At 41.6% G+C, this 57,671-nt stretch carries 58 protein-coding genes and 1 tRNA gene (2 of these 59 only partly in view); 31 read left to right on the top strand and 28 right to left on the bottom strand.

Annotated elements, in window-relative coordinates; all coding sequences use genetic code 11:
• Both C5745_RS05650 and C5745_RS05645 read right to left on the bottom strand, forming a co-directional pair.
• A protein-coding gene (locus C5745_RS05650) for a DoxX family protein (RefSeq protein WP_105715996.1) crosses the window boundary here: on the bottom strand, positions 1-156 show its 5' end (the start). It extends 264 nt beyond the left edge of the window; the window shows 156 of its 420 coding nt (coding positions 1-156); the start codon lies at positions 154-156; the stop codon falls past the left edge of the window.
• Positions 157-256: 100 nt separating this feature from the next.
• Complete coding sequence (locus C5745_RS05645; protein ID WP_243403258.1) at positions 257-784, bottom strand: Dps family protein; 528 nt, start codon at positions 782-784, stop codon at positions 257-259.
• A 147-nt stretch (positions 785-931) separates the two neighbouring features.
• Between C5745_RS05645 and C5745_RS05640 the strand changes: the two genes are divergently transcribed.
• From C5745_RS05640 to C5745_RS05605, 7 genes are all read left to right on the top strand, one after another.
• Complete coding sequence (locus C5745_RS05640; protein WP_105715995.1) at positions 932-2,617, top strand: RluA family pseudouridine synthase; 1,686 nt, start codon at positions 932-934, stop codon at positions 2,615-2,617.
• Between the two features lie 237 nt (positions 2,618-2,854).
• Positions 2,855-5,389, top strand: coding sequence for a DUF5686 family protein (locus C5745_RS05635; protein WP_243403257.1), 2,535 nt, complete (start codon positions 2,855-2,857; stop codon positions 5,387-5,389).
• Between the two features lie 52 nt (positions 5,390-5,441).
• Positions 5,442-6,020, top strand: a complete 579-nt coding sequence (locus tag C5745_RS05630; protein WP_105715993.1) for a Crp/Fnr family transcriptional regulator — start codon at positions 5,442-5,444, stop codon at positions 6,018-6,020.
• A 90-nt stretch (positions 6,021-6,110) separates the two neighbouring features.
• On the top strand, positions 6,111-6,479 hold the full coding sequence (locus tag C5745_RS05625; protein WP_105715992.1) for a VOC family protein: 369 nt from the start codon (positions 6,111-6,113) through the stop codon (positions 6,477-6,479).
• A 29-nt stretch (positions 6,480-6,508) separates the two neighbouring features.
• On the top strand, positions 6,509-7,435 hold the full coding sequence (locus tag C5745_RS20415) for a DUF1801 domain-containing protein (RefSeq protein ID WP_207795721.1): 927 nt from the start codon (positions 6,509-6,511) through the stop codon (positions 7,433-7,435).
• Positions 7,436-7,678: 243 nt separating this feature from the next.
• Entirely contained in the window at positions 7,679-8,332 is a 654-nt protein-coding gene (locus tag C5745_RS05610; protein ID WP_105715991.1) for an ankyrin repeat domain-containing protein, read from the top strand.
• Positions 8,333-8,457: 125 nt separating this feature from the next.
• Positions 8,458-8,838, top strand: coding sequence for a hypothetical protein (locus tag C5745_RS05605; protein WP_133166296.1), 381 nt, complete (start codon positions 8,458-8,460; stop codon positions 8,836-8,838).
• Here the strand turns inward: C5745_RS05605 and ribD are convergent.
• A complete protein-coding gene (gene ribD, locus C5745_RS05600; protein ID WP_105715989.1) occupies positions 8,835-9,896 on the bottom strand; it encodes a bifunctional diaminohydroxyphosphoribosylaminopyrimidine deaminase/5-amino-6-(5-phosphoribosylamino)uracil reductase RibD in 1,062 nt (353 codons plus the stop codon). The genes C5745_RS05605 and ribD overlap by 4 nt on opposite strands.
• Before the next feature lie 77 nt (positions 9,897-9,973).
• Here ribD and prmC point away from each other — a divergent pair, with 77 nt between their 5' ends.
• Both prmC and C5745_RS05590 read left to right on the top strand, forming a co-directional pair.
• Complete coding sequence (gene prmC / locus C5745_RS05595) at positions 9,974-10,831, top strand: peptide chain release factor N(5)-glutamine methyltransferase (protein WP_105715988.1); 858 nt, start codon at positions 9,974-9,976, stop codon at positions 10,829-10,831.
• 142 nt (positions 10,832-10,973) lie between these two features.
• Positions 10,974-11,046 (top strand) — tRNA-Lys (locus tag C5745_RS05590).
• Positions 11,047-11,242: 196 nt separating this feature from the next.
• Here C5745_RS05590 and C5745_RS05585 read toward each other — a convergent pair.
• Positions 11,243-11,539 (bottom strand): DUF202 domain-containing protein, encoded by a 297-nt coding sequence (locus C5745_RS05585; RefSeq protein WP_105715987.1) that lies wholly within the window; start codon positions 11,537-11,539, stop codon positions 11,243-11,245.
• Between the two features lie 88 nt (positions 11,540-11,627).
• Complete coding sequence (locus C5745_RS05580; protein ID WP_105716041.1) at positions 11,628-12,173, bottom strand: DUF1697 domain-containing protein; 546 nt, start codon at positions 12,171-12,173, stop codon at positions 11,628-11,630.
• Positions 12,174-12,417: 244 nt separating this feature from the next.
• Here C5745_RS05580 and C5745_RS05575 point away from each other — a divergent pair, with 244 nt between their 5' ends.
• Positions 12,418-13,401, top strand: coding sequence for a long-chain-fatty-acid--protein ligase (locus C5745_RS05575; protein WP_207795720.1), 984 nt, complete (start codon positions 12,418-12,420; stop codon positions 13,399-13,401).
• Between the two features lie 38 nt (positions 13,402-13,439).
• Here the strand turns inward: C5745_RS05575 and ypfJ are convergent, their stop codons facing one another.
• On the bottom strand, positions 13,440-14,297 hold the full coding sequence (gene ypfJ / locus C5745_RS05570; protein WP_105715986.1) for a KPN_02809 family neutral zinc metallopeptidase: 858 nt from the start codon (positions 14,295-14,297) through the stop codon (positions 13,440-13,442).
• A gap of 261 nt (positions 14,298-14,558) precedes the next feature.
• Here ypfJ and C5745_RS05565 point away from each other — a divergent pair, with 261 nt between their 5' ends.
• Complete coding sequence (locus C5745_RS05565; RefSeq protein ID WP_243403255.1) at positions 14,559-14,969, top strand: alkylphosphonate utilization protein; 411 nt, start codon at positions 14,559-14,561, stop codon at positions 14,967-14,969.
• A gap of 25 nt (positions 14,970-14,994) precedes the next feature.
• Here C5745_RS05565 and C5745_RS05560 read toward each other — a convergent pair whose 3' ends face one another.
• From C5745_RS05560 to C5745_RS05545, 4 genes are all read right to left on the bottom strand, one after another.
• Positions 14,995-15,252 (bottom strand): hypothetical protein, encoded by a 258-nt coding sequence (locus C5745_RS05560; RefSeq protein ID WP_105715984.1) that lies wholly within the window; start codon positions 15,250-15,252, stop codon positions 14,995-14,997.
• Positions 15,253-15,289: 37 nt separating this feature from the next.
• Positions 15,290-16,180, bottom strand: coding sequence for an SDR family oxidoreductase (locus C5745_RS05555; RefSeq protein WP_105715983.1), 891 nt, complete (start codon positions 16,178-16,180; stop codon positions 15,290-15,292).
• Between the two features lie 53 nt (positions 16,181-16,233).
• Positions 16,234-16,437 (bottom strand): hypothetical protein, encoded by a 204-nt coding sequence (locus C5745_RS05550; RefSeq protein ID WP_105715982.1) that lies wholly within the window; start codon positions 16,435-16,437, stop codon positions 16,234-16,236.
• A 128-nt stretch (positions 16,438-16,565) separates the two neighbouring features.
• Positions 16,566-16,751 carry a hypothetical protein gene (locus C5745_RS05545; protein WP_133166295.1) on the bottom strand — a complete coding sequence of 62 codons (186 nt, stop codon included), beginning with the start codon at positions 16,749-16,751 and terminating at the stop codon, positions 16,566-16,568.
• A 235-nt stretch (positions 16,752-16,986) separates the two neighbouring features.
• Here C5745_RS05545 and C5745_RS05540 point away from each other — a divergent pair, with 235 nt between their 5' ends.
• Both C5745_RS05540 and C5745_RS05535 read left to right on the top strand, forming a co-directional pair.
• Positions 16,987-17,235, top strand: a complete 249-nt coding sequence (locus C5745_RS05540) for a DUF7218 family protein (RefSeq protein WP_105715980.1) — start codon at positions 16,987-16,989, stop codon at positions 17,233-17,235.
• A 9-nt stretch (positions 17,236-17,244) separates the two neighbouring features.
• Positions 17,245-18,288 (top strand): DNA topoisomerase IB, encoded by a 1,044-nt coding sequence (locus C5745_RS05535; protein ID WP_105715979.1) that lies wholly within the window; start codon positions 17,245-17,247, stop codon positions 18,286-18,288.
• 55 nt (positions 18,289-18,343) lie between these two features.
• Here C5745_RS05535 and C5745_RS05530 read toward each other — a convergent pair whose 3' ends face one another.
• The 9 genes from C5745_RS05530 to C5745_RS05490 all read right to left on the bottom strand — a co-directional run bounded on the left by C5745_RS05530 (position 18,344) and on the right by C5745_RS05490 (position 28,138).
• Positions 18,344-18,829, bottom strand: coding sequence for a hypothetical protein (locus tag C5745_RS05530; protein WP_105715978.1), 486 nt, complete (start codon positions 18,827-18,829; stop codon positions 18,344-18,346).
• 12 nt (positions 18,830-18,841) lie between these two features.
• Positions 18,842-19,993, bottom strand: coding sequence for a zinc-dependent alcohol dehydrogenase (locus C5745_RS05525; RefSeq protein WP_105715977.1), 1,152 nt, complete (start codon positions 19,991-19,993; stop codon positions 18,842-18,844).
• A gap of 117 nt (positions 19,994-20,110) precedes the next feature.
• Positions 20,111-20,632: a ferritin-like domain-containing protein gene (locus C5745_RS05520; protein WP_105715976.1), complete on the bottom strand. Its 522-nt coding sequence runs from the start codon at positions 20,630-20,632 to the stop codon at positions 20,111-20,113.
• A 230-nt stretch (positions 20,633-20,862) separates the two neighbouring features.
• Positions 20,863-21,051 (bottom strand): CsbD family protein, encoded by a 189-nt coding sequence (locus tag C5745_RS05515; protein ID WP_105715975.1) that lies wholly within the window; start codon positions 21,049-21,051, stop codon positions 20,863-20,865.
• 85 nt (positions 21,052-21,136) lie between these two features.
• The gene (locus C5745_RS05510; RefSeq protein ID WP_105715974.1) at positions 21,137-21,706 is read right to left on the bottom strand and encodes a CinA family protein; all 570 of its coding nucleotides are present in this window, start codon (positions 21,704-21,706) and stop codon (positions 21,137-21,139) included.
• Between the two features lie 4 nt (positions 21,707-21,710).
• Entirely contained in the window at positions 21,711-22,370 is a 660-nt protein-coding gene (locus C5745_RS05505; protein ID WP_105715973.1) for a response regulator transcription factor, read from the bottom strand.
• Between the two features lie 237 nt (positions 22,371-22,607).
• On the bottom strand, positions 22,608-23,300 hold the full coding sequence (locus C5745_RS05500; protein WP_105715972.1) for a DUF421 domain-containing protein: 693 nt from the start codon (positions 23,298-23,300) through the stop codon (positions 22,608-22,610).
• A 155-nt stretch (positions 23,301-23,455) separates the two neighbouring features.
• Positions 23,456-26,851: a DUF1080 domain-containing protein gene (locus tag C5745_RS05495; protein ID WP_105715971.1), complete on the bottom strand. Its 3,396-nt coding sequence runs from the start codon at positions 26,849-26,851 to the stop codon at positions 23,456-23,458.
• An 18-nt stretch (positions 26,852-26,869) separates the two neighbouring features.
• A complete protein-coding gene (locus C5745_RS05490; RefSeq protein ID WP_105715970.1) occupies positions 26,870-28,138 on the bottom strand; it encodes a Gfo/Idh/MocA family oxidoreductase in 1,269 nt (422 codons plus the stop codon).
• 313 nt (positions 28,139-28,451) lie between these two features.
• On the opposite strand from C5745_RS05490, the gene C5745_RS05485 reads away from it, so the two are divergent.
• Positions 28,452-29,711, top strand: a complete 1,260-nt coding sequence (locus C5745_RS05485) for an ROK family protein (RefSeq protein ID WP_105715969.1) — start codon at positions 28,452-28,454, stop codon at positions 29,709-29,711.
• Between the two features lie 62 nt (positions 29,712-29,773).
• Here C5745_RS05485 and C5745_RS05480 read toward each other — a convergent pair whose 3' ends face one another.
• Complete coding sequence (locus C5745_RS05480) at positions 29,774-30,532, bottom strand: DeoR/GlpR family DNA-binding transcription regulator (RefSeq protein ID WP_105715968.1); 759 nt, start codon at positions 30,530-30,532, stop codon at positions 29,774-29,776.
• A gap of 125 nt (positions 30,533-30,657) precedes the next feature.
• On the opposite strand from C5745_RS05480, the gene C5745_RS05475 reads away from it, so the two are divergent.
• From C5745_RS05475 to C5745_RS05420, 13 genes are all read left to right on the top strand, one after another.
• Positions 30,658-32,265, top strand: coding sequence for a glycerol-3-phosphate dehydrogenase/oxidase (locus C5745_RS05475; protein ID WP_105715967.1), 1,608 nt, complete (start codon positions 30,658-30,660; stop codon positions 32,263-32,265).
• 21 nt (positions 32,266-32,286) lie between these two features.
• On the top strand, positions 32,287-33,783 hold the full coding sequence (gene glpK / locus C5745_RS05470; RefSeq protein ID WP_105715966.1) for a glycerol kinase GlpK: 1,497 nt from the start codon (positions 32,287-32,289) through the stop codon (positions 33,781-33,783).
• Between the two features lie 25 nt (positions 33,784-33,808).
• On the top strand, positions 33,809-34,543 hold the full coding sequence (locus C5745_RS05465) for an MIP/aquaporin family protein (protein WP_105715965.1): 735 nt from the start codon (positions 33,809-33,811) through the stop codon (positions 34,541-34,543).
• Positions 34,544-34,620: 77 nt separating this feature from the next.
• Positions 34,621-35,511: a glycerophosphodiester phosphodiesterase family protein gene (locus C5745_RS05460; RefSeq protein WP_243403254.1), complete on the top strand. Its 891-nt coding sequence runs from the start codon at positions 34,621-34,623 to the stop codon at positions 35,509-35,511.
• A 17-nt stretch (positions 35,512-35,528) separates the two neighbouring features.
• Entirely contained in the window at positions 35,529-36,866 is a 1,338-nt protein-coding gene (gene glpT, locus C5745_RS05455) for a glycerol-3-phosphate transporter (RefSeq protein ID WP_105715964.1), read from the top strand.
• Positions 36,867-36,954: 88 nt separating this feature from the next.
• The gene (locus tag C5745_RS20170; RefSeq protein ID WP_165793022.1) at positions 36,955-37,101 is read left to right on the top strand and encodes a hypothetical protein; all 147 of its coding nucleotides are present in this window, start codon (positions 36,955-36,957) and stop codon (positions 37,099-37,101) included.
• 39 nt (positions 37,102-37,140) lie between these two features.
• Positions 37,141-38,313 (top strand): cysteine desulfurase family protein, encoded by a 1,173-nt coding sequence (locus C5745_RS05450; protein WP_105715963.1) that lies wholly within the window; start codon positions 37,141-37,143, stop codon positions 38,311-38,313.
• Between the two features lie 106 nt (positions 38,314-38,419).
• A complete protein-coding gene (locus C5745_RS05445; RefSeq protein ID WP_165793024.1) occupies positions 38,420-38,746 on the top strand; it encodes a HesB/IscA family protein in 327 nt (108 codons plus the stop codon).
• A gap of 166 nt (positions 38,747-38,912) precedes the next feature.
• Positions 38,913-39,917: an aspartate--ammonia ligase gene (gene asnA, locus C5745_RS05440; RefSeq protein ID WP_105715961.1), complete on the top strand. Its 1,005-nt coding sequence runs from the start codon at positions 38,913-38,915 to the stop codon at positions 39,915-39,917.
• Positions 39,918-40,041: 124 nt separating this feature from the next.
• Complete coding sequence (gene fabV, locus C5745_RS05435) at positions 40,042-41,241, top strand: enoyl-ACP reductase FabV (protein WP_105715960.1); 1,200 nt, start codon at positions 40,042-40,044, stop codon at positions 41,239-41,241.
• A gap of 290 nt (positions 41,242-41,531) precedes the next feature.
• Positions 41,532-42,251 (top strand): TetR/AcrR family transcriptional regulator, encoded by a 720-nt coding sequence (locus C5745_RS05430; RefSeq protein ID WP_105715959.1) that lies wholly within the window; start codon positions 41,532-41,534, stop codon positions 42,249-42,251.
• A gap of 69 nt (positions 42,252-42,320) precedes the next feature.
• Positions 42,321-44,366 (top strand): M3 family metallopeptidase, encoded by a 2,046-nt coding sequence (locus C5745_RS05425; protein ID WP_105715958.1) that lies wholly within the window; start codon positions 42,321-42,323, stop codon positions 44,364-44,366.
• Positions 44,367-44,448: 82 nt separating this feature from the next.
• On the top strand, positions 44,449-44,787 hold the full coding sequence (locus C5745_RS05420) for a DUF2853 family protein (RefSeq protein ID WP_105715957.1): 339 nt from the start codon (positions 44,449-44,451) through the stop codon (positions 44,785-44,787).
• Positions 44,788-44,866: 79 nt separating this feature from the next.
• On the opposite strand, the gene C5745_RS05415 is transcribed toward C5745_RS05420, so the two are convergent.
• The 6 genes from C5745_RS05415 to metA form a co-directional block, all read right to left on the bottom strand.
• Positions 44,867-46,801 carry a solute symporter family protein gene (locus C5745_RS05415; protein ID WP_105715956.1) on the bottom strand — a complete coding sequence of 645 codons (1,935 nt, stop codon included), beginning with the start codon at positions 46,799-46,801 and terminating at the stop codon, positions 44,867-44,869.
• Positions 46,798-47,100 carry a DUF485 domain-containing protein gene (locus C5745_RS05410; protein WP_105716038.1) on the bottom strand — a complete coding sequence of 101 codons (303 nt, stop codon included), beginning with the start codon at positions 47,098-47,100 and terminating at the stop codon, positions 46,798-46,800. The genes C5745_RS05415 and C5745_RS05410 overlap by 4 nt, the downstream gene beginning before the upstream one ends.
• A 141-nt stretch (positions 47,101-47,241) precedes the next feature.
• Entirely contained in the window at positions 47,242-47,979 is a 738-nt protein-coding gene (locus C5745_RS05405) for a LytR/AlgR family response regulator transcription factor (RefSeq protein ID WP_105715955.1), read from the bottom strand.
• Positions 47,966-49,021, bottom strand: a complete 1,056-nt coding sequence (locus C5745_RS05400; protein ID WP_105715954.1) for a histidine kinase — start codon at positions 49,019-49,021, stop codon at positions 47,966-47,968. The genes C5745_RS05405 and C5745_RS05400 overlap by 14 nt, the downstream gene beginning before the upstream one ends.
• 78 nt (positions 49,022-49,099) lie before the next feature.
• Positions 49,100-50,089, bottom strand: a complete 990-nt coding sequence (locus tag C5745_RS05395; RefSeq protein ID WP_207795719.1) for an LpxL/LpxP family acyltransferase — start codon at positions 50,087-50,089, stop codon at positions 49,100-49,102.
• A gap of 830 nt (positions 50,090-50,919) precedes the next feature.
• Positions 50,920-51,864, bottom strand: a complete 945-nt coding sequence (gene metA / locus C5745_RS05385) for a homoserine O-acetyltransferase MetA (protein ID WP_105715951.1) — start codon at positions 51,862-51,864, stop codon at positions 50,920-50,922.
• 419 nt (positions 51,865-52,283) lie between these two features.
• Here metA and C5745_RS05380 point away from each other — a divergent pair, with 419 nt between their 5' ends.
• On the top strand, positions 52,284-52,709 hold the full coding sequence (locus tag C5745_RS05380) for a hypothetical protein (protein ID WP_105715950.1): 426 nt from the start codon (positions 52,284-52,286) through the stop codon (positions 52,707-52,709).
• A 68-nt stretch (positions 52,710-52,777) separates the two neighbouring features.
• Here C5745_RS05380 and dnaB read toward each other — a convergent pair whose 3' ends face one another.
• Positions 52,778-54,358: a replicative DNA helicase gene (dnaB, locus tag C5745_RS05375; RefSeq protein WP_105715949.1), complete on the bottom strand. Its 1,581-nt coding sequence runs from the start codon at positions 54,356-54,358 to the stop codon at positions 52,778-52,780.
• Between the two features lie 600 nt (positions 54,359-54,958).
• Here dnaB and ubiE point away from each other — a divergent pair.
• Genes ubiE through C5745_RS05360 form a run of 3 tightly spaced genes read left to right on the top strand, consistent with a single transcriptional unit; the run spans position 54,959 to position 56,982 of the window.
• Entirely contained in the window at positions 54,959-55,699 is a 741-nt protein-coding gene (gene ubiE / locus C5745_RS05370) for a bifunctional demethylmenaquinone methyltransferase/2-methoxy-6-polyprenyl-1,4-benzoquinol methylase UbiE (RefSeq protein ID WP_105715948.1), read from the top strand.
• A gap of 15 nt (positions 55,700-55,714) precedes the next feature.
• Positions 55,715-56,479, top strand: coding sequence for an SDR family NAD(P)-dependent oxidoreductase (locus C5745_RS05365; protein WP_105715947.1), 765 nt, complete (start codon positions 55,715-55,717; stop codon positions 56,477-56,479).
• Positions 56,480-56,532: 53 nt separating this feature from the next.
• Positions 56,533-56,982 carry a GatB/YqeY domain-containing protein gene (locus tag C5745_RS05360; protein WP_105715946.1) on the top strand — a complete coding sequence of 150 codons (450 nt, stop codon included), beginning with the start codon at positions 56,533-56,535 and terminating at the stop codon, positions 56,980-56,982.
• Positions 56,983-57,012: 30 nt separating this feature from the next.
• On the opposite strand, the gene C5745_RS05355 is transcribed toward C5745_RS05360, so the two are convergent.
• Positions 57,013-57,671, bottom strand: partial view of a GNAT family N-acetyltransferase gene (locus C5745_RS05355; protein ID WP_105715945.1) — the 3' portion only. 304 nt of this gene lie beyond the right edge of the window; the window shows 659 of its 963 coding nt (coding positions 305-963); the start codon falls outside the window, past its right edge; the stop codon is at positions 57,013-57,015.

The raw sequence follows: 57,671 nt of genomic DNA, 5'->3' as shown, positions 1-57,671 counted from the left end.
TATATCAACGAATCCATCCTTACGTTCATTAAACTCAACCAGCTTGGCATAGCCATGGTAGGGAATCATCAAAACACCAAAACCTACCCGCAGGACAAACGCCGCAAAATTGCTAGATGTTGTTCCTTTCTGGACAGTTAGAAAAAATTTCTTCATATAAAAAGGATTATTTCACGGTAAATATAACAAAAATAGAGACGCAGTATCTACCTTTCATAGTAAATCTTTGCGTCTCTATTAACGACCGTAGCGTACACTAACGCAGGTGCGCACGTAGCATCCATGCAGTTTTTTCGTGTGCTTCCATAATGCCAACCAAAAAGTCTTCAGTACCGGCGTCGTTATGCTTTTCACCAACCTTGTCTATCTGCTCACGAATGGATACGATAATGGCTTCATAATCCGATAATAGTTCTTTTATAAGCCCTTGGCTATCGTTTTTCTTATAACGTCTCTCTGTCAATTGGGTCAGTTCCAAAAATTCTTTCATGGTACCCACAGCATAATGCCCAATCGAACGAATACGTTCTGCAATTTCATCAATCGTTTCCGCCAACTCTCCATATAAGCTTTCAAAAAACAGATGCTGGGAATGAAAATCAGGTCCTTCCACATTCCAATGCGCATTCCGGATTTTGACATACAGCACATGTTCGTCGGCCAGTAACTTATTCAAAATGGCCGCAACAGCATGTGAGTCTTTTTCTTTAATACCGATGCTGGACGAGCTCGCTGAAGCTTTTTCAAGCACGATTGCGTCTGTTTCTTCCATATCCGTTTTCATATTTAAAAATTTAAGTAAAAATTATATATTATTGAAATTAACACAATTTACGGCTTTTTGTTGTTACAGAATGAAAATATCCGTCCATAATATTGTCATAAAACTGGATAAACTTTCTATTTTTGCTGCACAAAGTTTTTCATCCGCATGGTTTCCAGCAACCCTACCTTTTTTCATCATTTTCACACGGACATTACAACATTGCCCGAACCCAAAGCCTTTACTTTCCCTTTTTGCTATGAACCCGATGAACTGAGTAAAAGAGCTGCTGCGGAATTGCAGGACTATCTTGAAAAGCAACAAGACTTCCTTCACAACTTTGGTTTACAGGAAATGGAAGGTTCTGCCATCGGCAAGATGTTCGGTGTTCTGGTCGTGGAGAGGAAAGACGGCCAACTCGGCTATCTGGCTGCCTTCTCGGGAAAACTTGCGGGCACGAATCAGCACGCCTATTTTGTACCGCCCATTTTTGATATGCTCGCTAAAGAGAGTTTTTTCTTACAAGAGGAAGCACAAATCAATGCCTTAAACCAGCAAATTGAGAATCTGCAAGATTCTCCCGATCTGTCGAGACTCCTTCAGCAGCTAGAAGAAACGCGACAACAAGCCAACGAGCAGTTAAAAGCTTATCGACTCCATATGAAAGCTGAAAAAGCGAAGCGAAAAAAAATAAGATTCGAAAGCAAGGATGTAATGTCTGCAGCAGATTATCAGTTACAAGAAACCGATCTTATCAAACAAAGCTACCGCGATCAGCATGAACACGCTGTTCTCAAAAGCAAATGGAAGAGGCAACTCGATTCTATCGAAAACTCAATTCAGGATAAGCAACGGGAAATAGAACATTTAAAAAACAATCGAAAACTAAAATCTGCCGCGCTGCAAAAGCGACTATTTGAGCAATATGAATTTTCGAATGCCCGAGGGGAAATGAAAAACGTCTTGACCATCTTTGCCGAAAGCAAGCAACCTATACCTCCCGCGGGCGCCGGCGAGTGTGCCGCTCCAAAATTGCTTCAATATGCATACCAGCATCAGTTGCAGCCCATCTGTATCGCAGAATTCTGGTGGGGAGCATCCCCTTCTTCCGAAGTTCGAAAACACCGAAACTTCTACCCCGCCTGTAAAAGTAAATGTGAGCCTATATTATCGCATATGCTAACGGGATTAAAAGTCGCCCCAAATCCAATGCTTGTAAACCCTGCAGCTGGACGCGCCTTTGACATTATCCATGAAGATCGTGATATTATCGTCATTAACAAACCTTCGGAGTTTCTTTCTGTTCCCGGCATCCATATTTCCGACTCCGTCTATACCAGAATACTAGCGCGATATCCGGAGGTTTCAGGCCCTGTTATTATCCATCGGCTAGACATGTCTACTTCCGGTATTCTGATAATAGCCAAACATAAGGACGCACATCAATTTATCCAGCGACAGTTCATACAACATACCATCATAAAAAGATATACCGCAATATTAGACGGTATCGTAACGCAAAAAAACGGACTTATCGATTTACCTCTCCGGGTTGATTTAGACGATCGTCCCCGACAGGTAGTATGCTACAAATATGGTAAACCGGCACAAACGAAGTTCGATGTTCTTGTCCATGAAAATGGACGTACGCGCATCCACTTTTTTCCGCTGACAGGACGTACACATCAACTTCGTGTACACGCTGCACACCATCAAGGGCTCCATGTCCCTATACTCGGCGACGATTTATACGGGCAACGAGCCGACAGATTGCACCTCCACGCCGGCTATATACAGTTCGTGCACCCTGGGACCCTCAAGCCAATAACCTTCACTGTAGAAGATCCCTTTTGATAAGGCAAACCCATCCTTTTACACTTTATCAAGAAAACGTCACATTCACCAAACGGTGCACCTCCCCTCTTCAAAATCACTTAAAGTATTGCTACTTTTGTTCGACTATTTCAAAAATTGACTTGTTTAGTTCAAAAGTCAAATTGAGAGTCTTAAAAAAGATATGCCATGTCAAGTTATCGCACAACGTCAATCAGCAATATACTATTAGCCTACAAATTAAAACTAGGAATGCTTATGGCATTTGTTTTTGTTTCGGCGTTATCGCTCGGACAAACCCTCCATGTAAAAGGGAAAGTAATGGATGTGACCAATAAAGGGCCTGTCGGTTACGCTACTGTCGGGGCCGTAGGATCCACTACAGCGGCATCTACCGACGATAGCGGAAATTTCATATTAAAAGTCGAACCAAATTTTTCCAAGATCCGTATTTCTTTCGTGGGCTACGAATCCCAAGATGTCAGTATCGGTAGAGAAACCTATCAAGAATTAACGGTTTATTTGGTTCCGGAAGAACACACCATCGAAACCGTAAATATTACAGCTCCGAAACGGACTAAATATTCGAACAAGAACAATCCAGCCGTCGAACTGGTTCGAAAAGTTATCGCACACAAAGATGAGAATCGAATTGCTTCCTACGAATATGCCGAGTATCGTCAATATGAAAAAGTTTCTTTAGGCCTGAGCAACCTGTCTGAAAAATTTAAAAACAGAAAAATATTTAAAAATTATCAATTTCTGTTTGAAAAAGAAGATGTAGACGTAGGAAGTAGCACAAGAGGTTACTCGCTCCCTGCCTATATAGAAGAAAAGTTATCGCAGGTATATAAACGTAAAAAACCAAATACGACCAAACAGCTAATTTTGGCGGAACAACGCGCTCAGTTCGACCCTAAATTCGTAGACAGTGACGGTTTGAGCGCTTACTTCAATAAGCTCTATCAAGATATCGATATCTACGAAAGCAATATCGAATTGGTGACAAATCAATTTTTAAGTCCGATTGCTGGATCATCCCCGACGTTTTATAGATTTTACATTACCGATACCGTTAAAACAGAAACCCCTTTTTTGGTAGAACTAAGTTTCTTTCCTCGGAATAAAGCCGATCTTCTCTTCCAGGGAAAATTATACATTACGCTAGATGGGAAATATGCGGTTAAACGGGCTGCTCTTAGTGTGGCCGACGATATTAACCTCAACTTTGTCCGCGATCTGGATGTCAAACTCGACTTTGAACGAGACAGCAACAATCGTTATTACCTAAAGGCAAGTTCTTTAGGATTGGATTTCTCGTTAACAGATAAAGGTACAGGTATCAGGGGTAACCGCACCGTAACTTTCGATGATTTCCGAACAGGTATCGCCCAACCCGATAGTGTCTATGCAGGCCCGTCAGTCGTAAAAGTTGTTCAAAAAAATGACACCACATTAAATGAGACATATTGGGCAGCCCATCGTCCAATTGCGCTGAAGCCCAATGAGCAAAACATATATCGTAATATCGACACCTTACAGCTTATTCCCTCCTTTCAGCGCTTTATGGATATAAGTGCTTTGGTTCTGTCGGGTTACAAACAAGCAGGTCCTATAGAGATTGGTCCTGTCAATACGTTTTATAGCTTTAATCCCGTAGAAGGCTTTAGATTGCGCTTGGGTGGACGCACTACGGATAGACTGAGTAAGCGATTTTATGCTGAAGCTTATACTGCCTATGGATTTAAGGACGAAAAATGGAAATATTTCTTGAGCGGCACTTATGCCCTCAACAACAAATCGGTATATACATTTCCGCAACATTACTTACGGGCATCCGTTATGCGCGACACGAAAATCCCGGGGCAAAACCTAGAATTTGTTCAAGAAGATAATTTTTTGTTATCGTTTAAACGGGGTGAGAACGAGCGCTATCTCTATAACGACATCTACCGTATGGAATATAAGCGCGAGTTCGAAAACAATTTCTCTTACCTCATCGGTTTATCCAAATGGCGACAACAACCAGCAGGCATATTAACGTACCAGATGTTGGACGATGGTGGAAATAACAATTTGTTCAACGAACTTAACACCACCGAACTTTCCGTCAGTTTGCGCTACGCACCACATGAAGAATTCTATCAAGGCAAACTGTATCGCACACCTATATATAATAAATATCCGATCTTTTACCTCAATTATGTTGCCGGTCTGAAAGATGTGCTAGGCGGCGAATACGACTACCACAGTTTCACGTTAGGTGCGGATAAGCGCTTTTATTTTTCACAACTGGGGTATGCCGATGTCAATATCGAAGGAAATTATATTCTTGGCGATCATATCCCCTTCCCATTTTTGAATATCCACAGGGCAAATCAAACGTACGCTTATCAGCTACGGTCGTACAATCTCATGAACTTCCTGGAATTTGTGAGCGACCGTTCTATCTCGACAAACGTCCAATATTATATGAATGGGTTCTTACTGAATAAAATACCATTAATAAAAAAATTAAAATGGCGTGAAGTATTCAGTATTAAGGCAATTTATGGCGATTTACGTAACGAAAACAACCCAGCGTATACCAGCAACGTGTTCCAGTTTCAAGAGAATGAATATGGAGAGCCAATAACATATGGATTCGACAATCGTCCCTACGTGGAAGCCAGTATAGGTTTAACCAACATCTTTAAATTTATTCGGGTAGATTACGTCAAACGGCTGAATTATCTTGACCAACCCGACGTACCCAAACACGGTATCCGGGTCAGGGTGAAGTTTGATTTCTAAATGGTATGCGTTTTGTTTTAAAAAAACTCTATTTTTAAAACAAAAACCTGCTATGTATTCAGATAAACTTCGTCTAGTTTACCAATATCCGACTATGTCCTATGCTGATATTGATCGGATTATAGAGCGGCATGAAAAAGTCTCCTTTAAAAAAGGCGACCTGCTATTGCGTGAAGGGCAAATTAGCGATTGCTACTATATATTAGAGGAAGGTATTGCCCGCTCTTTCGTCCATGATTACGAAGGTAATGATATCAGTACCAATTTCTTTTGCCCAGGCGAAGTCGTCATTGAAGTTGCTTCTATATTCCATCATATCCCTACTCAAGAGAATATTATCTGTATAACAGATTGTGTATTGTGGAAAATAAAGATCGAACAATTCCAAGGGCTTTTCGAGACTATTCCCGCACTGGCAGAATGGGGGCGTGCCTGGATGGCCTACCAGTTACTTATCACCAAAAAAAGAGCTATAGATATCATCAGCCTATCAGCAATAGATCGTTATAAACAACTCCTGGCCGAGAAACCACTCATCTTTCAGCAAGCACCATTAAAACACATCGCTACTTTTTTAGGTATTACCGATACCTCCCTCAGCCGTATCCGAAAAGAACTAGTGAGTAAATAGCACCGTTTGAAAACTTGCCTTAAGGCAAGTAACTTCAACACTCAGTGCTTTATTTTTGAATAGTTGAAGAGACCAAAACCCCGTTTTATTATGGAAATTAGATTCAAAGGCGGTGTGAAGATTGTGATGAAGATTCCCGCAGAGAAGTACGATGAAACAGTAGCTTTTTATAGAGATGTTCTCTTATTTGACGTGCAGGAATTACCCATTACCCACCCCACCGTATTGGCAACGCACCGGTTGGCGTTCGGACAAAACATTTTGCAACTGGACTGTGTAAAAGGACTAACAGACTCGAGAATATGGTTAGAGGTGTGTACTGAAGACGTAGAGAGTGCCACGAATTATCTGCGTGTCAATGATGTTACGATCCGTGACGAAGAGGAGGATATAGACCCATCCATGCACTGGATCGAAGACCCCGCGGGTAATATATTTCTGTTAAAAAAAATGAATTAGGAAATGGAATGTAAACATATAGAAAGAGTATGGCAGCAATAACGAACGTGGAGCAATACATTGCACGATTTGACGACAAAAAACAGGCAATATTACAGGAAGTACGAACGACAATTGTTCGCACAGTCCCGGAGGCCGCCGAAACAATCTGTTATCAGATGCCTACCTTCCGCTATAAGGGTAACCTGATTCATTTTGCCCTGTACAAGAAACATTTAGGCATTTACCCTGGTCCCGAAGCTATCGATCATTTTAAGGAAGAGCTGACCCCCTATAAAACGTCCAAAGGGGCGATCCAAATCCCATTGGATCAAAAAATACCGCATGCGCTCATCGAAAAACTCGTCCGATACAATATGGAACGGTTGCAGTATAAATCTACGCCAGATTGGAAACGCTACCATGCGCAATGGGGCGATGCCATAGAAAAAGTGCAACGGGTCTTAAACGAGTTACCTCTTGATCGGGAATTTAAGTGGGGCAGCGATGTGTATACCTTCGGAGGCAGAAACGTTGCGTCGTATGGCGGATTTAAAAACCATTTTGCAATATGGTTTTACAACGGAGTATTTCTGAAAGACAAAGATAATGTGCTCATCGCAGCGTCGGAAGGCAAAACAAAGGCTTTAAGACAATGGCGGTTTCAATCAGCAGAAGAAATCGATCCCATTAAAATAAAAACTTATCTGCAAGAAGCCATTCAAACCGTAATCGACAAAAAAGAAATAAAACCGGAAAAGAGCATACCGCGACAGCCCTCCGGCCTACTCAAAGAAACATTAGCGAAGGATACCTACCTTCAACGTGCATTCGACAAATTGTCTCCCGGCAAACAAAAAGAATACATTGAATATATAGACACGGCCAAACTAGAACAAACCAAGACAGCACGTATAGAAAAAATAATGCCTCTCATCAAGGAAGGAAAAGGATTACACGACAAGTATAAGCGGTAGGAGCTAAAAAGTAAGGGCCGAACGATAATGTTCGACCCTACATCTACCTATGAAAAACATGCCCTTTGGGAGGGCTTATACAAAAGTAAATTTTAAATTAAGAACCCACCAGTATTTTAGGGAGTTTGTTGGCAAATGTCGAAGTATAACTACACCTTATTTTTTGAACACATCAAATCTTATTCACATTTCATCCATTTTTCGCAAAATTTTATTTAATTCGTAGACTTCAAAAGATATACGATGAGCTTATATAAGGTAGAAGAATACATAGAGACCGGGAACCACCATGACTTGGAGATATTATTGAGAGCACAACCGGAATTATTGAGAGAGCAAACAAGCCATGATATATCTCCCTTATTACTTGCCTGCTATTACCATAAAGATCAAGTTATCAAAACAATTCTAACCCATTTAACCGCTATTACGATTCACGAATCTTGCGCGATTGGTTTAGTCGAGCAGATAGAAACTATGCTGAGTCAGAAACCGGAAGTTATTGACGAGGTTTCTACGCACGGATTTACTCCGTTAGGCATTGCGACACATTTTGGACAAGAAAAGGTTGTTCGTACGCTCCTAGCAAAAGGCGCAGATCCTAATATATGCTCGCAAAACGGATACAATGTGCATCCTCTACATACTGCACTAACGGGGGGATACGACCAAATCAGTAAAATGTTAATCGAGGCCGGCGCTAATGTAAACGTAGTTCAACACGCTCGTATCACCCCCTTACATATTGCTGCGCAACAGGGAAACATTGATATGATCATCATTCTATTGGAGAACGGGTCTGATGTTTCTGTAAAAACGGAAATGGGCATGACAGCTTCTGATCTGGCCCTCGAAAAAGGACATAAGGAGCTTGCCGAAATCTTGCGGACAGCCTAATTTGCCTATAGAAATTCGGCCAGGGTTGCGGCTACATTGGTTAAAATGTCTAAAAAATACAGGTATTATTTTTGGGAGATTTTTCTTTTTGTTACCTTTAAGGTAGATTATAAACTCCAATGGTTATGCACACTAAAACAGAATACCTAATTTGGGATAAAATTGTCACCAGTGCTAAGAGAAGAATAGACTTAAGTAGTTACGGCGAAAAAGCAACCCAAATAAGCCCAGAAATTTTGGATAAGTTGATATTACATATCATAGCTGCTTTTGCATCAGGAGAAGAACATAGCACCATTTCTACCAATCTACACAATGAACTTCACCATATCGGAATGGATGTTAATGAGGATGTGATTGACAAGATAGTTTCGGACAAACACATCCTATTCAGTGCCGAAATATACGCTGCTTACCTCACGTTCTCGATGTTGGAAGATGGTCATACGGAGCAGGAGGTGTTAGGTTATGTTATTGACCTTCTAGATACCCCAAAAGTGCGTTAAACAATCTGCCCATTAAAATAAAACCCCAAATCGTCACTTCCGACTTTTTGCGTGGTACTCATTATCATATTTAGTAGGGGAGCAGGCTTGCCCTGATTCCAGCGACTCTGGGACACAAAGACACGTGCTTCATCCCATAGTCCTGCGTCAATGAACGATTGTATTGTCATCGCTCCGCCTTCGACAATCAAGGACTGTACATCCATCAGATAGAGCTGATACAGCATCTGCTGTGGCAGATAGAGATCGAAATGCTCCAAAGCAATTAGTTTCCTGTTTTTTTGCCAGTGCGTTTGGTGTGCATTGAATACGATCGTTTCGGCCTCCTCATTAAATATTGCTGCGTCCGCTGAAACTTTTAATTCTTTATCGATTAATATACGCTTCGGGTTTTTTCCGTTCCATAACCGGGTCGTTAGTGCCGGGTTATCAATAAGAGCCGTAGATGTACCTACCAGTATCGCATCCTCCTCACCTCTCCATTTATGTACAAGTTGTTTGCTCGCTTTATTGCTTATCCATCGCTTTGCCCCGACCTCAGGAGAGAAAAAACCATCTTCTGTCTGTGCCCATTTCAGTATAACATAGGGGCGTTGCTGTTGAATCCGCGTAAAGAACCTTCGATTGAGAAATATACAAGCATCTTCCAATACACCGGTAGTCGTATCAATACCTGCTTGTTGTAGTTTCTTTAACCCTTGACCATTGACTTTTGCGAAAGGGTCAAGACAACCGATAACCAGCCGTTTGAATTGCAGCTCGACCAGCATATCGGCGCAGGGTGGTGTTTTCCCGAAATGCGAACAGGGTTCCAAACTGACATACATCGTGGATACGCGAAAGAGAGCCTTTGCTTCGGCTTCACCCAACTTTCTATAGGCATCCTTCACCGCGTTCACTTCAGCATGAGGTCCGCCATATGGAGATGTGTAACCTTCACCAATAATAAGATCATCGTGCAAAATGACAGCACCCACCATTGGATTTGGGCTAGCCGTACCTGCACCTAGCATCGCCAAATCCAGGCAACGTTGCATATATCTCTCTTCTTGTACCATATTGCAAACTTAGTATTTACCAAAGAATATCGAAAGTATAATCAGCTTTTGTAAGTTTGTGGTCTGAAGTTAATGAGATGAAGACTTTAAAGGATATAGCAAACACTTATGAAGAAGCTTTATTACCACTGTACCCTGTAATGGAAGTTAAACAGCTGTTTTTGATGTCATACTCTTTTATTACGAAAAAAAGCAGTGCTTATTACATGTCAAATAGTACAAACGAAGTTACGGGAACAGTGTTACACCGATTTATGAGTATACTGGAGGAGCTGCAAACAGGACGTCCCATACAACACGTCCTTGGGGTAGCAGATTTCTATGGACTGAGCCTTTCAGTAAACGAACATACGTTAATTCCCCGTCCCGAAACCGAAGAACTGGTCGAGTGGATTGTCAAGGAGCATCAAAATAGTGAACAGTTGTCTATACTCGATGTCGGAACAGGATCTGGCTGCATCGCACTAGCCCTAAAGAAGCAGCTACCCCCAGCGCGGATTGATGCGATCGATCTGCATGGTGAGGCTGTAACCGTTGCCCGTACAAATGCCTCAAATCTAAATCTTTCAGTTAACTTCGTCCAAGCCGATATTTTGGAATGGGACAGTTTTATGCTAAGAAACCAGCAATATGATATTATTGTTAGTAATCCTCCATATATCACGCCAGCCGAGCAAAAAAACATGCACAACAACGTTTTGCTTTACGAGCCGCACAGCGCACTCTTTGTAGAAGAGCAGACGCCTCTTCTCTTCTACGATGTTATTGCTGAGATTGGAAAAAAACATCTGTCTCCCGGAGGTAATCTCTATTTTGAAATTAACCAGTATCTTAGCCATGAGACATGTGAGCTTTTATTAAAAAAAGGCTATAAAGACGTAGCATTACGTCAAGATATAAACCGAGTAGATAGAATGATAAAAGCGGGCTTTTAAACTAGTGTATTTTTTTTACTGAAAAACAGTCCGTTAAACCTTCTCATCCAAAATAAACAGGCAGGCATTTGGTAGGAGTAAACATTTTTTATACCTTTGCAACACTTCAAACGGTGAAAGCGATTCTTCGAAAATGAAGTATGATTCTGTAGCTCAGCTGGTAGAGCAATACACTTTTAATGTATGGGTCCTGGGTTCGAATCCCAGCGGGATCACAAAGCCACTCCAAAAGAGTGGCTTTTGTCATTTAAGCTGGAATGAGAACAGAAGGGTTAGAGGGGTTCGACTTTTCCGTTCCGGGATAGGGTGACGGACAAATCCCAGCGGGATTATAAAAGCTCAATCGAAAGATTGGGCTTTTGTAATTTAAAAAGGATCAGAATAGAAGTGTCGAAACTCGTCGTTTATCTTTTATTTTTTGTCGGTCATATATTCCAACTTATAATCTCCGATGTGCCTTTCGCTCTTGGCTATATTCCGCTTTTGTATCAGAAAATTAATAGCGCCAATCACCAGCAAAATCACGGAGATCGTGATAAACACAATTTCAATAAGATATCCCTGTGTTATAGTCGTTAAATTATTGATGCTGATCCCTGCGACCAAAAAATACATAGCCGTCCGTATAAACGCCAGCAAAGTGGATTGATTTGCTAAAACCGTACGCGCAAGCGCAAGTTTCTCCCTAAGTATCAAGTCTTTATTCATAATATCAATAATGATTTTATTGCCCTTCAATAGACAATGATATTATACTAATGTACGTAATATGTTATTCTCCGTCGAGACTAGAAATTTACATTCTCTTTAGCACCTTTTCAAAAGTATTGATGTTACGCGAGGTAAAGAAACTTTTTAGATTCTTTCTCCCTAGTATCTTTCCGAATTCGGAATCGAGCGTATTTCCTCTCGGCACTTTCCAGTAGAAACGACAACCGACAAGCTGCGCTTTTTCTCCTACAACCTTTTTTGATTTATAAAATTCCGACATCAACGTTTTCGCCACACCATCCACGCCAACAAATCCGTATATATGATATTGTGAGTCATTCTCAAAAGGAATTTCATAACAAATAGTCTCTATCTCCTGTCGGCTTTTCACAAATAGATAAGCTTCGTAAGAGAAATGTTCTGACATCACTTTTTCCAGTACCTTTTTTAATTCCTGCGCTTTTTTTTCTGAGGAAAACAAGATGTTTCCAGAGGCTAACACCGACGAAACATCTCTCATACCTGCCCTTTCGAAGACAGAACAGACTTCCGCCATTTTCATGTTCGTTCCCTTCACATTTACGCCGCGTAGAAATGCACAGAATTTATTGTCAGTATTAGAAACGCTCATTGCCGGTATCTCTTTTCTATTTTGATGTCTATTCAAGCGAAATCCAAAATAACTTACGCTTTGCTAAGGTTTATCGCTAATGCAAAATTACAAAGATATGCGAACTACCTGACCAAGAAAGTATATATTTTCCAAAAAAGTGTCCTTATATCTCACGGAATGGGCAATCGATAAATCTATAAAACTTCAACAAGATTGAGATTGGTTTGTGATTTCATCCTTCACATCACTATCTTTGTTGATAATGATGAACGTGCAAGAACATATTTTCTCAATTGATAGTGAGGAGACATTTAATGAGGTTTGCCTAGAAGTATACCATTATCAAAAAGCTAACTGTTCCGTTTACGGTAAATATATAGACCTACTAGGTAAAGAGAAAACATGTATTAGTCACTACACACAGATTCCTTTTTTACCAATTGATTTTTTTAAAACTCAACGGATACTTGCTGAGGGACATCAAACAGAGATCATTTTCACTAGTTCGGGCACGACTGGTATGGTTACGAGCAAGCACCATGTAGCAAAAGTAGCGTGGTACCAAAGGAGTTTTCGTTCCTGCTTTCAACGATTTTATGGCGAGGTAGAAAATATGGCTGTGCTCGCGCTCCTTCCATCCTATCTCGAACGATCGGGTTCATCATTAATCTTTATGGTCGATGATTTAATAGCGCGAAGCCAGCACCCGCTATCCGGCTACTTTTTGTATAATCATGAAGATTTATTCAACACCCTCGATGAACTGAAACAGTGCCGTACAAAAACTCTCTTGATTGGCGTGACATATGCACTCTTGGATTTCTGCGAACAATACAAAGTTGATTTTCCTGATCTTAAAATTATGGAAACGGGCGGTATGAAAGGTAGACGAAAGGAAATGATCCGAGAAGAGCTGCATCAAATATTAACTTACGGCTTTGGCGTACAAAATATACATTCCGAATACGGCATGACAGAACTGCTGTCGCAAGGCTATTCATTTGGAGAAGGAATTTTTCAGACACCGCCTTGGATGAAAGTATTGCTACGCGACACCGATGACCCATTAAGCCTTATCGAAGAAGGAAAAACAGGCGCCATTAACGTTATTGATTTAGCCAATTATCATTCTTGCTCTTTTATTGCCACACAGGATCTAGGCAAGCAACATGTGGATGGACGATTCGAAATTCTAGGTCGTTTCGACAATAGTGATATTCGGGGGTGCAATTTATTGGTCCAATAATCTCGTTAGTGAGAAAAGCGGCGCAGTCTTCGAGAGCATTATTCAAGATTCGTGCTCTCAAATGTATTACCCGCATTGATGTCTCCGGTATCGTAACCTTTTTTAAACCATTGAACGCGTTGTTCCGAGGTGCCGTGGGTAAACGACTCGGGATTTACATCTCTATGTGCTCGTTCCTGTAAGTGATCATCTCCTACCGCTGCCGCCGCTCGCATACCGTCAACAATATCGTCGTAAGTCAATTCGATACTGGAGTAATGTTTAACGTGATGTGCCCAAACACCCGCGTAAAAATCCGCCTGTAGTTCGGTCATCACGGATATCTTATTATATTCCCGCTCACTCATCTTTGCACGCATAGCATTGGTTTGCTGCAACACCCCTAGTACATTTTGTATATGATGTCCTACTTCATGGGCAATGACATAAGCTAAAGCAAATTCCCCTTTTGCTCCGTATTTGCTTGACAATTCGTCATTAAAGCTTAAATCAAGGTAAATCTTTTGGTCTCCTGGACAATAAAACGGTCCAAAAGCCGAATGTCCCACTCCACATCCAGCAGTTTCTACTGCACCGTTATATACCGTTAGCGTTGTGACCGGATAGTCCCATCCATTAGCTGCAAAAATATTTTTCCAAACATCTTCCGTACTTCCTAAAACAATATCTGCAAAATCCATCAACCGGCTTTCCTCCTCCGTCGATTGGTATTCACTTTGTTGTATCGGGGCGGCTTGCTGTATCTGATTCAATAATTGTTGGGGGTCTCCCCCTATCAAAAAACCAATAATCAACACGACAATACCTCCTATTCCGCCAAGAGTCAACTTTCGCCTACCGCTCATGCCCCTTTTATCTTCGATATTACCGCTTTTACGGCCGCCTTGCCATTTCATAATTTTATCCGTTTATATTTCAATATTACGAAATATTTACGAGGAAATGTATATCCACACTTTTTCGTATCTTCGCCGTTCAGTCCGGTTATTATGTCTTTAGAACATCAATTGATAGAAAGAAGCGACAATAGGTGTGAATTGTGTAACAACACAGCAACGTTATCTATATATACAGTTCCTCCCGATGTACAGCAAACTGCAGACAATGCCGTTTACGTATGTAACATTTGTTTAGATCAGATCGAAAAAAGGGAACAAATGAATTCTGAACACTGGAAAGTACTTTCCCAAACGATGTGGTCAGCGTATCCCGCGGTGCAGGTCGCAGCGTGGCGAATGCTGAGCCGGCTTCGGCATGAGGGCTGGGCGGCCGAAAATCTTGACATTCTATATCTCGATGATGAAAGTCTAGAATGGGCGAGAAAAACAGGTGATCATGAACAAGAAGGAACTATACAATTTCATATAGATAGCAACGGCACTCGTCTCCACGAGGGAGACACCGTTGTACTTGTTAAAACGTTGGATGTAAAGGGATCATCTCTCTCAGCGAAGTTGGGTACAGTAGTCAAAAACATCCGTTTAGTACCAGACAATCCAGAACAGATCGAAGGTAAAATAGAGGGACAGACGATTGTTATCTTAACCAGATACCTTCGTAAAGGATAAATAGCGACGCGGAAATCAAAATTAATTAGTCAGCCAGCGTGTCCATCTTATTTACGTCCAATGGCAAACCCGATGTGTCCGCTGCCGCGCCCGCCGAGTCTTGCATTTCGTGCAACATCTCATCAGGTTCATTGAGGTTATAACGGGATCGGTCCATTTCGCTCACCGGTCCAGGGAAAACTGTATCGGTATCTATATCAGACGAATTTCTGTCTCCGCTCGAACACGAAAAAGACAAGCTTACTACTATTAAAGCTACGATGTATTTTATGGCATTGCTCATGTCTTACTTTTTAGTTAAAAATATTTATCCCGTTTTATTAAATCGTTGCTCGCCCCCCAGTTGCGGGAATAGTGGCGCCCGAGACATAGGAGGCCGCGTCCGACGCTAAGAATATATATACGGGCGCTATTTCTGCAGGTTGTCCGGGCCTACCCATAGGCGTATCTTCTCCAAAATTTTCATGATCGGGGATCGTACTAGGAATAAGCGGCGTCCACACCGGTCCAGGAGCAACGGCATTTACCCGTATCCCTGATCCGTCCTGTAAAAACAGCTGCGCTAAGCTCGACGTAAAATTTTGAATAGCCCCTTTGGTAGCGGCATAAGGCAACAGACTGGGATTGGGGTTATAGGCATTAACGGACGTTGTGTTAATAATAGACGAGCCTGGTGGCATGTGCTTCTTTGCATATTTCACGAAGTAGAACATGGCACTCATATTGACCTGAAAGGTCTTATTCCACTCCTCTTCAGAAATATCTTCTACGCTTTCATAAGTCATCTGATAAGCCGCATTATTGATTAAAATATCAATCTTACCAAACTTCGCTACTGTTTCATCGACGATCTGTTTACACAGTATTTCGTTCCTTATGTTTCCTTTAAAAAGTAGCGCTGTACGTCCTGACCGCTCTACCCAATCACGTGTATCGAATGCGTCTTCATCCTCAATATCATCTTTATAAGAGATAACTACATCTGCACCCTCACGCGCCATGGCTATTGCAACAGCCTTGCCGATACCCGAATCTCCCCCTGTTATCACCGCGACCTTTCCCAATAGGGTATCACATCCGATGTAGCTTTCTTCGCCGTGGTCGGGTCTCGGTTGCATGGCCGACGTAACCCCTGGAGGCTGTTGGCTTTGTGTCGGAAACGGAGGCCTGGGGTAGATATCTTTTGGATTACCTTTCTTGTACGTATTCATGTTGTAATATTTTAGATAGTAATGAATGTTAATACTTACTGACACCAACGTTTTTAATCCAAGGGGGGAGTTGGCATCATCCGTTCTACAGTATCCAAACTGTCTCTTTCTAACGAATCAATAGGTACGATGCCGTCCCCTACCGGCATATCTTGCTCTATTGGAGTATCTTGTATATGTTCCCTCTGATTTCCACCGCAAGCATATAGGAAACCTGCAGCCGCAAATAGTTGTGTAAAAAAAATAAGCTTTTTCATGATATTTTTTGTTTTTAATAGGATTTTTTAACCGAACGACTTATGCGCACTCCGTTTCAGCTGACGTCTTTCAAAGTCTACTTCGAGATACCGTGATTGCTTTCTGGCATTTCCGATTGGTAGAAGCCTTAGTAGAAAAACACAAAGTAAACAATGGCGAGAATAATAACGGCAATAACGATTGTCCACTGGATGGTTCTAGCCGCTGGCTTATCATCTGGCTCGTCCTTCGCTACCTCTGGCACTTCTTTGCGTGGAACACCGTGCATTGATTCATCCATTTCCATTTCATTTTGTTCTCTGTTATCTTCCATAACTTTATTTTTTTGTTTAATCCTCTCCACTAATCTCCCGCTGTTGGATAAAAACAAACGATTTGACATTTAGGTTTGGAAAACGCATGATAACAAGTATTAATACGTAAAAAAAGAAAATTTGACAGCTTTCAGCGAGTATTTTAACCACGCTAAACCGTATTAAACCCTAAAACTTATTAAGCTTCGTAAGGGTTTATTCTAAAAGTTTTCAAAGACACCAAAGATCATAATCATGGCAAAAAATGACCGAAAGTCTATTAAAGACGACAAAAAATATGATGCATTGAGGGACCAAGGAATGAGTAAAGAAAAAGCTGCTCGTATATCTAATACGCCGGACGCCAGTAAGAAAGGGGGAAGAGCAAATCCATTGGATGACCGAACAAAAGCGGAGCTGCTGAAGGAAGCCAAAAAAATTGGCATTACAGGTCGGCATAAGATGAACAAGTCAACGCTCATTAATGCAATCCGAAACCATTGATAGGGTAAGATGGACATAAAAAAGGAAGCTTTATTCGACCTAGAAGAGCATGGTCTTCGTTATTCTTCTCCGCAAGAAAAAGGGTATAGCCGAAAAGCTACAGGTGATTCTTTTATATATCTCGATAAACAAGGTCTTCCTATCACAAATGAGCAGGCTTTATCTCGCATTCATTCACTGGTCCTACCCCCCGCCTGGCGAGAAGTGTGGATTTGTGCGTCTCCAAATGGTCATTTGCAGGCGACAGGATTCGACCTCAACAATCGCAAGCAATATAAATATCATCCAAAATGGACGTCCTTACGAAGTGAGAAAAAATTTGCTGATCTTCTCACGTTCGGAACTAAACTTCCGCTTTTAAGAAAGAGAGTATCCCAAGATTTACGAAAAAAGACACTATCTCGTGATAAAGTTTGTGCGCTGGCCATAGCGATTATTGATAAGACTTCTTTCCGGGCCGGGAATAGATATTATGAAAAAAATTATGGGTCCTATGGACTGACCACTTTACGAAACAAACATATTAAACAGATGTCCAGCAATAAAATATTCTTTAAATTCGTCGGCAAGAAGGGCGTAGTGCAACAATGCTACCTACGTGAAAAAGCGTTAGTTCGGGCATTAGCTAAAGTTAAAGAGCTCCCTGGACAGGTACTTTTCCAGTATTACGACGAAGAGGGAAATGTAAGGCCGCTTGACTCCGGCACCATCAATGCTTATCTGAAAGAAGCGATGCTGTCAGAAGTTAGCTGTAAAACATTTCGAACATGGAATGGCTGTCTATTAGCGTTGTCCTATATGGCTACATTATCTCTCCCCAACAACACTGCAGAGCGGAAAAAAAATATCGTAAATATCGTTGATTACGTTGCGCATGAATTAGGTAATACGCGGACCGTTACACGGAATTATTACATACATCCTGAAATACTTTCTGCCTACGAAAGTACAATGTTAGATAGATGGATAAGGACTGTCCAAAGCAAACAAAAGCTCAACGACAAAATGATACAAAATAAATTAATGAAATTATTACGAAGACAGAACGGCTAATAACCCGCCCCACGCTTGTCCTTCTATGTTTTTTGTCGATCTCTTAAATTCATCGCTATGGTTGACGGTATTTGACTAATTTAAAAATCACCATGCCTGCCAATGCACCGATTAAGACATTTCGTACTAAACTCTTTCTCTCGTGTTGCCAACGCGCTTTCCATTCCCTTTTGGCAAGTACAGTCGGGAGTCTGCCTTTTGTTATATCCCCGACAACCCCTTCTAGTTCATTAATCCGATCAGCGATTAAAAGCGGTAACCAGTGCCGATAACGAGACTCGCTATACTTAAACGCATATCTTCGAAGTCTACCACTTATGAATTGCGGAGGAAAGGTCTCTCCGACGACTGCGGGCAAACCAGGCCGCTCGTTAGAGTATAACACCTCCACTTCAACTTTTTGTTTTTCAGGCCTTTCCCAAGAAACCTCTCCTTTTTCGACACCTTCGTCTTTTATTGGATATGTAGGTTCGTTAAGGGGATTTGCGTCGATTCCCCAACCTATAATATGTTGATATCTTTCTTTTAGCTCTTCTTCCATAGTCTATATCATTTAGTGAACCGGATGCGGGATTAAAACAGGTTTAATGCACTCATCTAATTTAGCAGAGAAGATATGATAAGCTTCCGCTACATCCTCTAACGCGAACCGATGCGTTATAATATCTTTTGGTCGGAGTACACGGTTTTGAACATGCTCGATCAACTTCGGCAAGAGACGTTTAACGGACGTTTGGCCGGCGCGTATTGTGACACCCTTATTGACCACATTGCCAATAGGAACAAGATTGTCTGTTGGTCCATAGACCCCTACGATAGATACAATCCCTCCCTTTTTTACTGCATTAATTGCCCAATGGAGTGCCGTCGCAGATCCGGCCTGTAGCTTCAATTTTTTTCCGGTAATAGTCTGCATCATGTTTCCACACGCGTCAGACCCGACGGCGTCAATACAGACATCTGCTCCCAAGAAATCGGTAATGCGCTTTAAGAATAATACAGGATCGTCCATAGATTTGAAATTGTAGGCTTCGCAGGATGCATATTTTCTAGCGAACTCCAAACGATATTCTAGATGATCAATGACAATAACCCGCCCAGCGCCAAAAAGCCAGGCACAACGGGCAGCGGTTATACCAATAGGACCGGCACCAAATACGACAACGGTATCTCCTATCTTAATACCTCCCATTTCCGCTGCTTGATACCCCGTTGGTAAAACGTCCGTCAACATGAGGGCGTCCTCTTCATCTATTCCCTCCGGAATCACGGTGGGCCCGATATTTGCGTAGGGCACTCGAACGTACTCAGCCTGTCCACCATCGAAGCCTCCGGCGATGTGGGAATAGCCGAATACGCCCCCTATGGCTGTCGACATCGCGTTGGATTCGTGACAACAGGAATAAAGACCCTGTTTACAGAAAACACATTGCCCGCACGCGATGTTAAAGGGGACCAATACGCGATCGCCTATTTTGAGGTTGCGGACAGAATGCCCTACTTCCTGTACCACGCCTATAAACTCATGACCGAAAGTAGTCCCGACCCTTGTATCGGGAACCATCCCGTGATAAAGATGCAGGTCGGATCCGCAGATACACGCTCTCGTTACCTGTAGGATAGCATCTTGGGGATGTTGTATTTCAGGCACAGGTTTATCCTCCGCTCTTACACGAAAAGGCCCTCGATAATTCATTGCTAGCATTGCATATATTTTAAATTTCTAGATAATTGTGAACTCCGTCTACGGCATTGCTATCTTCGATTTCATACAGGATAAAAAGAAAGCCAGTTGATGATTACTGGCTTTTCTTTTATGCGCTTAAGCAGTCTCTCCCATATTTGCCTCTTCCATAGCTATTTGGGTCAATAATTCATCTGTCTCTTTTTCCTCCGACAATGTCTGCCCTAATAATTCTTTTATTTCTGTGTGACCCATCAATTTTGCATACGTGACGATACATCCGTAACTCGCAATTTCGTAATGTTCTACTTTTTGCGCCGCAGCAATCAATGCGGCATCTAACACCTCTGGACTATCTTCAAATTCTTCGGTAATCTCTTCTGCTTCATTTAAAAGGCCTTCCATTGCTTTACATTTTTTGCCTCGACCGTTAAGTCCTAAATTAGAAAAAGCAGATTTTAAACGTTCAATATGGTTTTCCGTCTGTTCGTAATGTTCTTCAAATGCTTTCTTAAGCGTCGGATTCTTCGCAGCGTTTGCTAATTTCTTCAGTCCTTTTAGCAGTTGACGTTCCGCTCCCATAATGTCTTTCATCTCATCTACTAGAAGTTCGTGTAAATGCGCATTTGGCATATTGCCATTTCCCTTTGTATTTGCCATAATTTATTTCTGTTTGTTTGCAATAGAACGTTCAAGGGCAGTATTGGTTCGTAATTTTTCTCTTTTAGGTAGTAATACGCTGTAAACTCGGGTAGAAAGGCGCAACGGTCCGTATAATACGTATTCTTTATCCGTCACGGATCAGATAACAAAAAAGGGGCGGTCTTTTCAAAGATCGCCCCTTTTCATCCAACATACCTTGTTAGCTCAACTATAAACAGGTTTGCGTGCTAATCGATGCTATTTAACCAATCCTCTACTTCTTCTTTCGTCTTCCCTGTTTTCTTTTGCAACCTCCCTAACAATTCGTCTTCCTTACCTTCTGCATATAACAAGTCGTCATCCGTTAAATCTGCATATTCCTGTTTAACTTTTCCTTTAACTTCGTTCCAACGACCTTTCCACGTTAAATTATTCATTGTTTCCTCCTTTTAATGTAATGTACACTTATATAACCTGAATATTTCATTTTTGTTCTGCACCTTCTCATTTTTCTTATTGGCCCTAATCGATCGCTGATGTATTATTATTTAAGTGCTTTTCCGCCTTCATTATCACGACGGGCAACCAAACAACTAAGTCTCGAAATATACTGTTACAAGTTTGTATAAGTATACTACCCGGGTCTCCAGAAAATTGTTTTTTGTAAATTCGTTTTTCATTCTTGTACTGAAAGGCATAATACACAGTGCCTACTTCCCTTTTTTGTTTCGGGTTATTCGTTTGATAAGCCAGCCCTGTCACGCTAATAAAAATATCCGCCCGAGGAATTGAGCTCGCTGACAATCCATCCAACATACGCAAGGTTACTACCGCGGACTCGGCGCAATATTTTTCTATTTTATGTCTTGGGACAGAAAGCAACTTGGTTTTACATTGGTTATCATAGCAGACCAACGATCCCAAAAAATAGTCGCCGCTGTGAAATTCCAACGACCATAGAGTACCTAAATATCCAGCGGTCATACTTTCAGCGCACAATAGTTTTAATCCATGAGCTTGAATAAATTTACCGCACGCGTTTAACGTTTTTTCGTCTATTTGCATAACGGTTGCCGTCAATATGTTTTCCATTCATTTATTTTAATAACCCGTTTTGAATAGCAAATTTGATTAAAGCCGGTGTATTTTTTGATTTTGTTTTATCAATTAAGCTTTGTCTATGCCCTTCCACTGTTCGTTTGCTCAAAAATAATTTCTTCGATATTTCTAAATTGGTCAACCCTTCACCCAGCAATTCCAATACCTCGAGCTCCCGCGAAGAAAGTGACAATTCCGCCGGATCTATCTTACAAGACTGTGCCTCTTCCTTGTTAATTAGTTTATCCACTAGTTTCATAGCGAGTTCTTCACACAAATACCGCCCACCTTTAGCTACATGGTTGATACAGAAAAGCATTTCATCTGCCGCAACATTTTTCACCAGATAGGCCCTCGCGCCAAATCGGAAACTTTGGGCCACGTACTGTTCTTCATCCAACATTGTTAATACAATCACGTGTATCCCGATATTTTTTTGATAAAGTTCTTTAATCAACTGCAGTCCGTCCACATTATCCATGGTTAGGTCAGTAATTAAAATATCCGCTTCTAGACCAGTAGCCATCAAATCCAAAATTTCTTTACCACTGCCAACATCGCCTACGACTTCGAAGTTATCTTGAGCGTCCAAAAGTAGCTTGATACCGTTTCTGACGACTAGGTGATCTTCTGCCAATAATATTTTCGTCTTTTCCATTTTAGCTTCTAACCTTTACTTCCTGTTGTTTCTCAGTAGCATAAATATTTACGAATGTTAAAAGCTCCAAAGAATAATGAGCTCGCTGCATCCGAATTATAGTAATCCCTGCAAGTTTCATTGATACTGTTTGTTCAACAACCAAACCCCTTGAATAGTTTATTTATTTACCAATTTACTTAAAAAAAATCTACTTTATATCAGGCCGGCCTTATGTTACCGTTGATCAGCATCTATCTAAACCGTCCGTTTGGTATTTAATGCTACAACCCATTTATCATGTTGACATCGAGGACATGTAGGGTCATGAAGGACGCTGTTGTGTTGCTGTATACACCCACAATGCATACAAGCTAACGGGCCGTTACAGCGAGATAAATCGACTTCTTGATAAGCTTCGGGAAATAATGGCAGACCAAACTTTACTTCATGATCGGGATAAAACAGCACACTGATTGTGCCGTCTGTTTCCAATATGGCGGTTCTAATCTGCCCAAGGTGTTCGATGGACTGATTACGCAATTCTGCAAAGAATTCTACGGTAGAGAAGTCGTTATCCTTCTCGTTTCTTACACTAAATACCCCATTTTCGACCACAGCCATTTCTTTACCCTCCAAAATTCGATGGACAGAAAGTGATTTAGAGGCTAGCCATGTCAGTGTCTTGTATATCGCCATAACAACAGCAAAAACTACTAATGCGTGAAAAATAGGTATATCTTCTTGAAACATCGGGTCGCCTGCAGCGGACCCTAAACCCAATATAATGGCGACCTCAAATAAGGTAAGCTGACGTACCCCTCTTTTTCCTGACAGGCGGAGCACCAATAAAATCATTAAAAACATGATCGCGGTACGAACGACAATTTCCCCAATAAAATGCCATTCAATACTCTCTATTAGTAAGTTTTTAATATCAACATCAAACATATTTCAACTATTATATCAATAAAGTAATGTAAATATAAAACGTTTGTCAGTACTAAAAGATTTGCATTCGATTGACAATAATTAGTAAAAACGTCTTAAAAACGAAAAGGAGGTACTTAAAAAGCAACTCCTTTTCATTTTTAAGAGAATATTTGCTAAAGTCTCTTTACACGTATATTTCTAAAGAAAACTTCAGAACCATGTCCCAAAAAGCCGATATGACCCGATTTCTTATTTAGTCCGGGATGTTTCTTGCCATCCAAGGTCCCATTTTTTGAAGCTTCCGCAAGATCACCATCTAGAATAACCACGCCGTTAAGCGTTACTTTGATCTTGTCGCCTTGAACGCGGATCTCTTGTTCATTCCACTCGCCGATTGGTTTCATACCCTCACGTTTAGCGGGAATAATACCATAGGCGGATCCGTGATACTGATATTCTTTCAGATTTTTGTAAATCTCTGCATCATTATCTAAAATCTGTATCTCCGTACCTGCATAGGCTGCATCCCCTTCTAAGGGGGTACGGATACCTACACCATTATTGGCACCAGGCGTCAGTTTAAACTCAAAACGATATACAAAATCATCGTATTCATTTCTTGTATAAAGGTTCTTACCAAACTTAGCATCCGGATTTGCTCTGATATGTCCTTCCGGTGTTACTTCGTAAGCTGGCGTTTCCGTCCACTTATCGAGGTTATTACCATCGAATAACATCTCAAAGCCCTCTTTCTTTTCTTCCTCACTCAACGTATATATTTCTTTGCGCGCTAGCTCTTTTACGTATATATCCCGGTACCACACCTGCGAACCATGAGCTTGGAGTTCGATCTGTTCAACAGGGAAGATAGATTGATTGCGATCCCAATAGTTTTCGAGTGTTACGTTATCTACAACCAATTCACCGTTTAACCATACCCATACTTTCTCACCTACCATCCGGATTTTAAACGTGTTCCATTCGCCCAAAGCATTATCGGCAACCTTCAAGGGTGTGGATGGATGTTTTTTATTGTTGTATAGACCGCCGGATCCGACTTGCGCACCTACATTCGTGCGTGAGATATCCCATATCTGCACCTGCGGAGTACCGCGAAGATAAACACCTGCATCCGGCTCTTTCCCGTTAGGATCCAGTTTCCAATCCACCAGCATCTCAAAGTCTCCATATTGTTTTATGGTAGCAATATTATCTCCTTCTCCGGAGAAAACGAGTTCACCTTTAACCGCTCTCCAACTATCACGCATCCTTTTATCTGCCGCAACTTGCTTTTGCTCCAATTCTTTTGAAGACATCGCGGCACGCTTAATAGGATTCTCAACAAGTCCCTTCCAACCCGTAAGATCCGTGCCATTAAATATAGATAAGTAGCCTTCTCCTGCCGGCATCTCGGTGAGGTGGCGAATGATCGCTTCCCTTAAATAAGAGCTCTCGCTCCCCGTCAGATTCTCCATCGCTTTATTCAGGATATTACGGACGTCTGTTCCAATAAAATTATAACTGTCTGTCGCGATATTGATCGCCGTATTTGTGGCAGCACCCGTCAAGTCCTTATCATCCATATGCCTTGCGGCAAACATAAGCGCCTGATAAGTACCTGTTGCTTGCAAGCTACTCAATACGCTACGTTTTTGCGCGGTGCTTTCTGCAAGTTCAAATGCATCCTTTAATAGTAGCGTTTTTTGTTCATTTGTATGTTCACTCGCATTAATGTGCTTAATTAAACCGTTGAAAATAGCTCCAAAATGTTCGCTGACGCGTTCAGAGCGGGACAGCCCGATCAACACGGGCAATACTTCTGGGTCAGACCAATTAGCAAGCGCTAGGACGGCTGAATTTTTGAGTTCGTTATTTTTTAGAAAGCCTGTGACAGTTTTCAAAGATTCCTCGCCACCCACGCCAGCAAATACAGGGAAAAGTTTAGCGGAGGTCGGCGACGGGCTTTGCAATGTTTCCACTGCCAACTGACGTATTTTTGCATCCTTGTCAACATGTGTATTTAAAGCAATGACCAAAGCCTCTTGTACATAACGGGCATCGCTTTCTGACATATTAGCCAATACATCAACCAGAGTATCTACATCTTCAAGATTTACCACATTTGGTAGGGCTTTCAATGCAGCTACTTTAATATTATTATCACTAGCTGTCAATAACGGTAAAACCACTTTGGACGAATTGCCATTTCTGCGGGTAGCTAACACTTTAAGCAGTGCTAATTGCGTTTTTGTATCTGTCTCTGTAACCGCGTTGTTTATTTTCTCAACAACATCTGCATCTTTGGAAGACAGGAGCAGCGCTTCAATCGCTTTGGTCGTTGCTTCGTCAGCGCTTGACAACTCTGAAATCAGATAATCCGTGCTACCATCACTAGATAGTTTAGAGAGCGTATTCAAGCCGGCAATTTTTGCCCTTGTATACTTTAAGTTACCCAACGATTTTTTAATATCTGGCACGAGAGCTTCCGTACCTTCCGTGGCGAGATAGTTGAGGATACTTTCCTGCACCTCTGGCGAAGATTTCCGCAATGTACCGATCAGTTTTTTGGTATCCGCATCGGTTCCATTTTCCGCCAAAAGATCCAATGCCGCCGCACGATACAACGGATCGTTGCTCAACGCTGCTTTCATCAATTGTTTACGTGTTTTTGTTGGGTTAGCTTTCGTCAATAATATTAATGCCCCCACCTGTAGTGTTGGAGCTTTTGCCTTTGCGGCTTCTTTAGCAATAATATTGGCGATCGAAATAGCTTGTTTTTGCTGTCCTTCATCCAACAGATTGTTAACATAATCCAATGTCAGCCCACCAATATTGCTTTTATCAAATTGATAATTGACTTCCTTTAGCTTTGTCAAAAACAGGGGAGCCGACTTAGTACCAGCAATTTTACTTAATGCAGTATAAGCGTTCCGTTGGTAGTTCTCCGATGTGTATTGTGCCAATGTAGCAATAATAGCTTCTTCGTCACTTTTTGAGCGAAGATCACCCAAGGCACCTACGATTGCTGTCGTTGTTTTTTCAGAAGCCGATGATGCTAACGCGTTAGACAGTGCCTGAGCCGCTTCCAGTGTACGGATGCCATTTAATGCCATCGCCGCTTTATCGACTAGGTATTCATCTTTCAAGTACGGAACAAGCACGTCAATTGCTTCATTTTTAGAAGCTTGTCGCATCAATTGTAATACAAAGCCCTTGTTGTCCTTGTCTTGCAATCTATCCAACGCTAATATAAGACCTTTAGAAAAGACTTCGCGTCGCGTTTCCATACCGGGCTGCATAATATAAAAGGAATAGGAATTAGCCGCATACTCCGTTGCCGCATTATTTTCTCCTTGAGGTTTCAATCCCGTGAGTAGATTTGCTATGTCTTCTGCCGTGAAGTTTTGGAGTTCCTTCATGGCAGCTGTAAATTTATTTATTTCTTCAGCCGGTTGTTGCGCCAACACATCTGCAATTTTTGTTGCTGAGGTTCTGTTTGCTGGTTGTTGGGCGTACGCCGCAATTTGTATAAGCAACAGGGCTGATAATGTATTAAATACTTTCTTCATTTGTTCTCAAGAGGTTAATTAGATAATCCAAGGACCACGCATAGGTTGATCAATTAATCTGTTTGCTGCTTCATCGTCCACAAACATTTGTTTTTCGGAATCAAATTTCAGCGTTCGGTTCAAACGCAAGGCGGCTAAGCCCAAATTAACCAGTGTGGCCGAATAATAACCGTTTTGTTCATTCAACGCAAATTTCTGTCGGGTGCGACAGGCTTCCACAAAATCCGTCATCTGCGGAGCAGGATCGGGATATTGCGCCAGTTTCCGCTCCATATCGGGAATATCGGAAACGAATCCTTTATACAATTTCCCTTTTGGCCCTTCGATATAAGCCAATCCTTCTTCGGTACCTGCGCCATCCAATACAATCTGACATCCATCAGCGTAGGTATAGGTAATTTTTCTCCAGGTTCCAACAGCGTCCGAATGCTGTTGTGGCGCATCTACTTCTATATTTACAGGGCTTTCTTGATCCTTACCCAGAAAATATTGGACGGGATCCAGATAATGTTGCCCCATATCACCTAGTCCACCACCGTCGTAATCCCAATATCCACGGAATGTGGTATGTACACGGTGCGTGCTATAGGGTTTATATGCTGCTGGCCCCAACCACATTTCGTAATCCAATTCTTTGGGAGCTTGTTCTACAGGTAGATTCTCCCTTCCTACCCAATAAAACTTCCAATCAAATCCCGTGTGCTTACTGATCGTTACCTTTAACGGCCAACCCAACATACCAGTATCGACCAATTTTTTGATTTTTTTGACGGGCACATTCATACCATAAAAGTTGGCGTCGAAGCGAAACCAGGTGTTTAACCTAAAGATATTCCCATGTTGGGCTACTGCCTCTTTTACTTTTTTCCCTTCCCCAATAGTCCGCGTCATAGGCTTTTCACACCAGATATCTTTACCAGAGCGAGCAGCTTCTACGGCCATGATCCCATGCCAATGTGGCGGTGTCGCGATATGTACAATATCTACTTCTGAGTTTTGGATCAATTCGCGAAAGTCGTGATGCTCTTTTACTCCTCCTCCAAGAGCTTTTTGTGCTATGGCTAAGTGTCTAGTGTCTACGTCACAAATGGCTACCGTTTTTGTACCCGCATATTTGAAATGCCCCCTTCCCATGGATCCTACACCGATTACTCCTTTCGTTAAATGGTCACTAGGCGCGAGAAAACCGTTACCGCCGAGCACGTGTCTGGGCACAATGGTAAAAGCTGCCGCACCAATCAACGTCTTCTTCAGAAAATTACGTCTTGATGTTTTGTTTTCACTCATGCTTGTTTATTGATTAAATTAGGTTTTAAATATTCTTTATGATTTGAGATACCGCTATATTATGAATTCTCCAATTTCACGACACTGATATAACGACCCCTCGCCATAGATATGTCTTTCTGACCAAGCTAAAAATTAACTTCACGCTTATCCTCTTGCTCTATTTCTTAAAAGCCAAATTATACTATTTTCTTCACTAAAACAAAAACATCAATTATTTTTTTTAAAAAAATCACCTAATTAGTATAAAATTTAAAAATAAAAATTATCTTTATTAAAAATTTCAAAGAACTCAGCTTTTAATGTATATCAAATGTCACCAACCGACCCTTTACTTGGCACTATCGATCAGGACATTGTTGACATGGGGAATGTCGACCGGAAAAAATATGCTCAAAAAATCAATTTAATAAAACAGTTATACGAAAATGGTCCGTCCTCTATACTAGAACTATTTACAAAACTTGGTATAAGCCATCCTACGTGCCAAGGTCTGGTGGCGGAACTTACTGATCTTGACCTAATAGAAAAAAAAGGAAAGGGTATGTCTGTCGGCGGAAGAAAACCCGATCTCTATGGATTGAAGGATGGCTGTTACTATGTTGTAAGCATAGATATGGAGCGGTTCCACGTACGAGCAGCCATTTTTGACAACAATAACAATAACATTGGTGGCATTAGACAACTACCGCTTTCCATTTCCAAAGATATATCCGCCCTAAATACGATTCGAGATTTTATTGACGCGCTGATCCGGGATTTGAACGTTGATACCAGCAAAATACTTGGAATCGGAATGAGTATGCCCGGTCTGATCAGTAGTGAGGAATATATCAATTACACCTACCTTTCCGAAGGGGATTTTAACTTGAAAGAGAATCTCGAACAGATGTTTCCCTATCCGGTATTTATAGAGAACGACGTTAAATCGGCTACCATTGCCGAATCTCGTCACGGATTAGCCAAAGACCGAAAAGACGCACTGGTCGTATTACTGGACTGGGGGATTGGCTTAGGCATTATCATGGATGGAAAAGTCAGAAAAGGAGCCAAGGGGTTTTCCGGTGAGATCGGCCACATGCCTTTTGTGGACGACGGCGCCTTGTGCTACTGCGGCAAACGAGGCTGTCTGGAGACCGTAGCTTCTGGAATCGCCCTTGCCAGAATGGTAAAAGAAGGAATCAGGTCGGGACAGCACTCGCTACTAAACCGCTTATCGGGGCAAGAAATCAACGAAATAGAGCCGCATATCGTTATAGAAGCCGCTAATCAGGGCGACCAATTCGCAATAAGCATGTTGTCCAGACTAGGAAACAGCTTGGGCAAAGGTATTGCCACCCTTATACAGCTATTCAATCCGGAAGTAATCATACTCGGCGGGAAAATTGCAGAGGCCAAGCAGTACATTACTATCCCAATTATCCAATCGATCAACACGTATAGCATGGCGAAGATTCGAGAAGACACGAAAGTCACGCTCTCGGAACTAAGGCGCGATGCAAGTTTACTGGGAAACATCAGCATTGTCATCGACGGGATACTGGAAGCACAGATGAAGAAAGCGAGTAGCTAAGCTTCTCCTCCAGCCGACCAGAAAATAACCAAAAGGTTAGCAGTTTAGTTGAACCTTCGAATTTAACATGTTTTATATTCAATCCCCAGGTTGTCACATAATTGCTGGTATTTAACAGGTATACTGTCGCTTATAATCATATCTACTTTTGACAAGGAAGAAATCTTGCCCAAGCTCTTTCTATCAAACTTAGAAGCGTCCGCCAAAATAATCACCTTGTGCGCCGATTCCATCATTCTGCGATTCAACAGCGCTTCTTGCGCGCTTGTCGTGGTAATACCAAATTCTGCATCAATACCGTCTACGCCAAGAAATAACTTAGAGCAGAAAAAATCACTTAATAAATCTTCTGCATAACGCCCAGTAATAGAGGAAGACGTCTTCCTTATAGGTCCTCCTAACTGAATGATATCAATACTTTCGTGCTTAATGAGTTCCATCGTCACATTGATGGCCGACGTAATCACTGTTAGACGTTCTTGAGGTACAATTTCCTTGGCAAAATATTGCATCGTCGTGCCAGAGGCAATAATTATGGAATCGTTCGGTTCGACCAATTTCGCAGCCGTTATCCCAATACATTTTTTAGCATCCGAATGTAATAGTGCTTTTTCGTTTATAGAACGATCCTTCTGGTACGGGTTTACATTGGTTGCCCCACCGTGCGTCCGGAAGACTATCCCTTCGTCTTCCAAAAACTGTAGGTCTTTACGGATAGTAACGGAGGAGACTTTCAACTCTTCACATAAATCAACGACAGAAACATGGCCATTTTTCTCAATCTGCTTGATGATAAACTGATGACGTTCTACATTATTCATAGCCCAATATACACATTTCAACCGAATAGTAAATTAAAACACCATAAAAACTTCAAAAAGTTTCGTTTGTTTACGTTTTTTACTATTTTTACCTCACAACAAAAATCCTAACGAAACGAATCAAAATGATTTTTAAAAGAACCGAAGCGATACATACAATAAAAAGCACTACCACATGGGACGTTGCCATCATCGGTGGCGGAGCCACTGGATTAGGCATTGCTGTCGACGCCGCCGCCAGAGGTTACAAAACCCTCTTGATTGAAAAATATGACTTTGCTAAAGGCACTTCAAGCAAGAGCACTAAATTGGTTCACGGCGGTGTACGTTATTTAGCTAACGGCGACATCAAACTCGTTTATTCGGCATTGAAGGAACGTGGTCTGATTTTCCAAAACGCACCGCACGTTTCGTTTGTACAACGCTTTGTCATTCCATCCTATAGCGTATTCAGCAAATTAAAATTTCTAATTGGTCTTAAGCTATACGATTGGATGGCAGGCAGTCTACGTATCGGCAAATCTTCATTGTTAAACAAAAAGGAGGTCATAGAAAAAATCCCTAAAGTAAAGACCAAAGGTTTGCTCGGCGGCATACAGTATTTTGACGGACAGTTTGATGATGCTCGCCTAGCCATAAATCTTGCACAAACCGCATCCGAATACGGTGCCGTCACACTTAATTACGCAGAAGCAACAGCCATCCGCAAAGACACGAACGGGAAAGTAGATGGACTTTATTTTGTAGAAAGAGAAAGCGGAACAATACATGAGGTGCAAGCTCGGGTAGTAATCAATGCCACAGGAATTTTTGTGGACGATATCCTTAAGTTAGACACGCCAACACATAAAAATCTTGTACGTCCTAGCCAAGGTGCACATATTGTAATTGATCAAAAATTCTTAGGCAATGAGGACGCCCTCATGATACCAGAAACAAGTGATGGACGTGTTCTTTTCGGTGTACCCTGGCATGGAAAAGTCCTATTAGGAACAACAGATACGCCGTTGAACGAACACCAGATTGAACCCCGACCACTAGATGAAGAAATCGAATTCATACTTTCAACCGCGGACAAATATTTGGAAAACGCCCCTACTCGCACAGATATACGTAGCGTATTTGCTGGTCTAAGACCATTGGCAGCGCCCACAAATAGCGGCAGCAACAGCACAAAAGAAATTTCCAGAGACCATAAGCTCATCAAAACTGAGTCAGGTCTTATCACGATTACCGGCGGCAAATGGACAACTTACCGAAAAATGGCGGAGGAAACGATAGATTTGGCGATTAAAACAGGGAATCTTCCCGAAAGCCGATGCAAAACTCATGAACTGCCGCTACATGGATATACAGAAGACAAATATCCCGGACATTGGCAGGTGTACGGCTCAGACATGATAGCTATCCAAAAATTGATGGAAAATAACCCTGCCCTTTCGGAAAAAATCCATAAAGACTACGATTTTAGGATTGCCGAAGTTATTTGGGCTTGTAAAAACGAAATGATCGTAAAGGTAGAAGACTTTCTTGCCAGACGTATCCGATTATTGCTATTAGATGCAAAAGCATCTTTGGAAGCGGCTCCGTTAATAGCTAAAATCATGGCAGAACAATTTGATAAAGACGACGAATGGATAAATAGAGAGCTAGCGGATTATGAACTTTTAGTAAAAAATTATACATTGTCTCCAAAAGAAGTAAGCAACCACAATGATCCCGCACGGGGATAAAGTCTTAAACGTATTATACGAATGAAGAAAGAATTTATTTTAGCGCTAGACCAGGGCACAACAAGTTCCAGAGCGATCCTCTTTAATAAGAAGGGGGAAATCGAAAATATTGCTCAAAAAGAGTTTACGCAGATATTTCCCCAGTCAGGCTGGGTTGAACATGATGCGCAGGAAATATGGTCGTCACAGCTCAGCGTACTGACGGAAGTTATTGCAAAAGCCAATATAAAACTGGACGCCATCAAAGCCATCGGCATTACGAATCAGCGTGAAACCACCGTTGTTTGGAACCGGAAAACAGGCGAACCTATACATAATGCTATTGTTTGGCAAGATAGACGTACTGCTGCCTATTGTCAGTCGATGACGGAAAAAGGCTTGGCTAAAACGATACAAGAAAAAACCGGTCTCTTAATCGATTCTTATTTCTCAGCCTCCAAAATCAATTGGATACTTACACATGTTAAGGGAGCGCGTAAATTAGCCGAAAAAGGCGAGCTGGCTTTTGGTACAATAGACTCTTGGCTTGTTTATAACCTAACCGACGGCGCTAAGCATATTACAGATGTCACCAATGCTTCACGTACCCTTCTCTTCAACATCCATACGTTATCTTGGGACGAGGAGCTTCTAGGCATCTTTGATATTCCCGCATCCATGCTGCCCGCTGTGCGCGATAGCTCTGAAGTATATGGGGAAACAAGTACAACATTAGGCGCCAGACCGATTCCTATAGCCGGTATCGCCGGCGATCAACAAGCTGCTTTGTTTGGCCAGTTATGTACACAAAAGGGCATGGTAAAGAACACCTATGGCACCGGCTGTTTTTTGTTGATGAACATCGGCAAAAAGCCGGTTATCTCTACCCACAAATTGGTAACGACTGTCGCATGGAAAATTGGCAAAGAAGTCAACTATGCGCTTGAAGGAAGTATTTTTATCGGTGGCGCTGTTGTCCAATGGTTACGGGATGAATTGGGCATTATAAAAAAGGCGAGTGAGATCGAACAACTTGCCATGAGCGTAGACAACACAGACGGCGTATATTTGGTTCCAGCGTTTTCCGGCCTAGGTGCACCACACTGGAATCCAGACGCCAGAGGCACACTCCTTGGATTATCGCGCGGTTCCAATGATGCACATATTGCACGAGCCGCGTTAGAGAGTATTGCGTATCAAACCTACGATATTCTAAAAGCAATGGAATTGGATTCCGGATCAAAAATCCGCGAACTTCGGGTAGACGGCGGAGCTACCCAAAATAGCTTCCTCATGCAGTTTCAAGCAGACATTTTAAAAACTAGTGTTGTTCGACCGGCCATTACAGAAACCACAGCTATGGGTGCCGCATTTTTGGCAGGGCTAGCCGTCGGATTCTGGAAAGATATTGATCAGCTGCAAACTTTATGGCAAGAGGAAAGAACATTTGTTGCCGATACAAAAAAGAAATACCAACCATTACTTCATGAATGGAAAAGAGCTACAGATACTGTGAAATTTTGGGCAGACTATAAATAAGACAATTGATTTTAACTTCATCATTATGACTCCTTTTTTAGCAGAATTGATTGGTACAGCTTCCATGATCTTACTAGGTGGAGGCGTTGTGGCAAATGTCGTATTGAAAGGCACAAAAGGCCATAACGGCGGATGGATAGTCATTACTACCGCGTGGGCGATGGCGGTATTTGTAGGCGTAACGATTGCGGGACCTTATAGCGGCGCCCATTTGAATTGGGCGGTTACGATCGCAAATCTTGCCCTCGGAAAACTGGACTTGGCAACCTCTTTACTCTACATGACAGCACAGCTCTTAGGAGCAATGACAGGCGCTTTTACAGTCTGGATCGTATATAAAGATCATTTCGACCAGACGCAGGACGCCGGAGCAAAACAGGCGGTATTCTGCACCGCACCAGCAATTCGCAACCTGCCCATAAACCTCATCAGTGAAATTGTAGGCACGTTCGTTCTTATATTCACCATTTTGCATTTTACAGATGCATCTCTTATCAGGGCAGACGAAAGCACCCCTATCGGTTTGGGGTCTATAGGTGCTATCCCTGTTGCCTTTCTGGTATGGGTAATTGGTCTTTCATTAGGCGGTACAACGGGATATGCTATAAATCCCGCCCGTGATTTTGGTCCACGCATCATGCATGCGATCCTTCCCATTAAAAACAAAGCAGCTTTCGATGTTGCCTACGCTTGGGTGCCCATTATTGGACCAGTATTAGGTGCTCTAATAGCGAGCACTTTATATCTTGCTATTTACTGATTCGGAACAAACTGATATAAATCTAAATATTTCATCAAATGACTCCCGACAAAACGCATTTAAAAACAATGCTCGCCATGAGCGTATTAATTTTGTGCAGCGCTTGTGGTCCTTTAACTCCATTAAAAAAACAGACGCAGCAAAATGATATATTTCCTGCTTTCTCTTACGAGGGGCATCGTGGCGCAAGAGGGCTCTATCCCGAAAACTCAATTGGGGCGATGAAAACGGCGATTGACTTGCCAAAAGTGACAACATTAGAAATGGATTGCCATATTACAAAAGACAATAAGGTCGTTGTGTATCATGATCATTATTTAAATCCAAAATTCGTCCAATATACAGACGGCAAGCCCCTTACAGGTAAGGACATTAAGGGCATAATATACAATTACAACTATGTAGACTTGGCCCAATTTGATATCGGAAGTAAACGCTATGAGGATTTTCCGGAACAGAAAAAAGTCCCTACCAACATTGCATTGTTATCCGACCTTATCGATAAAGCCGAAGCCTATGCAAAAGAAAAAAGAAATACACCGATGTTTTACAACATCGAGACAAAGAGCAAAGAAGGAAAAGACGGTGAATACCACCCGAATCCGCAGGAATTTTCTGACCGTCTGCTGCAGGTTGTCATCGATAAGGGAATAGCCTCCAGAACAGTCATACAGTCCTTTGACAAACGCACTATTCAATACATCAACCGGGTCTACCCTGAACTAAAAACATCCTATTTAATCGCAGGAGGAAACGAAAAGTCGACAACGGAACTGATAGATGAATTAGGCTACAGTCCCTTCATCATTAGTCCACATTATTCGTTAGTTACAACGAGATTTGTCGAAGACGCTCATAAAGCCGGTATCAAGGTCATTCCATGGACGGTGAACGATAAAAAAGAAATAGAAAAACTCAAGGCACTTCAAGTGGATGGCATTATTAGCGATTACCCTAATTTATTTTAACGAGAACCGAAAAATACATGTTTAATATTTTCAAACCAGCGGCACACCAGCCGCGGCTATCCGCCAACAAAATAGATCCCGAATACAAAAGACTGCGCCTGCAAGTATTCATTGGCATATTTATAGGTTACGCTGCTTACTATTTTGTACGCAAGAACTTTTCATTTGCCGTCAAAGACCTTCAGGATTCATTGGGTTACAGTAAAGCCGAATTGGGTTTCGCTATGTCTGCTATTTCGATCGCGTACGGCCTGAGCAAATTTCTTATGGGTAACGTTTCTGACCGAAGCAATGCGCGATATTTTCTGGCAACGGGGTTAATTCTATCGGCCATAACCATGATATTTATGGGTTTCTCACCTATTGCAACCTCGTCTATAGGACTCATATTCGCACTTTTGTTTATCAACGGCTGGGTGCAGGGTATGGGCTGGCCAGCATGCGGCCGTGTAGTGGTTCACTGGTATTCTATCAAGGAACGAGGCACCACCATGTCCATCTGGAATCTTGCACATAACGTAGGTGGTTTTCTAGTGGGACCATTGGCTATCCTTGGTGTTGAATTGTTTGTAGAATGGCAAGCACGACTCTATTTTCCGGGCATGGCGGCAATAGTCGTTGCTTTAATATCTCTTTTTCTCATACGTGATACACCTCAATCCTGCGGCCTTCCGCCCATTGAGGAATACAATAATGACTATCCCAAAACTTATAACAAATCACAAGAAAAAGAATTTAGCGCAAAAGACATTTTTTTAAAACATATCTTTAACAACAAAATGCTATGGTTTATAGCTATCGCCAATGCTTTTGTTTACCTAGTCCGTAACGGAATCATCAATTGGGCACCGACCTATTTGCAGGAGGCAAAACATTTTACTGCATCGGAAGCCACTTGGTCAGCTTCCATTTACGAGCTTGCAGCCATACCGGGTACTATCTTGTGTGGATTAATGAGTGATAAACTGTTCAAAGGACGCCGAGCTCCTGTCACCATCATCTACATGTCAGCTACTTTACTGGCTGTATTTCTTTATTGGATAACTCCTGGGCAAACAGCCTGGCTTGTAAATGGTTCTTTATGGGCGATCGGCTTTTTAATTTATGGACCTGTTATGCTCATCGGCGTACAAGCATTGGATCTTGTTCCTAAGAAAGCTGCAGGTACTGCCGCAGGATTAACAGGATTGTTTGGCTATTTTATAGGTGACCTGTTAGCTAATGCAGCTCTTGGAGCCATCGTAGACCACAGTGGCTGGAATGCTAGCTTCGAAATCGTGTTGCTATCTTGTGTGTTGGCAATTTTGTTCACCGCTTTTACTTGGAACAGAGAGAAAGTTCTCCTACAGCCATAGTTAGAAAATATCTTCCAAAACAAACCGCTCGATAAAACGTTTTATCGAGCGGTTTGTTTAACCTATATTGTAGTCCAAAAAAAATGTTATGACAAAAAGTATTTTCCGTCTTTTGAATAAACTCAATAAAGTGGTATTACCTAAATTATCAGGAAAAGACCCCACCAAATTGACAAAATGGGAGCAAGCCCTGCTTGCTTACCGTTATTATATTCTTACGCGGTCGCTGGATTAATATGCTGTGTAAACAAACCTTTTTCTTATCTTTAACCTTATGTCATGGATATACTTGGACAACAACGCTACTACAAAGATAGATCCAAAGGTTTTAGATGCTATGCTTCCTTTCCTAAAGGAGTCTTATGGGAATGCTTCCAGCATGCAGCACCGTATTGGCCGTGAAGCCAGCCAAGCCGTAGCTTTGGCGCGCCAACAAATTGCACAGAAATTCGATGTTAAAGATAGTGAGATTCTCTTTAACTCAGGAGCAACGGAAGGTATCAACACAGTACTTCGGGGAATTGCCAATGCTTATGCCCAAAAAGGAAAACATATGATCACCTGTCAGACCGAACATAAAGCGGTGTTGTCCACCTGTGCCCAACTAGAGCGGAGCGGTATCGAAATCACATATCTACCTGTCAATCAAAATGGAGAATTAGATTTACAATTACTACTAGATAGCATACGTCCAGACACCATTTTAGTATGTATCATGGCCGCGAATAACGAATCGGGCGTCATGCACCCTATTTCGACAATTGCAAACATCTGTCAGGAAAAGGATGTTTTGTTTTTCTGCGACGCTACACAGTGGGTCGGGAAGCAAGAGTTAAACTTAAAACAGATACCTATTGACATTCTTACCTTTAGCGCACACAAGTTCCATGGCCCCAAAGGCGTAGGTGGATTATACATACGCCGTAAACGTAAACCTATACAGATACCCTCGTTGATATCCGGTGGGCAGCAGGAAAACGGTCTTCGTGGAGGAACACTGAATGTCCCTAACATTGTGGGATGCGGAAAAGCGTTGGAAATAGTAGATTTCCACCCCCAGATCCAGCAGTACCGCGACTATTTAGAGGAACAGATTAAGCTTAAAATTCCGCAGATTATTATCCATAGCGAACAAGCTAAAAGGTTGGATAACACAACATTCGTTGCCTTCCGGCATATTAAAGCGACGGAAATTATGACGGCTCTTCCTCACGTGGCGTTAGCCTCGGGATCAGCATGTACTTCCGGTCTCTTGGATCCGTCACATGTATTAAAAGCAATGGGCGTCAGTAATGATGAAGCTTTCGCTAGTATGCGCTTTAGTTTAAGTAAATTCACGACGAAAGCAGAAGTCGAACAAACTGTAAACGATTTAGCTGAAACCGTCCAGCGTCTACGTTCCGCCTCCCCTATTTGGCAGCTATATACAGCGGGCCTCATCAATTGACGCGTTCGCCATATTGGTAAATTTGACATTCTCTCGACCGCCGATAGTTGGAAGTAAAAAAAAGAATAGCGATTTTTGTTAATTAAGAAGAAAAGCGATGAACGAACTGGTAACAATCACAGATAAAGCAAAGGAGCGTATCGACAAGATTATGCAAGAAGAGAACTATGACAATAGTTACTTTGTACGAGTTGCAGTGGAAAGTGGCGGGTGCTCCGGTCTTTCCTACAAACTATCGTTTGACAACGAAGAAAAAAAAGGCGACCAGTTTTGTGAAGATAAGGGTATTAAAATTTGTTTAGACATAAAATCCTACTTGTATCTAGCGGGAACGGAACTAGATTACTCGGACGGACTTACGGGCAAAGGCTTTGAATTTCATAACCCGAATGCTTCGCGTACTTGTGCGTGCGGCGAGAGTTTTTCCGTATAATCCTATTCTACAGGATATTATTATAAGGGAGTTGTATAAACAGCTCCCTTTTTTGGTAATATTTTCAAAATATCATACATTTTATTAATTAAACATTTATTTTTGCTGATAAATTTTAAAAAAATATCAATAACTCGCTTATGATATTTTGAGCGCTAGCATTTTTATGGGACGTAACTTATTAAAAACGGAACAAGCGATTACGTTTGTTAAGAACATTTTTTCGGAGAAACTAATTCAGGCATTAAATCTCATTCCTGTTTCCTCCCCTTTAGTCGTATTGGACGGAACAGGTATCAATGATGATCTTAATGGCATTGAACGTCCGGTAGGGTTTCCTATCAAATCTTTGAACGAACAGCGTGCCGTAGTCGTACATTCCTTGGCTAAATGGAAAAGGGTGCGACTAGAAGAATTGGAAATAAAGCCCGGAGAAGGTATATTGACCGATATGCGGGCTTTACGCCCCGACGAGGATTATAGCCCTATCCATTCCATCTATGTAGACCAATGGGATTGGGAAAAACACATCAACAGCCAAAATCGCACGTTGGTTTATCTAAAGGACACCGTAATAAAAATCTATCAAGCGCTATATGAAACAGAACATGAAGTGGCTGAACGTTACCCTGAAAAACAAGCCGTTCTTCCAAGTGACATTCATTTCATCGCCTCCGAGGAACTCTTAGCGAAATATCCTAATCTAACTCCTAAGGAACGAGAAAACGCGATCGCTAAAGAACATGGCGCCGTCTTTATACATGGTATCGGATGTGAGCTCAGTAACGGCTTTCCACATGACGGCCGTGCAGCCGACTACGACGACTGGAGCACCGATAACGAAAACGGGTATAAAGGCCTAAATGGTGATATATTGGTTTGGAATCCTATTTTACATACTGCTTTCGAGCTTTCTTCCATGGGGATTCGGGTCGATAAAAAGGCTTTATTGCACCAGCTGGAACTTAGAGGCAGCTTGGAAAGGACTAAGCTTCCTTTTCACGACATGCTATTAAATGACCAGCTTCCTCCATCTATCGGAGGTGGTATCGGCCAATCACGTGTTTGTATGTTCATGCTAAAAAAAGCTCATATTGGCGAAGTACAAGTAAGTATATGGGATGGAGGACAACGGGAGCTACTCGCGTCGCAGAATATTAATTTATTATGACCATACCTATCTATTACTGATTCCTAAGCGGGTTGCTAAATTGACAGCATAAAACAGGTATCTTACGGCCTATAGCTAATAATTATTATATTTGCGCTATTATTTGATAGAATAGAAAAACGATATGATTATACAACCACGTGTAAGAGGATTTATCTGCTTAACGTCGCATCCGGAAGGGACTGCGGAACATGTTAAGCAACAGATAGACCATATAAAATTCAAGGGTAAAATCGAAAACGGTCCTAAAAAGGTTTTGGTAATCGGTGCATCCACCGGTTTCGGGCTAGCCTCCCGCATTACTGCTGCCTTCGGTTCGGACGCTGCAACGATCGGCGTGTTCTTCGAAAAACCTGCGGCCCCGGGTAAGCCAGGCACGGCCGGTTGGTATAATACTGCAGCCTTTGAAAACGAAGCACATGCTCTGGGACTTTATGCAAAAAGCATCAATGGAGATGCTTTTTCTGATGACATAAAAAAACAAACTATTGATCTTATTAAAAAAGATCTTGGACAAGTTGACTTGGTCGTCTATTCATTAGCTTCACCGCGCCGTACACATCCAAAAACCGGTGTGGCGCACATGTCGGTGCTTAAGCCCATTGGACAAGCTTTTACCGATAAAACGGTGGATTTCCACTCTGGCGTTGTTTCGGACATTTCCATTCAACCGGTCGAAAGCGAAGAAGACGTCCAGAATACCATCGCCGTCATGGGCGGCGAGGATTGGAAGTTCTGGATAGAACAACTAAAGGACGCTGGCGTATTGGCGGACGGGGTAAAGACGGTTGCTTATTCTTATATCGGACCAGCGCTGACCTACCCAATTTATAGAAATGGAACAATCGGAAGAGCGAAAGATGACCTGGAAGGTACGGTACCGCTTCTTAACGACCTGTTAAAAGATATAGACGGTATTAGCTATGTTTCTGTGAACAAGGCGTTGGTAACGCAATCAAGCTCTGCTATCCCCGTTGTCCCTCTCTACATATCCCTAGTCTATAAAGTCATGAAAGAGAAAGGTATACATGAAGGCACTATCGAACAAATGCAACGGCTATTTGCTGACCGTCTCTATATCAAAGGAGAAGTTCCTCTAGATGACAAAGGACGGATCCGGGTTGATGATTGGGAAATGCGAGAAGACGTACAAACGGAAGTGGCAAAACTATGGGAGCAGATTACCACAGAAAACTTGGAGCAAATTTCAGATATAACTGGCTACCGGAATGACTTCTTTAAATTGTTCGGTTTCAATTTCGATACGGTAGATTACGATAAAGACACCAATGAAGTTATCAAAATACCTAGCATAAACGAATAGATAAGTTCTATTAACGAGATGAAAAAGGCAGTAGATCATAATTTCTATTGCCTTTTTTATTTTCTATCATTTTGAGCGGTATCTCAAGCAAGATTTAACCACTCCACGTCCATTTGTTTCGCTACAATACGAATAAATAAGTTGAGAATTAATTTAGTGAAAATCGGTCAAAAACCACAATAAAAACCTGACTAACAAGCAAAAAAAAATCATACAGCTTCTTGATATTTCCAATTTAAATAGTCACTTTTATAAACTAATTATTTTATAAATTAAAATAGAAATATACTATGGCAAGAAAAAAAACTAAAACCACGGAAGAATCAGACCATATACCTGTAAAAAAAGTCCGCAAAGTGGTTGCCGGCCCCATCCGAGACAAAGAGCGAACCAAACGTAGGTTAATAGCAACTGTAGGTAAGGTATTGCAAAAATATACATACGCAGGACTTACTATTACCAATATTGCGAAAGAATCCGGCCTAAACCCTAAACTTATATACCTTTATTTTGGGAATCTAGATGGTTTGATAGAAGAATATATCCTAGAAAAAGATTTTTGGGCCGGAAAGCTCAAAACACAAATCACGGAGTTTGCAGAAAACCCAACACCGGTTGACGCACAAGACACTAGCGATCTATTCCAACTACAGTTCGATTCATTCTTAAAGGATAAATCTATGCAGCGTATTATCCATTGGGAGATGGGGGTAAAAAACAAGTTATTACGGAAAATAGCTGATGACCGAGAAGAGGTTGGTAAAAGTGCTCTTGATCTTATTTCCGCTCGGTTTGTAAATACAGACGTAGACATACAAGCTACCCTCGCCATTATTCTTGGCGGAATCTATTACCTAACATTGCATGCCAAAAACAATGGAAGTACGGTCAGTGGTATCGATATTAATGACGACGAAGGTCGGGAACGCATCGAAAGGACTATTGAAAGATTAATCTTCCGGGATTTTGAAGATGCTAAAAAGACAAAAACAGCAAAAGGGAAAAAATAACAACATAATCAAACAGTACCGTAATGTATAGGGGCAATATTTTACCCCTATTTTTTATATTTTTGCAGCATGTCTGTACTAAACAAAAAATTTGACACAGCGCGTGATACGGCGCCGTTTTCACAAATAAAAGACGAAGATTATATCCCCGCGTTTGACATCGCTATCGAAAAAACAGAAACAGAAATCGCAGCAATTCTTAATAATCCAGAACCGCCTACTTTTGTAAACACAATAGCTGCAATAGCCTATTCTGGCATGGAGCTGGACCGTATATCAAATATATTTTTCAACCTCCACTCCGCAGAAACCACCGAAAAGCTTGATAAGATAGCTCAAGAGGTAGCGCCAAAGCTATCCAAGCTGAACAACGACATCATGCTAAATCCAGAACTGTTCGAACGAATAAAAGTAATATACGACCAACAAGACAAGTTTTCGTTAAATACCGAGCAGCAAACTTTACTACAGAAATCCTACCGCGATTTCGTTAGGAACGGCGCATTGTTGGATGATGATAAAAAGAAAACCTTACGTCAAATAGATGCTGAGCTTGCTATATTAACGCTAAAGTTTGGAGAGAATATACTAGCAGAAACAAACGCATATCAATTGTACATCACTGATAAAAAGGATTTATCAGGTTTGCCAGAAGGCACTATAGAAGCCGCACGAGGGCTCGCTGAAGCACAAAATAAAATTGGTTGGATATTCACCTTAGACTATCCAAGTTACATCCCATTTGTAACGTATGCCGATAATCAGGCGCTTCGTCGCGAAATTACTATTGCCGCTGGCCGTAAAGCGTTTCAACATAACGAATATAACAACGAGGAGAATATCCTCAAAATTGCACAACTACGTTTCCAGCGCGCACAACTATTAGGTTATGATACACACGCCCATTTTGTTTTGGAAGAACGTATGGCACAGCAGCCATCAAAGGTGTTGACCTTCCTAAATGATTTATTGTATAAAGCAAAGCCCGCCGCAGAAAGAGAATTTCAAGAACTAAGTGCTTTTGCAAAGGAGATGCACGGGTTAACACGACTTGAAAAATGGGATACAGCGTATTATGGCGAAAAGTTAAAACAAAAAAAATATAATTTAGACGACGAACTACTGAAACCTTACTTTCAACTTGAAAATGTATTGCACGGTGTTTTCATTATTGCTCAGCGGCTTTATGATCTAAACTTCCACGAAGTTAATTATATCGACAAGTACCACGAAGAGGTACGCACTTTTGAAGTCACGACGAACGACAATAGTTTCATAGCGATATTTTATGCCGATTTCTTTCCTAGAAAAGGTAAACGTAATGGGGCTTGGATGACATCATTTAAACCGCAATACCGTAAAGGTAACCAGAACGAACGACCCCATATATCCATCGTATGCAATTTTACACGTCCAACCACTACGAAACCGTCTTTATTGACATTCAACGAAGTGACTACCCTGTTCCACGAATTCGGTCATGCGCTACATGGTATGTTAGCCGATACGACCTACCCTAACCTATCTGGCACGTCTGTATATTGGGATTTTGTAGAACTGCCCAGTCAAATCATGGAAAACTGGTGTTACGAAAAAGAGGCTCTCGAAATTTTTGCGAAACATTATCAAACCGGAGAAGCGATTCCAATGGAACTCATTGATAGAATCAGAGCGTCGGCTTCATTTATGGAAGGAATGGCAACCTTGCGTCAATTGGGTTTCGGATTATTGGATATGGGGTGGCACGCCCAAGATCCAGCAAATATTGACAACGTCAAATCATTTGAAAATAGTTGCTTCGCTTCTACACAATTGTTGCCTGATGTTGGAGAAAATGCGATAAGTCCATCGTTTTCACATATTTTTAGTGGTGGATACGCTTCGGGCTACTATAGCTATAAATGGGCAGAAGTGTTAGATGCTGACGCGTTCGCCTATTTTCAAGAAAAGGGAATTTTTGACAAAGCGGTTGCTGATAAATTCAAAACAAACATTCTCTCCCAAGGGGGTATCGAACACCCCATGACACTTTATAAACGGTTCCGTGGAAGAGAACCGAGTGTAGACGCATTGTTGAAACGGGCAGGATTAATCGAACAACAGCTACAAAAATAATTCAAAATTGATTTTTTTTTTATTCTAGAGAATAGTATTTACATTTAATTTGTAATAGTCAATTTATCTTAAATATTTTCATATGAGCAAATTAGAAGAAAAAATTGCCGGTTATGTTGCCGAAGCAAAAAAGTTGAACCTTTCTTTAGATGAAAAGTTAATCGCCGCTGTAGCGAAGGGGTTGGGGCCGTCCATTTACAATGCCGATGCAGAAACCATTGCATCGTCAGATAAAGCTGAGCTCGACCGTGTCAAGAGCAACTTTTTGGTTAAAAAACTAGGATTGACGGATGGTCCAGGGTTAGATGCCGCTATTGAGGAAGTTATAGACCAAATCGGAAAATCCAACAGGAATAAGTATCGCGCTATTGTGTATGCATTGCTCGTTAAGAAATTAAAAAAAGAAAGCGTATATGCGTAAGCATATCCTATATAAAATTCAAAAGCTCGATTCTATTAAATAGAGTCGAGCTTTTTCTTAAGCGAAAACAGGTTACACGCTACGGACCTGTACTATTTTCAATGTCCGCAATGGGACTCCGTCTCGGCCACCGCAAAGACACCAAATAAACGGTTAATACTGCCAACGGAAAAGAAATCAATGCAGGATTTTCCAGTTGATGTAATGCACTTTCTGACTCTAGGCCATATTTATCCCACATCGTGGGCGATGTGAGAATAATCGTTAGCGAAGATACAATCCCCACTATAATCGATGCTGCGATCCCTGTTTCCGAAGTTTTTTTCCAAAAAAGCAAAAACAGAATAGCCGGTAAGTTAGCTGATGCAGCGATGGCAAACGCCCACCCAACCAAAAAAGATACATTTATCCCTTTAAACGCCATGCCGAGTAGGATCGCAAAGATCCCAACAGTAAAAGCGGCAATCTTTCCAAGTTTAACTTTTCTATCGTCGCTCAAATTTTTCTTTAGATACACATCAATAAAATCATGCGCTATCGCTCCTGAGGACGCTACAATCAATCCCGCAACCGTGCCTAGCACGGTTGCAAATGCTACCGCTGATATAATCGAGAACAATACTGCGCCGAATGCGCGTGCTAATAATGGTGCTGCCATATTGCTAGATTCCAGATCTAAAACGCCATTCACAGCCGACCCCAGTCCCATAAACAGGGTAAGGATATAAAAGCCTCCAATGGCAGCTATCGCCAGAATAGTCGATTTCCGAGCGTCACGTGGTGTTTTAACGGTATAATAACGAATCAAGATATGTGGTAGGGCAGCCGTTCCTAAGAACAACGCTAACATTAAGGATATGAAATCCAATTTACTCCATAAGTTTGCATCGCGACCAATTTTATATTTAAGACCGGGAAGCATAAAAGAAGCGCCTAGTGTAGGCTCCTGGTAGTACAGCGACACTTGATCTGCTCCATCTGGAAATTTTACTTGTAGAAACCGCACAATCTCACTCTTTTGCAATGTAGATAAGAACTCAAATGGACTAAGGGGCCCGGTTTGTTCCACTTCTTGCCCATTGACCACAATCCTGCTCATGTGCCCTACCTGATAAAAACGACGGTTTTCCTTAGGCTCTCCGTTATATAATGTTTGTCCATCGGCCTGCTGCGTTACGGTCAGCGCCTCTTTCAATAAAGAGCGATTATGACCTCGCTCCCAGTCAAACCACCGTTCAATACCATTTTGTGAAAGCTTGACAAATGTTTTATCTCCAATGACTTGCTGCGCAATGACATCCCAATCTGATACGGCCACCACTTTATCATTCTCCACTTGTGGTGTAAGCTCCATAAAGGTATAGTGGCTGCTACTACCTTTGAAGTCCGGTGTTAATGTGAGCCCATTTTTCAATATGAAAAACGTAAGTACCAACGAAAGTGCAATGAGCAAGCCTCCCTTTAAAAACTGCACATAGGTCGTGGAAGCCATTCCCGCACTAGCGACAATGACAATTACAATAGCACCCACTAACAGCACACCTGCCCAATGTGGCATACCGAGCAGGGGCATCACCAAATCACCAGCACCGACCATTTGCGGAATCAGATAAAATACCGATACAATCAACGTACTTACAGATGCGGACAACGTTATCGCACGTGAGTTAAATTTGGCGTTAAGGGCGTCGGTAAATGTGTATTTTCCTAACCGTTTGAATGGCTCTGCTATTAGAAATAAAGCTACAATCCACCCCCCCAGAAAGCCAATTGCGTATAAAAAACCATCAAAGCCCGATACGGCAATCATCCCACAAATTCCAAGAAAAGAGGCTGCCGATAAATAATCACCTGCAAATGCAATTCCATTGACACCCCAATGAATCTGCCCTCCCGCGGCATAATAAGAAGAAGATGAACGTGTCTTCCTTCCAAAATAAAAGGAAAGCCCAACCACTAATCCAACGAAAATAAAGAAGAATACAAGCGCGGTGTATGAGATCTCATAAATCATGTAGTCCCCCCCTCTTTCATTTGATTTGTTTGTTCGCTATTAGCTTCGTCTTCGAATTTAGTACAATAATAATTATATAACACACCTAGAACAACAGCAAATACAATGAGACCAATCCCATAGGCTAAGGCTAAGTTAAGCCCCCCGAGTATTTGAATTGCCAATAATTCATACTGAAATACACCTATCAGTACAAAACCTGTATAGAAAACAAGGTAGATGAAAAACAGGCGTATGCCTAGGCTAGATTTTCGCTTGGTCAGAGTTTCTTTTTCTGTGGACGTGTTATTAACGTGCATAAATAATTTTTTGGAACGGTTTATGAATTGAAACATAGGAGGCATAGATAAGCATGCTGCCGATGTACGTAAACAAATGTAACCAAAAACGGGAAAAGTTTACATTTTTTTTAATTTTTTAAAGATCTAGGCATACACTCTTTAAATCTTGGTTTTTTCCGAGGGGTAGTATGCGTTCACAAAATCGTCCAAGTATTCGGCGCCGATCGATAGCGGAGCATCATAATCCAATAGATAAAATTGTCTCATTGCGCGCGAAAATTTAATCACCCGGTGGACGTTGACGACATAACTTCGGTGTGCTTGGATAAAAATGTTGCGCGGCAATATACATAACAATTCTCTCAACGTGGTACGGGCTTTTATCTTACGTTTGTCCGACAGGTGGAAACAGACATAATTCTTATCGCTTTTCACCAAACTAACTTCTGCGAAGACGATTTTTGAATCAAACCCTTCTCTTACGTCCTTTACAAACATAAAGTCTCTCCCGGCATCCTGAGTATCCATCGATTTGGAGATAACGCGGTTTATTGCATCTGCTAGGCGCGCATAATCAACGGGTTTGGGAATACAATCGTCTACTTGTATATCAAATGCATCCATGGCGCGTTCAGCATATGCGGTTATTAAAATTACCGCAGGGCGAGGCTGAATGGACTTGACTAGGGAAATGCCGTCGAATCCTTCCATAACAATATCCGATACCAAGAGATCAACAGGATTATTTCGAATGTATTGGAGAGCTCGGATACTATCCGTCTCCGTTCCAACTACCATCAAACGGTTATCTGTCTGAAAATAGGCATACAGCACCTTTAGCATGGCGGGATCATCATCCAAAAGAAACACACGTAACCTTGCGCTAGGCCGACCCATGCACACTTTGTTTAATTGTCAATTCTACGAAGAAATATCCTAGACGCTTACCATAGCGCAAGTTATATCGCTGTTGTGCTAAAAGATCTAATCGCTCTTGAACATTTGATAGCCCTATCCCACTGCTACGTCGAAACCGTCGTTTGCCTTCGAATTTATTGATGGCAACAAATGTAAACATGTTGTCTTTACAATCTAGTAATATTTTAATGGAGCGTCCTCCCCCCTTGACGGAAGCATATTTCAAGACGTTGTCCATAAAACTCAACAATAAAACAGGCGGTACCTTATGTCCCTCCAGTGTACCCTTCTTCACATACTCTACCACATCATTACTGCCATGTTGAAGACGTATAACATCGATCAGACTTTCTACTTGATTGATCTCTTCTCGCAAGCTGATCATTGTAAGGCGGGCTTGTGTGTTTTCATAACTATAGCGCTGGACACTCCCTAATCTGCCCAATGATCGGGCAAATTCCCAATTTCCTTTCAGTGCGAGTTGATTTGCTATAGCCGAAAGGACGTTATATTGAAAATGACCATCTAATACAAAACGTAAGTGTTGCTCTTTTAATTCGCTGTTTTCGCTTTGCTGCTCCTTGAGAATAGCGATGGATCGAATGCCCCATATAATTAGTCTAAACAGAAAAACATGTGACAGTAGCTTACAGTATTCCGCAATCCATGTAGAGAAAAGGTCACTCCACGTTAGCCTGTATTCGCTGTTGTAAAATACGACTCCATATATCGGAAACAACTTGTAAATCATCAAATAAGCTATGCTCACCAATGCTGGATAAAGTAGAAACAACATCAAAAAGCAGTATTTCCAAGCACGTCCAGCCGCACTATACCCAATAATAAACCAAACGGTATAGAAAAGGGGGATATAGAGCAAAAGGAAACTTCCGACTGCCAGATATATATTTCCTTCAAACTGGCTTTGATTACGTGAAACGGTTAGCCAATAGTAAACCACCCACCCCAATAGATGGATGAGGATATGAACAGGAACTTTAAGTTCAGTAACTTTCTTCATCGCGGTTAAATAAGGCAGTGTTTAACATAACCTGAGGTGTTAAAACAAGCTTTCTCCCGCTAAAATTACTAAAAAAAATCAATTCTTCATCTGTCTCGTTAAATGTTTCCACTTACGCATACACAAGAAAGACAGTTTTCCAATTTCCTGACAAGTGTATCGAGGACTAATCATCATATAATATCGAGTTCCAACCCGACAGGGCCAGTATGACTGGTACCGCCTCCTTTTGTTACTTTGTTCCTGCGTTCGTGGCATCGTATGAACATATAACCATCCTTCCCACACTTCTGGATTCCGGGATATAACCTCCTGTAAATGTGCATATAGCGACCGAAAAACGCGCGATATATAGTGCTCCAACGCTTCTTGGGTATTTGGATAAATTGTAGGATAACTTCTATAAAATGTATCGCCTTGATCGTCTAAAGAAGAAAGAATAGGATAAATGGGGATGTTCCGTTTATATGATAACACAGCTAAACCCTTACGTACAAGAAGATTACAATCAAAAAACGGCACTTTTTCGTTATCTGTCCCATCTTCTGCGGTAACTGATCCGTGATTTCCGTCCATATATACCAACACATGATAGCCATTTTTCAACGCGCCCAATAGCTTGATAAGACAATTGCTCGCGTCCGCATCAATCAATCTTAATGCACCGGCATTTTCCATTTTCGCGTGCTGCGCATACAAAAACTCACCTTGGTCGGCTATAATATCGCTAGACATAACGACAGCCACCTGTAGTCCCTGCATACACATAACGCGGTTAAGCAGCCGATATGAGCCGGTATGGAAGGTAGCTACAATACCAGGCCGATCCTTAATCTGCCCGATATATGATGTCAACTTAGCCAAAACTTCTTGTTTGATCGGCAATGCTTCCGACAATTGATCGTCCGAAGCACGATACCTAGACGCCACTAGGCGTCGATAAATATCCGAATAACTGCTTGTATCTATGTGAGGACAGAACCTATACAGGTTAGCTGCAAATAACGCATATAACCAAGAGGTTGCTACATCATTCTTGCTTGCTTTGCTTCTTTCCAAAAAATCCATTATCATGCAGGTTTCTATTGAAATATTTGAAATTCAGAGTAAAAGAAAACCTGACCGTCAGTATGCCAAGCCAGGCTTTCCACAGCTAATTTAGATTGTCCTGAAAAAACATTTGGGCTCCTTCTTTGACGAAGCTTCAGCATCCCAAAATGCGACCATTGTTGGCAAAGCCACCTGTGCGCGACGCCCTGTAATTACTTGTGCCTTAGCCTTACGTAACCATACTTTTAAAATCTTCATGTTTTTCAATTTAAGTGTTCATTATTATACCTTCATGGCCTGGTCAGTTCCCATGCCCATATCTCCGTCCGGATCGGAGTTCCATGAAATCCACCAAAAAATTAAGTAAATCTTTTGAAGATAAAAATATGTAGGGACAATGTATATGATCTTAGTGACTAACATATAAAAGTACACTATAAAATAGTATATACCCAAAAAAGAAGGTTTAGTCATCGATTCAACGATAATTTGCCCCATAAACAAAATTACCACCCAACTGATTCTGTATACATCAAGTATCTACAGGAGAAAACTTATCCAATTACCCACCCGTAAAAACAACCATATACCCCGGTAAATATGCGTTCTTCAGTTTTATTTGGAGGTAAAAATTTAAATATACAATTTGGCATCACCGTGAAAGAAGAAAGTCATTGTGTATGTTTCTGATGTCTAGAAGACGATATGATAATGAAGAGGACGGAAAGACATCTTTATGGAAACATCGGAGGGAGAAAAATAGTCAGGTCGCGGAAACCGGGCGTGCCGCGTACCTGACTACTTCCTTTTATTCTTTCGAACCGTACCCTTTACGAAGCCGATCAGCATTACCCCTGTAGCTTGATCTCCCCCAGATTTGGGACGTCTTTTAAATCAAATGGCGTTGCTTGGTAAACGTAGTAATTCAGCCAATTGTTGAATAATAAGTTCGCATGGCTTGTCCAGCGCACCAACGGGGGGTTATCGGGATTATTATCCACATAATAATCAGTTGGCATAACAATGTTTAGTCCTTTTTCCAAGTCTCTCCTATATTCATCATCCAAGGTGAGCGGTGCATATTCAGAATGACCGGTGAAATAGAACTCGCGCCCTCCTCTAGAAGAAAGAATAGCAAGCCCTGCGTCACTTGATTCGGACAAAATAGAGATCTCATTCCTATTTGTTACCGATGTTTTTAATATAGTAGTGTGACGACTGTGGGGAATAAAAAATTCATCATCAAACCCCCTGAATAGCGGATGCCGTTTCTCGGTAGCCGTATGCTTGAATACGCCGAACAATTTTTCTTCTAAAGGCGATTTCTCTACACCGTAGAAATGATAGAGCGCCGCTTGAGAAGCCCAACAGATATATAATGTGGAAGTAACATGGGTTCTCGCCCAATCAAATATGCTCTTAATCTCCTCCCAATAAGATACTGCCTCAAAATCCATCATCTCCACCGGTGCTCCGGTGATGATCATACCATCATAGAAATCATCGCGCACTTCACTAAATCCCTTGTAAAACATTTCCAAATGCTCCTCAGGTGTATTTTTTGAAGTATGGGTGTCCAGCCGTACAAATTCTATTTCGACTTGTAAAGGATTGTTGGACAACAGCCTTATGAAATCAGTCTCCGTCGTTATCTTAAGGGGCATTAGATTAAGAATAAGCACACGCAACGGGCGAATGTCCTGTGCCGCAGCTTGTAAATCGCTCATCACAAATATATTCTCTTTCTCCAAAAGTTGAATAGCTGGAAGATTATCTGGTATCTTGACTGGCATACTATTTCCCTCGCTTAAGTTGATCTAAAAACTGACTGCAAAAATATAAAGAATTAACCGGAAGAAAAAACATCCTGTAGTAAACACCTTCCAAACTCATTAAAGATGATACGTCCACATACGCACACCTTTTGTTCATATCCGAACAACCTGCAAAACAAAGAAAATCACAAATAGCTCATAATGAAACATTTCATTTTTTGGCAATGCGATTGGATAGTATCGGACAGAAGATATGGACAATAAAACCATAATGATAATCAGCAAAAAATTTCACCGAGCATTAGGCTGGCTTTACCGAGAAATATCAAATACTGGTCTAATTGAAGTTTCGTTCTATACAGCATGCAGCTAACTTTGAATCATCAATAGATCAGAAAAAGGAAGATAAATATTATACACATTAAAAACTTAATACAATGAAAACGACATTCGCAACCATCGCAACAGCATTTATTGTGCTGACATCATTCAATTCTTTTGCAGCCAAAAAAGTCAACCCTCTGCGAGATCTTAATTCGATCAACATCGTCCTTACTTATCTCGAGGCGGCAACCGCTGGCAGCATTGAATTCAACAAGTTCCTGTTTTCGGACGACTTCGAATACCGAAACACCGCTAACAATGTATGCTACAACAAAAAGACGTACACTAGTTTTTTAAAGAAGAACAAAGGTTTGAGATTCAATTGTGAAACGACCTACGAGATGCTTGATGAGTGTGGTAAAGCATGTGTCGCTAAAGCCATCATGAAATTCGATAATTTCACACGTATAGATTACATTACACTGAACCACAGCCAAGACGGGTGGAAAGTAAGTAAAGTGGTAACGACTTACCCATAGGAACCGGGTATTTGTTTCAATGTTTAGTTTAGTGAAAAGCCTACGGTATGTAGGCTTTTTTATTAATTTTAAAACGGAGCGTCGTCCGGCATATCGTTCATTCGTGAAGGCATGGTAATGCCTCCGCCACCAAAACCATCTGCTCCACCAAAAGCATCAGAAGGCCCCATTGCAGAAAAGTTATCTCCTCCTGCAAAGGAATCCGCACCTCCGAAATCCTCTTCTAAATCCACGAATTTAACGTATTTCCCGATGAAACGCAACGGTACAATACCTGTCTCACCATTCCGATGCTTCGCTATAATAACCTCGCCCACCCCTGCGGTAGGACGTCCCTCTTCGTCTTCCGTGAGCCCATAATACTCTGGTCGATAAAGGAATAGCACCATATCCGCGTCCTGCTCGATAGATCCCGACTCCCGCAAATCTGACAACATGGGGCGTTTACTATTTCCTGGACGTGATTCCACCGCGCGGCTTAACTGAGAAAGGGCTAATACTGGGATGTTCAGCTCTTTCGCAACAGACTTCAGCGCACGGGATATGCTACCGATCTCCTGTTCGCGATTACCTCCGCCTTTTCCTTCACTTTTTCCATGCATTAACTGTAGATAATCCACAATTACCATTTGAATATCATGTTGAGCTTTCAAACGTCGACATTTCGCCCGGAATTCGAAAACATTTAGCGCCGGCGTGTCATCAATGATAAGAGGTGCTTCTGTTAATCTCCCTATCCGGGAATGCAATTGTTGCCACTCATGGTCGGCAAGGTTTCCTTTTTTTAGCTTTTCCTGTTCGATTTCTGTTTCGCCAGCTATCAGACGATTAACTAACTGCACTGACGACATCTCCAGTGAGAACACCGCCACCGGACGTTGGTGGTCTACCGCCGCATTTCGTGCGACCGATAATACAAACGCTGTTTTCCCCATGGCAGGACGTGCAGCAATAATGACCAAGTCGGAGGGCTGCCAACCAGATGTCATGCGGTCTAACGCCGTTAATCCAGAAGGAATACCGGTCAATCCGTCCGTACGGTCACGAAGCGCTTCTAAATTGGTGATTGCTTCCCGCATTATGTCGTCCATTTTTCGCGAATCACGACGCAAATTATTTTGAGCGATATCAAATAGTGATTTCTCGGCATGGTCCAGCAAATCAAATATATCCGTCGTTTCGTCGTAAGAGTTATTGATAATTTCCGTGGATACTTTGATAAGCTCGCGCTGAATGTATTTTTGGGAAATTATACGGGCGTGGTACTCTATATTCGCGGCGGAAACAACCCTATCCGTCAATTGTGTTATATAATATGCCCCTCCCACCATTTCCAATGCGCCCATTTTTCTGAGCTCGGCAGTGACCGTTAATAAGTCAATAGGTGAAGTATGCTGAAACAAATTAAATATGGCTTCGTATATTTTCTGATGAGCCTCTTTATAGAATGAGTCCGGTTTAAGGATATCGATGACTTCGCTAAGCGCATTTTTCTCCAACATCAGGGCTCCCAAAACAGCTTCTTCCAAATCCAAGGCTTGCGGAGGCAATTTACCCAATCCACTGACTAAGTTATTAAGACTAGTCCGTTTCTTAGCAAAAGAAGTTTTGCCCCCTGCATTGTTCGAAAATTCATTCTCTATCGCCATTCCAAAAAATTTCTTCTGTTTATTGTTAGTGCTGATCGTAACGAAGTAACAAAAATATAAAAAATAAACAGGAACAATCTAACTATTTGTACACACTATCTAAGTAGCGCAAAAAAGGCCAGTTATAACTCCCTTGCGGATACGGCTTTCAATACAAATGTTTTCCACACCACGTTGTTAACAACGTGTGGAAACTAAAAAAAGTCTCTTTTAAGCCAATAAGTTATATAAATGTTAACAAATCCAGAGGGTGTTAAAAACTGTAATTGGGTATTACTTAAAGAAAAAATAGGCTTACCTGCATCCTTTAGATTAAGTACCAAACAGTTAATGAGGTTTAATGCATATCCTCCACTCTTCATTCGTCTTATATTTGAACTTTCTTTCGACCACATTCGAACCTTGTTCGCCCGTTAACGTGAATCTACCGGGAGTTTACCGAGGAATACACGGTAAATCCTCGGTAATACTTCGTTCATTGAGCGAAGCTGATCCGAAGAAAAGGCGAAACAAGTGTAGCGAGGATACGAAAATGGCGTTAAACCTGTCAGATTGAAAACGGCTCTAGCACGTTAAAATTCAATATCGTATCTTTGCTTTATGGCAAATGATATCCGAACAATAAAACCTTACAAAGCACAGGAAGGTGGAAAGAAAGAACAAGTAGCAAACATGTTCAACAACATATCTAAAACGTATGATATGTTGAATCGGATGATGACGATGGGGATCGACAGGATATGGCGCAGAAAAGCAATTCGGTCGTTACGCGGCATCCATCCACAGCTTATCCTCGACGTAGCTACGGGTACTGGCGACTTTGCCTTGGATTCTATTCGAATATTGAATCCTAAAAAAATTATAGGCGTGGATATTTCCGCGGGCATGCTAGATGTGGCCCGTGAAAAAATTGAAAAAAAAGGTCTACAAAAACAATTTGAGGTTCAGCTTGGCGATTCAGAGAAACTGCAATTCGCTGACAACACATTTGACGCCGTCACAGTTGCCTTCGGTGTTCGCAATTTTGAAAACCTTGAACAGGGACTCGCAGACATTCGTCGCGTATTGCGGCCGGGTGGTAAAGCTGTTATTTTGGAGTTATCCAACCCAACAATCTTTCCCATAAAACAGCTATATCATTTCCATTTTCATAAGTTGACCCCGGCATTGGGCAAATTGATATCAAAAGATTCACGCGCCTATTCATATCTTCCCGAGTCTGTCGCTAATTTTCCGGACGGTGAGCGATTTGCCGCCATTACCCAGAAGATCGGCTTTAAAGAAACAACAGTAAGGCCACAGACGTTCGGTTTCTGTACTATTTACGAATGCACAAAATGATAATTTTCAACGACAATGAGAACGGTACTTATAACGGGAGCAAGTTCGGGAATCGGTGAAGCTTGTGCGGAGGTTCTAGCGAGTGAACTAAAATACAGGCTATTGCTTTGCGCACGCCGCTTGGAACGATTGAAAGAACTTAAAAAGAAAATTCAATCTGCCCACCCCTCTTGCGAGATGTTTTGCTTTGAACTTGATGTACGCGAAAACAATGAAATAGAGAAAACATGGAAGAATCTTCCTGCCGAATGGCGGAACATCGATGTATTGATCAACAACGCGGGGCTTAGCCAAGGATTAGAACCTATACAAGACGGAAACATCGGTGACTGGGACCGGATGATAGACACTAACGTCAAGGGACTACTCTATGTTACCAAACACACTATCCCATTAATGAAAGGAAGCGAAGCCCCACATATCATTAACCTTGGCTCTATTGCAGGCAAAGAAGTTTACCCGAACGGAAACGTTTACTGCGCAACCAAGCATGCAGTAGATGCGCTGACAAAAGCTATGCGTATCGATTTGTTGGAAAGAGGGATTAAGGTCACTTCTATTGACCCAGGTATGGTTGAAACTGAGTTTTCCGAAATCCGTTTCAAAGGTGATAGAAAACGTGCAAAAAATGTATACCGGGGACTAAAACCACTATCGGGGAAAGACATAGCCGATATTATTGCTTTTGTACTTTCAAGACCAGCGCATGTTAATATCAATGATCTTTTGGTGATGCCTACAGCTCAGGCCAATGGAACGGCTATAATCCGTAATACCTGATCGGTGCTAGAAATAAACATTCATTTATAATTTATAACGCTTAACTCATAAAAATGTCATTAGAACAAACAATCAACCAGGATATTAAAACGGCCATGATTGCCAAAGACAACGTCAGGCTACGTGGTTTACGGGCTATAAAAGCGGCTATATTATTGGCAAAAACAGAAAAGACTCAAGTAGAAGATCTTAGCGAAGAGGGAGAAATCAAGGTCTTACAAAAATTGGCAAAACAACGCAAGGAATCGGGAGATATTTACAGAAATCAAAATCGGGACGATCTCTATCAAATCGAAATGGAAGAGCTTCAGGTGATAGAAGGATACCTACCTCAGCAACTAGACAGATCTGCTATTGAAGAGGTAATAAAAACTATTATAGCGGCGGTTGGAGCCACATCCGTCAAGGACATGGGAAAAGTAATGGGCGCTGCGAATCAACAACTCGCAGGAAGAGCAGATGGCAGAACTATATCAGAGGTGGTTAAGTCCTTGCTAACTTAGAGAAAAACAACAAAGAGCAAGGATACCTTCTTACCCTTGCTCTTTTATCCTTACCCTATCTTTATCTCGCTCGTAGGTAGTCATGTGCCGCTCTTTCTTGGCAGGATAAATATCTTCCAACGTAATCATGATGCCGGTTTCTTCTACCTCTCCAAATTCATCGTTCAATGCTGTACCAAATGTACGCATGGTCGGCGATAAATTCATATAGGTATTGATAAGCGGAGGAATATTTTCACCTAATTCCCGAATCTTTGTGTTTAGCAACTTATATCCTTCTTTATAGGCCAAATTGTCAAACATCCCAACAAAGGGAGTAACGTCTGTTTTATATTTTAAACTAAGATGTTCAAAAGGAACCACTAATTTGTCTCTGTCCGGAAAATAAAATTCCATGAAATAAATTAGCAAGTCACGCGCGGTTTCATTATAGTGCGGATACATGGTCACTTTTCCGAACAAGTATTTTACATCTGGATTAATAACCACTAGCGCCCCTAAGCCGTCCCATAAGTTGTCCAACGAAAATAGACCTTTTCTGTTATCAATGGAGGGCTGAAAACGAGGTTGAACCCATGAGCGTCCAAGTTCCAACGTGTAAGGCAAGAACTCTTTTTTAAATTTATCCGAAAAATGGAAATAATGTGCGGTCGAAAGATGAAGGTTTCCTTCCTTATCTATAGCATCTA

It is taken from the genome of Sphingobacterium haloxyli (genome assembly GCF_002980525.1).
Taxonomy (GTDB): Bacteria; Bacteroidota; Bacteroidia; order Sphingobacteriales; family Sphingobacteriaceae; genus Sphingobacterium; species Sphingobacterium haloxyli.
Note: the sequence above shows the minus strand (reverse complement) of the source record. Positions and strands in the feature narration are given on the sequence as shown.

Excerpts from the sequence above, each read along its gene's own strand:
- C5745_RS05645 (WP_243403258.1), bottom strand. The coding sequence starts at position 784 with ATGAAAACGGATATGGAAGAAACAGACGCAATCGTGCTTGAAAAAGCT.
- C5745_RS05640 (WP_105715995.1), top strand. The coding sequence starts at position 932 with ATGGTTTCCAGCAACCCTACCTTTTTTCATCATTTTCACACGGACATT.
- C5745_RS05635 (WP_243403257.1), top strand. The coding sequence starts at position 2,855 with ATGGCATTTGTTTTTGTTTCGGCGTTATCGCTCGGACAAACCCTCCAT.
- C5745_RS05630 (WP_105715993.1), top strand. The coding sequence starts at position 5,442 with ATGTATTCAGATAAACTTCGTCTAGTTTACCAATATCCGACTATGTCC.
- C5745_RS05625 (WP_105715992.1), top strand. The coding sequence starts at position 6,111 with ATGGAAATTAGATTCAAAGGCGGTGTGAAGATTGTGATGAAGATTCCC.
- C5745_RS20415 (WP_207795721.1), top strand. The coding sequence starts at position 6,509 with ATGGCAGCAATAACGAACGTGGAGCAATACATTGCACGATTTGACGAC.
- C5745_RS05610 (WP_105715991.1), top strand. The coding sequence starts at position 7,679 with ATGAGCTTATATAAGGTAGAAGAATACATAGAGACCGGGAACCACCAT.
- C5745_RS05605 (WP_133166296.1), top strand. The coding sequence starts at position 8,458 with ATGCACACTAAAACAGAATACCTAATTTGGGATAAAATTGTCACCAGT.
- ribD (WP_105715989.1), bottom strand. The coding sequence starts at position 9,896 with ATGGTACAAGAAGAGAGATATATGCAACGTTGCCTGGATTTGGCGATG.
- prmC (WP_105715988.1), top strand. The coding sequence starts at position 9,974 with ATGAAGACTTTAAAGGATATAGCAAACACTTATGAAGAAGCTTTATTA.
- C5745_RS05585 (WP_105715987.1), bottom strand. The coding sequence starts at position 11,539 with ATGAATAAAGACTTGATACTTAGGGAGAAACTTGCGCTTGCGCGTACG.
- C5745_RS05580 (WP_105716041.1), bottom strand. The coding sequence starts at position 12,173 with ATGAGCGTTTCTAATACTGACAATAAATTCTGTGCATTTCTACGCGGC.
- C5745_RS05575 (WP_207795720.1), top strand. The coding sequence starts at position 12,418 with ATGATGAACGTGCAAGAACATATTTTCTCAATTGATAGTGAGGAGACA.
- ypfJ (WP_105715986.1), bottom strand. The coding sequence starts at position 14,297 with ATGAAATGGCAAGGCGGCCGTAAAAGCGGTAATATCGAAGATAAAAGG.
- C5745_RS05565 (WP_243403255.1), top strand. The coding sequence starts at position 14,559 with ATGAATTCTGAACACTGGAAAGTACTTTCCCAAACGATGTGGTCAGCG.
- C5745_RS05560 (WP_105715984.1), bottom strand. The coding sequence starts at position 15,252 with ATGAGCAATGCCATAAAATACATCGTAGCTTTAATAGTAGTAAGCTTG.
- C5745_RS05555 (WP_105715983.1), bottom strand. The coding sequence starts at position 16,180 with ATGAATACGTACAAGAAAGGTAATCCAAAAGATATCTACCCCAGGCCT.
- C5745_RS05550 (WP_105715982.1), bottom strand. The coding sequence starts at position 16,437 with ATGAAAAAGCTTATTTTTTTTACACAACTATTTGCGGCTGCAGGTTTC.
- C5745_RS05545 (WP_133166295.1), bottom strand. The coding sequence starts at position 16,751 with ATGGAAGATAACAGAGAACAAAATGAAATGGAAATGGATGAATCAATG.
- C5745_RS05540 (WP_105715980.1), top strand. The coding sequence starts at position 16,987 with ATGGCAAAAAATGACCGAAAGTCTATTAAAGACGACAAAAAATATGAT.
- C5745_RS05535 (WP_105715979.1), top strand. The coding sequence starts at position 17,245 with ATGGACATAAAAAAGGAAGCTTTATTCGACCTAGAAGAGCATGGTCTT.
- C5745_RS05530 (WP_105715978.1), bottom strand. The coding sequence starts at position 18,829 with ATGGAAGAAGAGCTAAAAGAAAGATATCAACATATTATAGGTTGGGGA.
- C5745_RS05525 (WP_105715977.1), bottom strand. The coding sequence starts at position 19,993 with ATGCTAGCAATGAATTATCGAGGGCCTTTTCGTGTAAGAGCGGAGGAT.
- C5745_RS05520 (WP_105715976.1), bottom strand. The coding sequence starts at position 20,632 with ATGGCAAATACAAAGGGAAATGGCAATATGCCAAATGCGCATTTACAC.
- C5745_RS05515 (WP_105715975.1), bottom strand. The coding sequence starts at position 21,051 with ATGAATAATTTAACGTGGAAAGGTCGTTGGAACGAAGTTAAAGGAAAA.
- C5745_RS05510 (WP_105715974.1), bottom strand. The coding sequence starts at position 21,706 with ATGGAAAACATATTGACGGCAACCGTTATGCAAATAGACGAAAAAACG.
- C5745_RS05505 (WP_105715973.1), bottom strand. The coding sequence starts at position 22,370 with ATGGAAAAGACGAAAATATTATTGGCAGAAGATCACCTAGTCGTCAGA.
- C5745_RS05500 (WP_105715972.1), bottom strand. The coding sequence starts at position 23,300 with ATGTTTGATGTTGATATTAAAAACTTACTAATAGAGAGTATTGAATGG.
- C5745_RS05495 (WP_105715971.1), bottom strand. The coding sequence starts at position 26,851 with ATGAAGAAAGTATTTAATACATTATCAGCCCTGTTGCTTATACAAATT.
- C5745_RS05490 (WP_105715970.1), bottom strand. The coding sequence starts at position 28,138 with ATGAGTGAAAACAAAACATCAAGACGTAATTTTCTGAAGAAGACGTTG.
- C5745_RS05485 (WP_105715969.1), top strand. The coding sequence starts at position 28,452 with ATGTCACCAACCGACCCTTTACTTGGCACTATCGATCAGGACATTGTT.
- C5745_RS05480 (WP_105715968.1), bottom strand. The coding sequence starts at position 30,532 with ATGAATAATGTAGAACGTCATCAGTTTATCATCAAGCAGATTGAGAAA.
- C5745_RS05475 (WP_105715967.1), top strand. The coding sequence starts at position 30,658 with ATGATTTTTAAAAGAACCGAAGCGATACATACAATAAAAAGCACTACC.
- glpK (WP_105715966.1), top strand. The coding sequence starts at position 32,287 with ATGAAGAAAGAATTTATTTTAGCGCTAGACCAGGGCACAACAAGTTCC.
- C5745_RS05465 (WP_105715965.1), top strand. The coding sequence starts at position 33,809 with ATGACTCCTTTTTTAGCAGAATTGATTGGTACAGCTTCCATGATCTTA.
- C5745_RS05460 (WP_243403254.1), top strand. The coding sequence starts at position 34,621 with ATGAGCGTATTAATTTTGTGCAGCGCTTGTGGTCCTTTAACTCCATTA.
- glpT (WP_105715964.1), top strand. The coding sequence starts at position 35,529 with ATGTTTAATATTTTCAAACCAGCGGCACACCAGCCGCGGCTATCCGCC.
- C5745_RS20170 (WP_165793022.1), top strand. The coding sequence starts at position 36,955 with ATGACAAAAAGTATTTTCCGTCTTTTGAATAAACTCAATAAAGTGGTA.
- C5745_RS05450 (WP_105715963.1), top strand. The coding sequence starts at position 37,141 with ATGTCATGGATATACTTGGACAACAACGCTACTACAAAGATAGATCCA.
- asnA (WP_105715961.1), top strand. The coding sequence starts at position 38,913 with ATGGGACGTAACTTATTAAAAACGGAACAAGCGATTACGTTTGTTAAG.
- fabV (WP_105715960.1), top strand. The coding sequence starts at position 40,042 with ATGATTATACAACCACGTGTAAGAGGATTTATCTGCTTAACGTCGCAT.
- C5745_RS05430 (WP_105715959.1), top strand. The coding sequence starts at position 41,532 with ATGGCAAGAAAAAAAACTAAAACCACGGAAGAATCAGACCATATACCT.
- C5745_RS05425 (WP_105715958.1), top strand. The coding sequence starts at position 42,321 with ATGTCTGTACTAAACAAAAAATTTGACACAGCGCGTGATACGGCGCCG.
- C5745_RS05420 (WP_105715957.1), top strand. The coding sequence starts at position 44,449 with ATGAGCAAATTAGAAGAAAAAATTGCCGGTTATGTTGCCGAAGCAAAA.
- C5745_RS05415 (WP_105715956.1), bottom strand. The coding sequence starts at position 46,801 with ATGATTTATGAGATCTCATACACCGCGCTTGTATTCTTCTTTATTTTC.
- C5745_RS05410 (WP_105716038.1), bottom strand. The coding sequence starts at position 47,100 with ATGCACGTTAATAACACGTCCACAGAAAAAGAAACTCTGACCAAGCGA.
- C5745_RS05405 (WP_105715955.1), bottom strand. The coding sequence starts at position 47,979 with ATGGGTCGGCCTAGCGCAAGGTTACGTGTGTTTCTTTTGGATGATGAT.
- C5745_RS05400 (WP_105715954.1), bottom strand. The coding sequence starts at position 49,021 with ATGAAGAAAGTTACTGAACTTAAAGTTCCTGTTCATATCCTCATCCAT.
- C5745_RS05395 (WP_207795719.1), bottom strand. The coding sequence starts at position 50,089 with ATGGATTTTTTGGAAAGAAGCAAAGCAAGCAAGAATGATGTAGCAACC.
- metA (WP_105715951.1), bottom strand. The coding sequence starts at position 51,864 with ATGCCAGTCAAGATACCAGATAATCTTCCAGCTATTCAACTTTTGGAG.
- C5745_RS05380 (WP_105715950.1), top strand. The coding sequence starts at position 52,284 with ATGAAAACGACATTCGCAACCATCGCAACAGCATTTATTGTGCTGACA.
- dnaB (WP_105715949.1), bottom strand. The coding sequence starts at position 54,358 with ATGGCGATAGAGAATGAATTTTCGAACAATGCAGGGGGCAAAACTTCT.
- ubiE (WP_105715948.1), top strand. The coding sequence starts at position 54,959 with ATGGCAAATGATATCCGAACAATAAAACCTTACAAAGCACAGGAAGGT.
- C5745_RS05365 (WP_105715947.1), top strand. The coding sequence starts at position 55,715 with ATGAGAACGGTACTTATAACGGGAGCAAGTTCGGGAATCGGTGAAGCT.
- C5745_RS05360 (WP_105715946.1), top strand. The coding sequence starts at position 56,533 with ATGTCATTAGAACAAACAATCAACCAGGATATTAAAACGGCCATGATT.